The organism is Streptomyces subrutilus, from assembly GCF_008704535.1.
Lineage (GTDB): Bacteria > Actinomycetota > Actinomycetes > Streptomycetales > Streptomycetaceae > Streptomyces > Streptomyces subrutilus.
Window position 1 is genome coordinate 907,240 of sequence record NZ_CP023701.1, and the last position, 54,258, is coordinate 961,497.

General features: G+C 74.5%; 56 protein-coding genes and 4 pseudogenes (1 of these 60 only partly in view). 23 read left to right on the top strand and 37 right to left on the bottom strand.

The genetic code is table 11. From position 1 onward, the window contains the following. Positions 1 to 1,306: the 5' portion of an MFS transporter gene (locus tag CP968_RS03950; protein ID WP_150516658.1), read on the bottom strand. The gene continues 158 nt to the left of window position 1, outside the view; 1,306 of the gene's 1,464 nt are visible here — the first part of the coding sequence; the start codon lies at positions 1,304 to 1,306; its stop codon lies off the left edge, out of view. A gap of 140 nt (positions 1,307 to 1,446) precedes the next feature. Between CP968_RS03950 and CP968_RS03955 the strand changes: the two genes are divergently transcribed. After that, on the top strand, positions 1,447 to 2,268 hold the full coding sequence (locus CP968_RS03955; protein ID WP_150521700.1) for a helix-turn-helix transcriptional regulator: 822 nt from the start codon (positions 1,447 to 1,449) through the stop codon (positions 2,266 to 2,268). A 23-nt stretch (positions 2,269 to 2,291) separates the two neighbouring features. Here CP968_RS03955 and CP968_RS03960 read toward each other — a convergent pair whose 3' ends face one another. From CP968_RS03960 to CP968_RS03985, 6 genes are all read right to left on the bottom strand, one after another. Beyond that, positions 2,292 to 3,236 carry a nucleoside hydrolase gene (locus CP968_RS03960; RefSeq protein WP_150516659.1) on the bottom strand — a complete coding sequence of 315 codons (945 nt, stop codon included), beginning with the start codon at positions 3,234 to 3,236 and terminating at the stop codon, positions 2,292 to 2,294. 157 nt (positions 3,237 to 3,393) lie between these two features. Continuing rightward, positions 3,394 to 5,121 (bottom strand): serine/threonine-protein kinase, encoded by a 1,728-nt coding sequence (locus tag CP968_RS03965; RefSeq protein WP_229886282.1) that lies wholly within the window; start codon positions 5,119 to 5,121, stop codon positions 3,394 to 3,396. A 294-nt stretch (positions 5,122 to 5,415) separates the two neighbouring features. Then, entirely contained in the window at positions 5,416 to 5,910 is a 495-nt protein-coding gene (gene rraA / locus CP968_RS03970; protein WP_150516660.1) for a ribonuclease E activity regulator RraA, read from the bottom strand. A 116-nt stretch (positions 5,911 to 6,026) separates the two neighbouring features. Continuing rightward, complete coding sequence (locus tag CP968_RS03975; protein ID WP_150516661.1) at positions 6,027 to 6,293, bottom strand: GlsB/YeaQ/YmgE family stress response membrane protein; 267 nt, start codon at positions 6,291 to 6,293, stop codon at positions 6,027 to 6,029. A 151-nt stretch (positions 6,294 to 6,444) separates the two neighbouring features. Next, positions 6,445 to 7,356, bottom strand: coding sequence for a hypothetical protein (locus tag CP968_RS03980; RefSeq protein ID WP_150516662.1), 912 nt, complete (start codon positions 7,354 to 7,356; stop codon positions 6,445 to 6,447). Further along, positions 7,353 to 8,321 (bottom strand): phosphatase PAP2 family protein, encoded by a 969-nt coding sequence (locus tag CP968_RS03985; protein WP_150516663.1) that lies wholly within the window; start codon positions 8,319 to 8,321, stop codon positions 7,353 to 7,355. Before CP968_RS03985 ends, CP968_RS03980 begins: the two co-directional genes overlap by 4 nt. 151 nt (positions 8,322 to 8,472) lie before the next feature. Between CP968_RS03985 and CP968_RS03990 the strand changes: the two genes are divergently transcribed. Then, complete coding sequence (locus tag CP968_RS03990; RefSeq protein ID WP_150516664.1) at positions 8,473 to 9,096, top strand: TetR/AcrR family transcriptional regulator; 624 nt, start codon at positions 8,473 to 8,475, stop codon at positions 9,094 to 9,096. A gap of 170 nt (positions 9,097 to 9,266) precedes the next feature. Here CP968_RS03990 and CP968_RS03995 read toward each other — a convergent pair whose 3' ends face one another. After that, on the bottom strand, positions 9,267 to 9,845 hold the full coding sequence (locus CP968_RS03995) for a TerD family protein (RefSeq protein ID WP_268253270.1): 579 nt from the start codon (positions 9,843 to 9,845) through the stop codon (positions 9,267 to 9,269). Positions 9,846 to 9,929: 84 nt separating this feature from the next. Further along, a complete protein-coding gene (locus CP968_RS04000) occupies positions 9,930 to 11,021 on the bottom strand; it encodes a hypothetical protein (RefSeq protein ID WP_150516666.1) in 1,092 nt (363 codons plus the stop codon). A gap of 217 nt (positions 11,022 to 11,238) precedes the next feature. On the opposite strand from CP968_RS04000, the gene CP968_RS04005 reads away from it, so the two are divergent. From CP968_RS04005 to CP968_RS04015, 3 genes are all read left to right on the top strand, one after another. Next, positions 11,239 to 12,051, top strand: coding sequence for a glutamate ABC transporter substrate-binding protein (locus CP968_RS04005; protein ID WP_150516667.1), 813 nt, complete (start codon positions 11,239 to 11,241; stop codon positions 12,049 to 12,051). A 231-nt stretch (positions 12,052 to 12,282) separates the two neighbouring features. Continuing rightward, the gene (locus CP968_RS04010; protein ID WP_150516668.1) at positions 12,283 to 13,098 is read left to right on the top strand and encodes an endonuclease I family protein; all 816 of its coding nucleotides are present in this window, start codon (positions 12,283 to 12,285) and stop codon (positions 13,096 to 13,098) included. Between the two features lie 109 nt (positions 13,099 to 13,207). Continuing rightward, entirely contained in the window at positions 13,208 to 13,513 is a 306-nt protein-coding gene (locus CP968_RS04015; RefSeq protein WP_150516669.1) for a DUF3040 domain-containing protein, read from the top strand. A 26-nt stretch (positions 13,514 to 13,539) separates the two neighbouring features. Here the strand turns inward: CP968_RS04015 and CP968_RS04020 are convergent, their stop codons facing one another. The 3 genes from CP968_RS04020 to CP968_RS04030 form a co-directional block, all read right to left on the bottom strand. After that, positions 13,540 to 15,141 carry a beta-N-acetylhexosaminidase gene (locus CP968_RS04020; RefSeq protein ID WP_150516670.1) on the bottom strand — a complete coding sequence of 534 codons (1,602 nt, stop codon included), beginning with the start codon at positions 15,139 to 15,141 and terminating at the stop codon, positions 13,540 to 13,542. A gap of 106 nt (positions 15,142 to 15,247) precedes the next feature. Next, positions 15,248 to 15,682, bottom strand: a complete 435-nt coding sequence (locus CP968_RS04025; RefSeq protein ID WP_150516671.1) for a GlcG/HbpS family heme-binding protein — start codon at positions 15,680 to 15,682, stop codon at positions 15,248 to 15,250. A 53-nt stretch (positions 15,683 to 15,735) separates the two neighbouring features. After that, positions 15,736 to 16,971: an MFS transporter gene (locus tag CP968_RS04030; protein ID WP_229886284.1), complete on the bottom strand. Its 1,236-nt coding sequence runs from the start codon at positions 16,969 to 16,971 to the stop codon at positions 15,736 to 15,738. A gap of 222 nt (positions 16,972 to 17,193) precedes the next feature. Between CP968_RS04030 and CP968_RS04035 the strand changes: the two genes are divergently transcribed. Then, positions 17,194 to 17,655: a MarR family winged helix-turn-helix transcriptional regulator gene (locus CP968_RS04035; RefSeq protein WP_150516672.1), complete on the top strand. Its 462-nt coding sequence runs from the start codon at positions 17,194 to 17,196 to the stop codon at positions 17,653 to 17,655. 72 nt (positions 17,656 to 17,727) lie between these two features. On the opposite strand, the gene CP968_RS04040 is transcribed toward CP968_RS04035, so the two are convergent. From CP968_RS04040 to pdxR, 4 genes are all read right to left on the bottom strand, one after another. Beyond that, positions 17,728 to 18,252, bottom strand: coding sequence for a hypothetical protein (locus tag CP968_RS04040; protein ID WP_150516673.1), 525 nt, complete (start codon positions 18,250 to 18,252; stop codon positions 17,728 to 17,730). Beyond that, positions 18,249 to 18,941 carry an RNA polymerase sigma factor gene (locus tag CP968_RS04045; RefSeq protein ID WP_229886286.1) on the bottom strand — a complete coding sequence of 231 codons (693 nt, stop codon included), beginning with the start codon at positions 18,939 to 18,941 and terminating at the stop codon, positions 18,249 to 18,251. Before CP968_RS04045 ends, CP968_RS04040 begins: the two co-directional genes overlap by 4 nt. A gap of 8 nt (positions 18,942 to 18,949) precedes the next feature. Beyond that, positions 18,950 to 19,435, bottom strand: coding sequence for an LPXTG cell wall anchor domain-containing protein (locus CP968_RS04050; RefSeq protein WP_150516674.1), 486 nt, complete (start codon positions 19,433 to 19,435; stop codon positions 18,950 to 18,952). A 212-nt stretch (positions 19,436 to 19,647) separates the two neighbouring features. Beyond that, positions 19,648 to 21,072 (bottom strand): MocR-like pyridoxine biosynthesis transcription factor PdxR, encoded by a 1,425-nt coding sequence (pdxR, locus tag CP968_RS04055; RefSeq protein ID WP_150521703.1) that lies wholly within the window; start codon positions 21,070 to 21,072, stop codon positions 19,648 to 19,650. Between the two features lie 212 nt (positions 21,073 to 21,284). Between pdxR and CP968_RS04060 the strand changes: the two genes are divergently transcribed. Continuing rightward, a complete protein-coding gene (locus CP968_RS04060; protein ID WP_150516675.1) occupies positions 21,285 to 22,319 on the top strand; it encodes a DMT family transporter in 1,035 nt (344 codons plus the stop codon). A 378-nt stretch (positions 22,320 to 22,697) separates the two neighbouring features. Here CP968_RS04060 and CP968_RS04065 read toward each other — a convergent pair whose 3' ends face one another. The 5 genes from CP968_RS04065 to CP968_RS04090 form a co-directional block, all read right to left on the bottom strand. Beyond that, the gene (locus CP968_RS04065; RefSeq protein WP_150516676.1) at positions 22,698 to 23,819 is read right to left on the bottom strand and encodes a methyltransferase domain-containing protein; all 1,122 of its coding nucleotides are present in this window, start codon (positions 23,817 to 23,819) and stop codon (positions 22,698 to 22,700) included. A 129-nt stretch (positions 23,820 to 23,948) separates the two neighbouring features. Continuing rightward, positions 23,949 to 24,323: a YbjQ family protein gene (locus CP968_RS04070; RefSeq protein WP_150516677.1), complete on the bottom strand. Its 375-nt coding sequence runs from the start codon at positions 24,321 to 24,323 to the stop codon at positions 23,949 to 23,951. Positions 24,324 to 24,450: 127 nt separating this feature from the next. After that, positions 24,451 to 24,804, bottom strand: a complete 354-nt coding sequence (locus tag CP968_RS04075) for a PIN domain-containing protein (RefSeq protein WP_150516678.1) — start codon at positions 24,802 to 24,804, stop codon at positions 24,451 to 24,453. A 2-nt stretch (positions 24,805 to 24,806) separates the two neighbouring features. After that, positions 24,807 to 27,122: a phosphatase domain-containing protein gene (locus CP968_RS34640; protein ID WP_229886288.1), complete on the bottom strand. Its 2,316-nt coding sequence runs from the start codon at positions 27,120 to 27,122 to the stop codon at positions 24,807 to 24,809. A gap of 122 nt (positions 27,123 to 27,244) precedes the next feature. After that, a complete protein-coding gene (locus CP968_RS04090; protein WP_229886290.1) occupies positions 27,245 to 27,889 on the bottom strand; it encodes a TetR/AcrR family transcriptional regulator in 645 nt (214 codons plus the stop codon). Between the two features lie 117 nt (positions 27,890 to 28,006). Between CP968_RS04090 and CP968_RS04095 the strand changes: the two genes are divergently transcribed. Both CP968_RS04095 and CP968_RS04100 read left to right on the top strand, forming a co-directional pair. Beyond that, positions 28,007 to 28,702, top strand: a complete 696-nt coding sequence (locus CP968_RS04095) for a hypothetical protein (RefSeq protein WP_150516679.1) — start codon at positions 28,007 to 28,009, stop codon at positions 28,700 to 28,702. Positions 28,703 to 28,950: 248 nt separating this feature from the next. Further along, positions 28,951 to 29,946 (top strand): hypothetical protein, encoded by a 996-nt coding sequence (locus CP968_RS04100; protein WP_150516680.1) that lies wholly within the window; start codon positions 28,951 to 28,953, stop codon positions 29,944 to 29,946. Positions 29,947 to 30,004: 58 nt separating this feature from the next. Here the strand turns inward: CP968_RS04100 and CP968_RS04105 are convergent, their stop codons facing one another. Beyond that, a complete protein-coding gene (locus tag CP968_RS04105; RefSeq protein ID WP_150516681.1) occupies positions 30,005 to 30,442 on the bottom strand; it encodes a VOC family protein in 438 nt (145 codons plus the stop codon). Between the two features lie 91 nt (positions 30,443 to 30,533). On the opposite strand from CP968_RS04105, the gene CP968_RS04110 reads away from it, so the two are divergent. Further along, positions 30,534 to 31,310, top strand: coding sequence for a YoaK family protein (locus CP968_RS04110; RefSeq protein ID WP_150516682.1), 777 nt, complete (start codon positions 30,534 to 30,536; stop codon positions 31,308 to 31,310). Here CP968_RS04110 and CP968_RS04115 read toward each other — a convergent pair. Further along, positions 31,270 to 32,223, bottom strand: a complete 954-nt coding sequence (locus tag CP968_RS04115) for an SLAC1 family transporter (RefSeq protein ID WP_229886292.1) — start codon at positions 32,221 to 32,223, stop codon at positions 31,270 to 31,272. The two genes, CP968_RS04110 and CP968_RS04115, sit on opposite strands and share 41 nt — an antisense overlap. A gap of 134 nt (positions 32,224 to 32,357) precedes the next feature. Between CP968_RS04115 and CP968_RS04120 the strand changes: the two genes are divergently transcribed. Beyond that, on the top strand, positions 32,358 to 32,750 hold the full coding sequence (locus CP968_RS04120; RefSeq protein WP_150516683.1) for a TOBE domain-containing protein: 393 nt from the start codon (positions 32,358 to 32,360) through the stop codon (positions 32,748 to 32,750). Positions 32,751 to 32,842: 92 nt separating this feature from the next. On the opposite strand, the gene CP968_RS04125 is transcribed toward CP968_RS04120, so the two are convergent. Then, a complete protein-coding gene (locus tag CP968_RS04125) occupies positions 32,843 to 33,535 on the bottom strand; it encodes a hypothetical protein (RefSeq protein WP_150516684.1) in 693 nt (230 codons plus the stop codon). Positions 33,536 to 33,711: 176 nt separating this feature from the next. On the opposite strand from CP968_RS04125, the gene CP968_RS04130 reads away from it, so the two are divergent. Next, complete coding sequence (locus CP968_RS04130) at positions 33,712 to 34,002, top strand: cation transporter (protein WP_150516685.1); 291 nt, start codon at positions 33,712 to 33,714, stop codon at positions 34,000 to 34,002. 258 nt (positions 34,003 to 34,260) lie between these two features. Further along, positions 34,261 to 36,515 (top strand): annotated as a pseudogene (locus CP968_RS04135) (heavy metal translocating P-type ATPase). A gap of 82 nt (positions 36,516 to 36,597) precedes the next feature. Here the strand turns inward: CP968_RS04135 and CP968_RS04140 are convergent. Beyond that, positions 36,598 to 36,963, bottom strand: coding sequence for a PRC-barrel domain containing protein (locus tag CP968_RS04140; protein ID WP_150516686.1), 366 nt, complete (start codon positions 36,961 to 36,963; stop codon positions 36,598 to 36,600). Between the two features lie 268 nt (positions 36,964 to 37,231). Here CP968_RS04140 and CP968_RS04145 point away from each other — a divergent pair, with 268 nt between their 5' ends. Both CP968_RS04145 and CP968_RS04150 read left to right on the top strand, forming a co-directional pair. Continuing rightward, positions 37,232 to 37,411: a CsbD family protein gene (locus CP968_RS04145; RefSeq protein ID WP_150516687.1), complete on the top strand. Its 180-nt coding sequence runs from the start codon at positions 37,232 to 37,234 to the stop codon at positions 37,409 to 37,411. A 147-nt stretch (positions 37,412 to 37,558) separates the two neighbouring features. Further along, the gene (locus CP968_RS04150; protein WP_150516688.1) at positions 37,559 to 37,768 is read left to right on the top strand and encodes a hypothetical protein; all 210 of its coding nucleotides are present in this window, start codon (positions 37,559 to 37,561) and stop codon (positions 37,766 to 37,768) included. Positions 37,769 to 37,779: 11 nt separating this feature from the next. On the opposite strand, the gene CP968_RS04155 is transcribed toward CP968_RS04150, so the two are convergent. Beyond that, entirely contained in the window at positions 37,780 to 38,994 is a 1,215-nt protein-coding gene (locus CP968_RS04155) for an MFS transporter (protein WP_150516689.1), read from the bottom strand. 181 nt (positions 38,995 to 39,175) lie between these two features. Here CP968_RS04155 and CP968_RS04160 point away from each other — a divergent pair, with 181 nt between their 5' ends. Then, positions 39,176 to 39,700: a universal stress protein gene (locus CP968_RS04160; RefSeq protein WP_150521707.1), complete on the top strand. Its 525-nt coding sequence runs from the start codon at positions 39,176 to 39,178 to the stop codon at positions 39,698 to 39,700. A gap of 120 nt (positions 39,701 to 39,820) precedes the next feature. Here the strand turns inward: CP968_RS04160 and CP968_RS04165 are convergent, their stop codons facing one another. Beyond that, the gene (locus CP968_RS04165; RefSeq protein WP_150516690.1) at positions 39,821 to 41,266 is read right to left on the bottom strand and encodes a glyceraldehyde-3-phosphate dehydrogenase; all 1,446 of its coding nucleotides are present in this window, start codon (positions 41,264 to 41,266) and stop codon (positions 39,821 to 39,823) included. A gap of 327 nt (positions 41,267 to 41,593) precedes the next feature. On the opposite strand from CP968_RS04165, the gene CP968_RS04170 reads away from it, so the two are divergent. After that, positions 41,594 to 41,950, top strand: a complete 357-nt coding sequence (locus CP968_RS04170) for an SAV_915 family protein (RefSeq protein ID WP_150516691.1) — start codon at positions 41,594 to 41,596, stop codon at positions 41,948 to 41,950. Between the two features lie 19 nt (positions 41,951 to 41,969). Beyond that, complete coding sequence (gene lysA, locus CP968_RS04175; protein ID WP_150516692.1) at positions 41,970 to 43,304, top strand: diaminopimelate decarboxylase; 1,335 nt, start codon at positions 41,970 to 41,972, stop codon at positions 43,302 to 43,304. Positions 43,305 to 43,424: 120 nt separating this feature from the next. Here lysA and CP968_RS34005 read toward each other — a convergent pair whose 3' ends face one another. Next, positions 43,425 to 43,577: a hypothetical protein gene (locus CP968_RS34005; protein WP_167536754.1), complete on the bottom strand. Its 153-nt coding sequence runs from the start codon at positions 43,575 to 43,577 to the stop codon at positions 43,425 to 43,427. A gap of 3 nt (positions 43,578 to 43,580) precedes the next feature. On the opposite strand from CP968_RS34005, the gene CP968_RS04180 reads away from it, so the two are divergent. Further along, positions 43,581 to 43,769: a hypothetical protein gene (locus tag CP968_RS04180; protein WP_150516693.1), complete on the top strand. Its 189-nt coding sequence runs from the start codon at positions 43,581 to 43,583 to the stop codon at positions 43,767 to 43,769. 225 nt (positions 43,770 to 43,994) lie between these two features. Here CP968_RS04180 and CP968_RS04185 read toward each other — a convergent pair whose 3' ends face one another. Next, positions 43,995 to 44,306: a hypothetical protein gene (locus tag CP968_RS04185; protein ID WP_150516694.1), complete on the bottom strand. Its 312-nt coding sequence runs from the start codon at positions 44,304 to 44,306 to the stop codon at positions 43,995 to 43,997. Positions 44,307 to 44,318: 12 nt separating this feature from the next. Then, positions 44,319 to 45,866 carry a flagellin N-terminal helical domain-containing protein gene (locus CP968_RS04190; protein ID WP_150516695.1) on the bottom strand — a complete coding sequence of 516 codons (1,548 nt, stop codon included), beginning with the start codon at positions 45,864 to 45,866 and terminating at the stop codon, positions 44,319 to 44,321. A gap of 617 nt (positions 45,867 to 46,483) precedes the next feature. Between CP968_RS04190 and CP968_RS04200 the strand changes: the two genes are divergently transcribed. Further along, positions 46,484 to 46,843 carry a hypothetical protein gene (locus CP968_RS04200; RefSeq protein ID WP_150516696.1) on the top strand — a complete coding sequence of 120 codons (360 nt, stop codon included), beginning with the start codon at positions 46,484 to 46,486 and terminating at the stop codon, positions 46,841 to 46,843. 38 nt (positions 46,844 to 46,881) lie between these two features. Here CP968_RS04200 and CP968_RS04205 read toward each other — a convergent pair whose 3' ends face one another. Further along, entirely contained in the window at positions 46,882 to 47,139 is a 258-nt protein-coding gene (locus CP968_RS04205) for a hypothetical protein (RefSeq protein WP_150516697.1), read from the bottom strand. A 56-nt stretch (positions 47,140 to 47,195) separates the two neighbouring features. After that, positions 47,196 to 47,462, bottom strand: coding sequence for a hypothetical protein (locus CP968_RS04210; protein ID WP_150516698.1), 267 nt, complete (start codon positions 47,460 to 47,462; stop codon positions 47,196 to 47,198). 130 nt (positions 47,463 to 47,592) lie between these two features. On the opposite strand from CP968_RS04210, the gene CP968_RS04215 reads away from it, so the two are divergent. The 3 genes and pseudogenes from CP968_RS04215 (at position 47,593) to CP968_RS04225 (ending at position 50,666) form a co-directional block, all read left to right on the top strand. Then, positions 47,593 to 47,877, top strand: coding sequence for a hypothetical protein (locus tag CP968_RS04215; RefSeq protein ID WP_229886295.1), 285 nt, complete (start codon positions 47,593 to 47,595; stop codon positions 47,875 to 47,877). Positions 47,878 to 48,017: 140 nt separating this feature from the next. Continuing rightward, a pseudogene (locus CP968_RS34645) lies at positions 48,018 to 49,382 on the top strand (NF041680 family putative transposase); the annotation flags it as partial. Positions 49,383 to 49,439: 57 nt separating this feature from the next. Continuing rightward, on the top strand, positions 49,440 to 50,666 hold the full coding sequence (locus tag CP968_RS04225) for a GDSL-type esterase/lipase family protein (RefSeq protein ID WP_150521709.1): 1,227 nt from the start codon (positions 49,440 to 49,442) through the stop codon (positions 50,664 to 50,666). Between the two features lie 269 nt (positions 50,667 to 50,935). On the opposite strand, the pseudogene CP968_RS04230 reads toward CP968_RS04225, so the two are convergent. The 5 genes and pseudogenes from CP968_RS04230 to CP968_RS04245 all read right to left on the bottom strand — a co-directional run. Further along, positions 50,936 to 51,505, bottom strand: a pseudogene (locus tag CP968_RS04230) (alpha/beta hydrolase); the annotation flags it as partial. Next, a complete protein-coding gene (locus CP968_RS04235) occupies positions 51,502 to 52,830 on the bottom strand; it encodes an SAM-dependent methyltransferase (RefSeq protein WP_150516699.1) in 1,329 nt (442 codons plus the stop codon). The pseudogene CP968_RS04230 and the gene CP968_RS04235, both read right to left, overlap by 4 nt. 216 nt (positions 52,831 to 53,046) lie before the next feature. Continuing rightward, positions 53,047 to 53,193, bottom strand: coding sequence for a hypothetical protein (locus CP968_RS34010; RefSeq protein WP_167536755.1), 147 nt, complete (start codon positions 53,191 to 53,193; stop codon positions 53,047 to 53,049). Between the two features lie 112 nt (positions 53,194 to 53,305). Next, positions 53,306 to 53,774, bottom strand: a pseudogene (locus tag CP968_RS04240) (molybdopterin-dependent oxidoreductase); the annotation flags it as partial. Positions 53,775 to 53,944: 170 nt separating this feature from the next. Continuing rightward, on the bottom strand, positions 53,945 to 54,184 hold the full coding sequence (locus tag CP968_RS04245; protein WP_150516700.1) for a chaplin: 240 nt from the start codon (positions 54,182 to 54,184) through the stop codon (positions 53,945 to 53,947). Positions 54,185 to 54,258: the final 74 nt, after the last annotated feature.

A 54,258-nucleotide genomic window follows, 5' to 3' on the forward strand; every position in this document is an offset into this window, starting at 1 on the left:
GGGTGGTGGCCAGCACCCCGAGCAGCGGGATGCCGATGGTGATGCCGACCTGCTGGGTGGTGGTGATCAGGCCGGTGGCCAGGCCCTGTTCCGCGTCGGGCACTCCGCTCGTCACCGTCACCCCGTACGAGATGATCGCGCCGAGGTGGAACATGCTCGCCAGCGACACCGCGACCGTCACCAGCAGCGCGCCGGACTCGGAGCCGGCTCCGAGCAGCGCGGCGGTGAACACCCCCTGGCCCAGGAGCGAGACGGTCAGCGTGCGGCGGGCGCCGAAGCGGCCGATGATCCGGGGCGCGTACGAGCCGGCGACGGCGGAGGCCAGGCCCTGCACGCCGAAGACCAGGCCGGTCCGCAGCGAGGACAGCCCCAGGGTCTCCTGGAGGTAGAGGGTCAGGACGAAGGCGGTCGTGGACATCATCGAGAAGGTGACCAGTCCCCCGAGGTTGCCCCAGGCGACCGTGGGCCGCTTCAGCATCGGCAGCGACACCAGCGGGGCCGGGGAGCGCGACTCGACCACGGCGAAGGCGGCCAGGAGCAGCAGGCCGGCGGCGAGCGTCCCGAGGACGTCGGCGCCACCGAAGCCGCGCTGGGCGGCCGTGGACAGGGCGTAGATCAGCGCGAGCAGACCGCCGGTGACGGTGACGGCGCCGGGTACGTCCGGACGGGGCCGCTCCGGGGTGCGCGATTCGGGCAGCAGTCCGGGGGCGAAGGCGAGCACGAGCGCGGCGGCGACCGCGAGCAGGGCCATGGTGGAGCGCCAGCCGAGGCTGTCGGTCATGGCCCCGCCGAGCAGCATGCCGACGGTGAAGCCGAGGGAGAGCAGGGTGCCGGAGATGCCCAGCGCCCTGGCCCGCAGCGGCCCCTCCGGGAAGGTGGTGGTCAGCAGGGACATCCCGGTCGGCACGATGACGGCCGCGCCCATGCCCTGCAGGGCGCGGCCGGCCAGGAAGGAGGCCGGGTTCCAGGCGAGGGTGGCCAGGAGGGAGGCGGCGCCGAAGACGGCGAGGCCGGTCAGGAACAGCCGTCTGCGGCCGTAGAGGTCGGCGATCCGGCCGAAGAGGAGCAGGAAGCCGCCGGAGGGCAGGGCGAAGGCGGTGACGGCCCACTGGAGGGCGGACGGGCTGAAGCCGAGGTCCCTGCCGAGCGCGGGCAGCGCCACGTTGAGTACGGAGAAGTCGAGCGCCACCATGAACTGGGCGGCGCAGAGCACGAGGAGGACCAGTCCGGCCCGGCCCCCGAGCCGGTCCGTCCCGGGGGCGGCCGCGGCCTCGGCGGGGGGTGTCTTCTGTGTGTCGATCGGCATGGGCCCACCCTCGTGGCCGGGGAACGGCCGTGGAGAGAGGGAACTTATCCTGTTGGCGGCACCACCAGGCTGCCGTCAGGGGGACTTCCGTGGCCGTACCGATCGACCAGCACCGCCGCTCCGAGCTGCGCCGCTTTCTGATGAGCCGGCGCGCCCGGATCACTCCGGCGGCGGCCGGCCTGCCGGACGGCGGGGCCCGGCGGCGCACGCCCGGGCTGCGGCGGGAGGAGGTGGCCGTGCTGGCCGGGGTGGGGGCGTCCTGGTACCAGTGGCTGGAGCAGGGGCGCGACATCACGGTGTCGGCCCAGGTCCTGGACTCGGTGGGACGGGTGCTCCGGCTGACGAGTGCCGAGCGCAGGCACCTGTACGTGCTCGCGGGGCTCAATCCGCCCGCGCTGGAGGTCGAGCCGCGCGACCGGGGCATGTGCCACGGCCTGAAGCGGCTGATCGACGCGTGGATGCCGTTCCCGGCGCACATCATGGACGTGTACTGGAACACGGTGATGTACAACGAGGCGGCCGCGCTGGCGCTCGGCATGGGTCCGGACACCGAGCAGAACTCCCTGATCTCCTTCTTCACCGACCCCGTCTACCGGGTGTGCGCGGCGCGTTGGGAGGAGGTCGCCCTGGAGATCGTGGCGCAGTTCCGGGCGGCGTGCTCGGACCATCCCGGGGACGAGGGCTTCCAGGCCGTGGTGGAGGAGGCGCGGGAGGCGAGCGCGGAGTTCGCCGCGCTGTGGGAGCGACGGGACATCCGTCCGGGCGGGCAGTTGCAGAAGCACCTGGAGCATCCGGTCGTGGGGGTGCTGCACCTGGAGTCGACGCAGTTGCGCGTGCCGGCCCGCCCCGACCTGTCGATCGTGCTCCACACGCCGCTGCCGGGTGCGGACACCGCCGCGAAGCTGGAGTGGCTGGTGTCGCCGGAGGGGCGGCGCGGGCTGATGTACCCCGTCGCGGGCTGAGCCGGCGGGGCGCGGACCGTCCGTCAGCGGCCCCGGGCGCCGAGGGTCCTGACCGCGTCGACCATGCGGTCCCAGAAGCGTGCCGCGTCCAGTGCGACGGCGACCCGGGCGTTGACCGGGCGGTCGAGGTAGCCGTGGAGGTCCACGACGGTGGCGCCGCGGGTGTACCGGCCGTGGAGTTCCACCGCGACGTTCGCGTCGACGCAGCGCACCAGGTCCGGGTCGATCACCCGGGCGACCGCGACGGGATCGTGCAGCGGCGGGTGGGGCATGCCCCAGAGCCGGTGGTACGCCGAGCCGTAGAAGGCCAGCAGTTCGGCGCACACGTCGCCCAGCTCGGTGCCGAGGCCGGTGAACCGGGCGAGGACGTCGGGCGTGGCCAGGGCCTGGTGGGTGACGTTGAGCCCGCACATGGTCACCGGGACCCCGCTGCCGAAGACGATGTCCGCGGCCTCCGGGTCGGCGTGGATGTTGAACTCGGCGGCCGGGGTGCGGTTGCCCCGGTCGGTGGAGCCGCCCATCAGCACGATCTCGCGGATGCGGGCCGCGCTCTCGGGGTGGCGGGTCAGCAGCAGGGCGATGTTGGTCAGCGGGGCCGTGGGCACGAGCGTGACCGGCTCCGGATGGTCCCGCAGGATCCGGTGGAGGAGGTCCACGGCGTGCTCGGGCACGACGTCGACGGTGGGTTCGGCGAACCGCGGCCCGTCCAGGCCCGATGCGCCGTGTACGTCGGCGGCCACGCCCGGCGGCTGGAGCAGCGGCCGGGCGCACCCGGCGGCGACGGGCACGTCGGTGATCCCGGCGATGCCGCACACCCGGCGGGCGTTGAGCGTCGTCTTCTCCAGCGTCTGGTTGCCGGCGACCGTCGTGATGGCGAGCAGGTCCACCGCGGGGTCGGCCGCCGCCAGCATGATCGCGAGGGCGTCGTCGTGCCCCGGGTCGCAGTCGATGACGATCGGCACGGGCACGGCGGTCCTCCTCGGCGGGGTACGGGCGGGCCCAGTCTGCCGCCGGTGGGCGGCCCGCCCGGGGAGGAGGCCCTCGCCGACCCCGTACCGGCCGCCGAATTGGCCGGATCTCACCCCGACGGCCGCGCCGGTCGGCCGACGTGCGCCCCGTGCCGGATCAGCTCGGTACGACCTTCTTCACCGTGCCGTCGATGCCGGCGAGCAGGTAGCCGCCCTGGCCGTACGCATCGCTCAGGTAGGGCCGCATGCAGGGCACGTGGTCCATCATCCAGGGCTCGACGATGACGTAACGGGAGGTGGGCTGGTCGACCTTGAGCTCCTTGCGGGCCTGTTCCAGCAGGCCGGGCAGGGCGTCCCAGGCGACGGCGGCCATGTCGATGAGGGGTTCCTCCTCGTCCCGGGTCCCTTTCGGGCCGGTGCGCTTGACGGCGCCGTCGCGGTACTGCCAGGAGTCGACGGTCCTGGCCCCGGGCGCCGTGGGGATCGAGGCGAGGACGTAGCCGTCGTAGATCCGCAGGTCGACGAAGACGGTGGTGCCGGTCTTCTGCTTGAACGCGTCCAGCGCGGTCCGCACGCCGGCAGGGGTGAGCATGCCCCCCTCCGGCGCGGTCGCGGCCCCGGAGGCGCGGCCGCCGCCCGGGGTTCCCGTACCGCCCGCACCCGGCCGTGCGCTGCCCGGCTGCGCCGCCGGGGTGGTGGCCGCTCCGCCCCCGGCGTCGCCGCCGGTCCCCCCGTCCCCGTCCGGCAGCCACCGGACGAGGCCGACGACCCCGCCGGTCAGGGCCAGCGCGAGGGCGCCGGCCGCCAGCGCCCGCCGGCGGCGCGCGGGCCGGGGCACCGGGTGCGGGGCCGGGCCGGCGGGGGCGCCGTAGGGGGAGGCGGCGCCGGGCCCGGACAGCGGGGCGGTGTACGGCTGGTGGTCCGGCAGGCCGTACCGGCCGAGGGGCGCGGGGAGCGGGACCGGAGGGGTGCCGGCGGGCGGGACGGGCAGGGGGCGGTACGGGGCCCCGGCATCCGCGCCTGCGCCCGTGCCCGCGAGAGCGGTGCCCACGTCGCGGAGCAGTCGTTCCAGAGCGGCCGCGTCGGGCCGCGCGGCCGGATCCCGTACGAGCAGCCGCTCCAGTACGGGCCCCAGCGGGCCGGACCGGACCGGCGGCGGCAGCGGGTCGTCGAGCACGGCGACCACCGTGGCGAGGCTGCTGGACCGGCGCAGCGGATGCACGCCCTCCGCGGCCACGTACAGCATCATGCCCAGCGACCACAGGTCGGAGGCGACCAGTCCTTCGGCGCCGCGCACCCGCTCGGGCGCTATGTACTCGGGCGAGCCGATGAGCACCCCGGTCGAGGTGAGCGCGGTCGATCCGTGCAGTGCGGCGATGCCGAAGTCCGTGAGCACCGCGGCGCCGTCGGGCCTCAACAGCACGTTGGCCGGTTTCACGTCGCGGTGGAGGACGCCCTCGGCGTGGGCGGCCCGCAGCGCCGACAGCACGTCCAGGCCGAGCCGCAGCACGTCCGGGACGGGCATCGGACCGGACGCGAGCCGGTCGTGGAGGGAGCCGCCGCGGACCAGTTCCATCACGATCCACGGATGCCCCCCGCTGCCGGCCGCGGGCTCCACGATGTGGTGGATCGTCACCACGTTCGGGTGGGCGAGGCGGGCGAGGGCGCGGGCCTCGCGGACGGCCCGGCCGCGCAGCTGGTCGGCGAGGCCGGGCTGCGCGGCGGCGGCCGCCGGGTCCGGCGGGCGCACCTCCTTCAGCGCGACGTCACGGTGGAGCGCGATGTCGCGGGCGCGCCACACCGTGCCCATGCCACCCGCGCCCAGGGGCTCGATCAGTTCAAACCGGCCGTCGATCAGCTGTCTGCCGGCCTCGCTCGTGTCCATGGCCGGTCATCGTAGGGGGCCGCACCGTCAGCAGCGGCGCCGGTCCGCCGTCGGCGTCCCCCGCACGGTGGTCAGGGTCCGGTCGGGGCACCCGCCGGGCGCCCCGGGCCCGTACTGCCGCGAGCGCACGGTGGTGGTCGCCGCCCGCGGTCCGGCGGTGGACGGAGGTGTGGTGCACGGCGCGGGTCACTGTTGGGTGACGCGGCCGTGCGCGGTGTCCGGGTACCCGGCGGTGGTCAGCCGGTGGGCGCCCTCGGTGTCGAGGCGGTGTCCGGCTGCGGGGACCGCCGCGGGTCAGCCGCGGGCCGGGAGGAGCGCGATGCCGTCGTCGTCCGCGTAGACGGTGTCGCCGGGGCGGAAGGTGACCCCGCCGAGGGTGACGGGCGCGTCCACGGTGCCCGCGCCCGTCTTGCCGCTCTTGCGGGGCATCGTGCCGAGGGCCTTGACGCCGAGGTCGAGCCCGCCGAGGGCCACGCTGTCGCGGACCGCGCCGGAGAGGATCAGCCCGGCCCAGCCGTTGCGCTCGGCGGCGCCCGCGATCACGTCGCCCACGAGGGCGGTGCGCAGCGAGCCGCCGCCGTCGACGACGAGGACGGCGCCCTCTCCGGGGGTGTGGACCAGTTCGCGCAGCAGGGCGTTGTCCTCGTGGCAGACGAGGGTGCGCACGGGACCGGCGAAGACGCGGCGGCCGCCGAACTGGCGGAACGCGGTGGTGCAGAGGGCGAGCGCCTCGCCGTGCTCGTCGTAGAGGTCGGCGGTGGGGACGGGGGTGACACTCTGCTGCGGCATTCGGAACGTTCCCTCGCTGCTCGTACGGCTCTTCGTGCGGCCAGCGTAGTCGCGGGCCGGCGCGGCGCGGGGCCGCGCCCCTGCGTCCGGCAGCGGGGCGGGACGGTACGGGGCGCTCAGTCGCGGGAGTTGCCGAAGAGGATGCGGTAGCCGATCAGCAGGACCAGCGAGCCGGCGATGGCCGAGCCCCAGGTGGCGAGGTCGAAGAACTGCGTCTGGATCGGCCGGTCCAGGAACCGGGCCGAGAGCCAGCCGCCGATGAACGCGCCGGCGATTCCGATCAGGACGGTGCCGATCAGGCCGCCGGGGTCCCGGCCCGGGAGGAGGACCTTGGCGATGGCTCCGGCGAGCAGTCCCAGGACGATCCAGCTGACGATGCCCATGTCCAGTCACTCCCGATTCGGTGGTGTGTCGTGTTCACCAGGGAGGACGCCATCAGCGCCGGAACGGTTCTGCGGACCTGCCCGGCTCCGGCCGGGCCGGGCCGGGCCGGGCCGGGCCGGGCCGGGCCGGGCCGGGCCGGGCCGGGCCGGGTTACGCCGCCACCCGCGGCATCGGCAGGGCGGCGGTCGCCGCGGTCGCCGGGCCGCCGCCCCCGGCCGTGTCGGCGGGCCGGGTCGCGGAGGCGGGCGGCGGGGTCCGGGTGAGCAGCATCACCCCGCGCGCGGCCGCGAGGGCCCCGGCCACCGCCAGCAGGACCCCGCCGACGCCGCCCTGCAGCCGTTCGCCGAGCAGCACCATGCCGATGGCCGCCGCGGCGAGCGGGTTGGCGAGGTTCACCACGGCCAGGGGGGCACCGAGTCCGCCGCGGTAGGCGCGCTGGGACAGGAGCATCCCGCCGACCGCGAAGACCACGACGAGCAGCGCCACCGACACCACCCGCACGCTGAACAGGTCGCCCCCGCGGCCGCCCGCCACGGCGACGGTCTGGGTCAGGGCCGACGCGGCGGCGGAGGCCAGGCCGGAGGCGGTGGCGTGCCGCAGCCCAGAACGCGGGTCTTTGGCGGCGGTCAGCAGCAGGATCACCGCGGCCGTCGCCCCCGATACGGCGAACGCCTCGGCGAGGCTGAGCGTGTCGTCGGGGGCCGGTCCGGAGGCGGGGAGCAGCAGCAGTCCGAGTCCGGCGACGGTGGCGAGGGTACCGCGCCATTCGGTGGCCGCGACCCGGCGGCCGGCGCCGTGCGCCCCCAGCGGTACGGCCGCCACGAGGGTGAGCGCGCCGAGCGGCTGGACCAGGGTGAGCGGTCCGTAGCGCAGGGCCGCGGCGTGCAGCAGGGCGGCGGCCGCGTTGAGCCCGGCCGACCACCACCAGGCGGCGTTGCCGAGCAGGGCGCCGGTGCTGCGGGCGACGGCGGCGCGCGCGAGGCGCTCCTGTGCCACGGCCGCGGCCGCGTAGGTCACGGCGGAGGCGAGGCAGAGCAGGACGGCGAGCAGGGTGGCGTTCACCGTCCGGCCCCCACGGCGGTGTCCGCACGCCGTGACGGCGGCAGGAGGGGCCCGGGCGCGGCTCCGGCACGGGGCGGGGCCCCGCCCCCGCCGGCCGGGTCCCCGGCCGGCGGCCCCGCGGCGGGCACGGCCGGCCGCTCGGCGTCAGCCGCCGCACCGGCCGGCGCGGGCGGCCTGCCCGTGGACGCCGCCGCGGGCAGGACGGTGCCGGACGGCCGCGGGACCAGCAGCAGGGCCGCACCCAGCAGCACGGTCGCCACGATCACGTCGAGCCAGTAGTGGTTGGCGGTGCCGACGACCACGACCAGCGTGGCCAGGGGGTGCAGCAGCCACAGCGGGCGCAGCCGCGCGAAGCGGCCCCCTCGCCCGTCCCCGGTCCGGGACCGGGTGGCCGCGATCATGCCGAGCGCGACGACGAGGGCCCAGCCGAAGTGCAGGGAGGGCATCGCGGCGAACTGGTTGGCCATGGTGTCGGCGGCCGGCGCGGCCCGGTACACGCTGGGACCGTAGACCTGGCCGGTGTCCACGAGGTGCGCGGCGCCCAGCATCCGCGGGGGTGCGAGGGGGAAGGCCAGGTGCAGGGCGAGGGCGGCGCCGGTGAGCACCACCAGGATCCGGCGGGCCCAGAGGTAGTGCGCGGGCCGGCGTACGTAGAGCCAGACCAGGAAGAGCACGGTCGCCGGGAAGTGCACGCCCGCGTAGTAGGTGTTCGCGGCCCGTACGAGGGTGTCCCCGTGGAGCAGCAGGCCCTGGACCGCGCCCTCGCCCGGCAGGTGCAGGGCGCGCTCGGCGTCCCAGATCCACCCGGCGTTGCGGAAGGCCTCCCCGGTGCGGCCGGTCGAGAGCATCCGGCCCGACTTGTAGACGGTGAACAGTCCTGCGACGAGCAGGAGTTCGCGTATGAGGCGGCGGCGCGCGGCTCTCGGTCCGGCTGCCGTCCCGGCAGGTGTGGTGTGGGAGGTCATCCCCGCGTCTCGCTTCCTCTACGCGCACATCGACACGCCAGTGTATCGATACATTCACGTATCGATACGCAGGTGTACCGATACGCTCGCGTTCCCGTACACTCGGCAGCGGAACACGCCACCGAGGAACCCCCGAGGAGAGCCGCACCCCATGACGTCGACGCCGGTCGCCCCGCGCCGCTCCAAGATCAGCCCGGAGCGGGTGCAGGAGTTCTACGACGCCGTCCTGGACCAGCTGCGCGAGCACGGGTACGAGGCGCTGACCATGGAGGGCATCGCCGCCCGGGCCAGCTGCGGGAAGTCCACGCTGTACCGGCAGTGGAAGGGAAAGCCGCAGCTCGTCGCGGCCGCCCTGCGCGCCGGCCGGCAGGGCACGATCGTCGCGGTGGACACCGGTTCGCTGGCGGGAGACCTGCGCGAGGCGGCCCGCATCGCCGGGTGCACCTCGGGTCGCGACACCCGCCTGATGCAGGCCCTCGGGCACGCGGTACTGAGCGACGAGGAGCTCCAGGCGGCACTGCGCGAGGCGTTGGTCGGCCCCGAGCTGGCCGCCTTCGACGTGATGGTGGCGCGGGGGGTGGCGCGGGGCGAGATCGCCGCGGACCATCCGGCCGTGGAGTTCCTGCCGGCGCAGCTGATGGGCGTGCTCCGCATCCGGCCGGTGCTGGAGGGCCGCTACGCGGACGCGGACTACCTGGTCCGCTTCGTCGACGCGGTGCTGCTGCCCGCCCTCGGCCTGACGCCGCCCGGCTCCCCCGCCGGCCAGGCCCCCTGAAACCGGCGGACCGCCGTCCCGATGACCGGACGGCGACCCGCCCGCGCTGCCTCGTGGGGACGGCGGCAGCGCGCCTCCCGGACCGGGCGGTGGTCATTCGAGCGAGGAATGGCCACCGCCCGATCTGAGCGGACGCGGACCCGGTACCGGACCGGGGACGGGGCGCGGCCTCAGCGGGCGGCGCCCATGATCCGGGTGAACTCCTCCGGGTCGGTGTCGAATCCGCGCAGGTGCGCGTCGAGCGACCAGATGCCGGACTCGTCGCGGTCGAACTCGCCCACCGTGACGGCGTTGGAGGTGGGGACGGACTCGAAGTCGGTGGAGGCCAGGTCGAGGTGTCCCTCGCGGATGCGGATGCCGGTGCCCGCGATGTCGGCGAAGGTCTTCGTGGGCCGGTCGGCGCCGCCGGCGGCCTGGATCACCACGCCCACCACCACCCGGCGCAACTCCGGTGCCATCCGGTCGAGTTCGATGGTCATCACCTCGTCGAAGCCGAAGCCCTGGCCGGTGTGGCTGTCCCGGTTCAGCGTGATGGTGCCGTCGGAGGAGCGGCTGCCGAAGTGGACCAGGTGGACCGGGGTCCCGTGCAGGTCCGCGGTGCCGTAGACGGCGACGACTATGTCCAGGTCGTTGGCGGGCGTACCGGCCAGACTCGGGTCCCACCGCAATGCGACCTCCACCTTGGCCAGGCCCTTGCGTACACCGGTCACCGAACTCCCCCTCCCTCTGCCGGGCTTCCACCCGGACACCGTCCCACCGCCATGGTCCCACGCCCCCGCCGCGACGGGACGGGCGACCGATCGTTACCGGCCGTCGGCGGACGTCCGGTCGGATCACCAGTCGCCGTCCCGTACGGGTTTGCCCGGCCTCGGCGCGTTACCGAGCGGTTTGATCTGGCCGGGGGCCGGCTCCGCCCACGGGGTGTGGTCGTCGCCGAGCCACTCCCCCACCGGCCTGACCCCGCCGAGGGGTTCGGCGCGGGGCAGGTCGGCGGCGGCCTCGTCGTCGTAGTCGAACCAGGGCAGCCCGGCCCGGGTGTAGGCCGCCCGGTCCGCGGGCGAGGGCGGTGGCTCCTCCCCGGTGATGCGCCGCCACGCGGGCGGGGTCACCAGGTGGACGAAGACCCGGACGCCGGCTTCGGTGTCCCAGTCGGACGGCGGCCGGTCGTCGCGGTAGACCTCCTGGCGCATGCTGCCGCCGACGCCGAGCCCCGTCGCCGGAGCCGCGGGCGGGAGCGCTCCGGCGCGCGCCGGAGCCGACCCGGGCTCCGGAAACGAGAACCCGCCGGGCGCCGCCGCCATCGGCGGGGGCACCGGGCCGCCGAAGCCGCCGGGCGCACCGGGTGGCGGCCCGAAGGCCGGACCTCCGACGCGCATCCGCGCCCGCTCGGCACGCCGCCACGCGGCGAGCGGGGCGGCGCGGAGCGGGAAGGCCTGCAGCTGCACGCCGCCGGTGGTCTCCTCGCCGGTGACCTGTCCCTCGACCGTGGCGCCGAGTCCGAGCGGTACGGCGACGAACTGGCCCACCGTGCCGTCCCCCGAGTTGATCCCGTCCAGCCACGGCTGCCGGGGCAGGACCAGGTAGTTCTGCGGGTCGCGGCCCGGCCGGCCCGTCCAGCGCTCGCCGGAGACCGCGCAGACCTTGCCGACGCCGACCTGGAGGGCGGCCGGCTCGACGGTCCCGCCGAAGTCGAGCCACATGGCCTCGCGCAGGTACACGGGCAGCATCACGCCGCCCTTCGCGAGCCACTCCGGGGGCACGGTGTCCGGGTGGTCCTCGACGCGCCGCAACGGGAAGTCGCCGAGTCCCGGGGGCAGTGCGTGCGTACCCGACTCGGGCAGCCGCAGGGTGCGGACGAACCGTATCCGCACTCCGTCGCCCAACAGCAGCGTGTTTCCGTCGACCCGTGCCGAACCCGCGCCCATGCCCGCCCCCGTCGTCCGCTCCGGCCCGGTCCCCGCCGCAGGATCTCCGGTCGGTCCGGATCGTTATCCTCAAGTTTTACTCAGATGTAGTGACGCTGCGGCCGTCACCTTCCTAGCTTCCTCGTACACGTGTCAGGACGTTCTCCCACGTCCCCGCGGTTCCGCGTGCGCCGGTGATCCCTGCGCGCGTCCCGCGTTCCCGAGGAAAGAGTGCAGCATGAAGGTTCCCCAGGCCGGCGCGGTCGCCGCAGTGATCGTGATCGCCCTGACCACCTCGGCGTGCGGCGGGGAGGAAAAGGCGCAGGGGACCATCTCCATCGGGATCAAGTTCGACCAGCCGGGCATCGGACTGCGCGAGACGGGCGGGACGTTCTCCGGTTTCGACGTGGACGTCGCCACGTACGTGGCCGGGGAGCTCGGCTACGCGCCGGACCGCATCGAGTTCAAGCAGGTCTACAGCAACGACCGCGAGCTGCTGCTCCAGTACAACGAGGTGGAGTTCGTCGCCGCGAGCTACTCGATCAACGACAAGCGCAAGGAGAAGGTCGACTTCGCCGGCCCCTACTTCCTGGCGCACCAGGACCTGCTCGTCCGCGCCGACGACTCCTCCATCGCCAAGGCCGAGGACCTCAACACCAAGAGGCTCTGCTCGGTGACCGGTTCGACGTCGGCGGAGAACGTCAAGAAGACGCTCGCACCGAAGGCGAGCGTGCTGGAGCTCCCCGGCTACTCGGAGTGCCTCGTCGCCCTCCAGGACAAGCTGGTCGACGCCATGACCACGGACAACTCCATCCTGGCCGGATACGCCGCCCGCAAGGGCAACGAGGGCAGGTTCAGGCTGGTCGGTCTGAACCTGAGCGACGAGCGCTACGGCATCGGCGTGGAGAAGGGCGACAAGGAGCTCCAGGGCAAGATCAACGCGGCGCTCCAGAAGATGGTCGCGGACGGGGCCTGGGAGACGGCCGTGAAGAAGAACTTCGGCCCCGGCTACGCGTACGAGCCCGCGCCGAAGATCGCGGCCACCGGCTGACCCCTCCCGGACCCGCGGAAGCCCCGGTACGGCAGTGGCCGCACCGGTGCTTCCGTGCGCCCGGAGGGACCGGGGTCCGACGGGGAGCGCACAGAAGCCGCACCAAGATCCCCACGCAGGACACGTGGTCTTCACCTGTACGGCACATGACAATGTGAGCCTCGCTCTGCCACCTGACACCCCGCCAACTGCCTGGGCGGGGACGGTGCGTGTGGAGAGGACCCCCACGTCATGAGAATCTCCCGTACGACCCCCTGGGCGGCCGGCCTCGCGGCCGTCGCCCTGATCGCCGTACCGGCCACCGCCTCCGCGGGCCAGGAGCGGACGGCGGATCCCCGCGCCGCCGCGACCGGCTCCGCCGCGATCGAGCCCTACTACGCCGCGGCGGAGGGCAAGACCGGCGCCGCCTTGAAGACCGCGCTGCACGACATCGTCAAGACCCAGTCCAAGGTGTCCTACGACGGCGTCTGGAACGCCCTGAAGGTCACCGACCAGGACCCGGCGAACCCGAACAACGTCATCCTGCTCTACTCCGGCCGCTCCCAGTCCAAGTCCACCAACGGCGGCGGCGCCAACGACTGGAACCGCGAGCACGTGTGGGCCAAGAGCCACGGCGACTTCGGCACCGCCACCGGCCCCGGCACCGACCTGCACCACCTGCGTCCCGAGGACGTCAGCGTGAACAGCACGCGCGGAAACAAGGACTTCGACAAGGGCGGCAGCCCCGTGAGCGAGGCACCCGGCAGCCTGACCGACTCCGACTCCTTCGAGCCGCGCGACGCGGTCAAGGGCGACGTGGCGCGCATGCTGCTCTACATGGCCGTGCGCTACGACGGCGGCGACGGCTTCGCCGACCTGGAGCTCAACGACAAGGTCAACAACGGCTCGGCCCCGGCCATGGGCCGCATCAGCGTGCTGAAGCAGTGGAGCCAGCAGGACCCGCCGGACGCCTTCGAGAAGCGCCGCAACCAGGTCATATTCGACTCCTACCAGCACAACCGCAACCCGTTCATCGACCACCCGGAGTGGGTCGCCTCCATCTGGTGACCCGGCTGGGGCCGGCCGGCGGGATTGGACCGCCCCGGGCGGGGCATCCGCTGGTCAGAGGCTGCGCGCCGCGCCGCGGCGGCAGCCGGGCCCACGGAGGTACGTCACCATGGACGGAGCCGGACTCTCGGATCGCGAGCAGCGCGCCCTCTCCGCGATCGAGGCCCACCTCAAGGGGGACCGCTCGCTCGACCGGCGGCTGCGGTCGGTGCCCGGACGCCACCGCCTCCTCGCGGCCTGCCTGCTCGGCGCGGTCACGGTGGGTCTGCTCGTCGCCGCCTCGGTGACCGTGGCCCAGCCGCTGATCTGGGCGTTCGCCGCGGCCTGGCTCCTCACCGTCCTGACGGCGCTGCCGCTGGTGGGCCGGTGGGTCCGCCGGCACTGGCAGCTCCGCGAGCGCGCGGGCCGGGCGTAGCCCGCGCGGCCGCGCGCCGGCGGGCGTCAGAGGCGGTCGGCGAGCGCCTTGAACTGCGCCCACGTGGCCTGCGGCGGGCGGTCGTCCCAGACCTTCTGGGAGAGAGCGGCCAGCGGCAGCCGGATGCCGTCGGCCACCTGCGCCTGGGTCTGGGCCCCGGCCAGGTCGGCCCAGACGGCGAGCCGTGCGCCGAGTACCTGGTCGCCGTACCGGGCGGGCACGGCGGTGGTGCCGCGCAGGACCAGCGGGGTCCACTCCTCGTAGATCCGGCGGCCGGTCGGGTAGGTGAACCGGTTGGGCTGGCCGAGCACGTAGTAGAGGTACTCGTCGTTGAGGTTGACCACCTTGCGGCCCTCGCGCAGGTACTCCAGCGGCGGGCGGGCGCCGATCTCCTTGCCGGTCCAGTACTCGACCTGGATGTCCTTGGCGGCCTGGGTCACTCCGCCGCGGAAGAAGCCGTCGTTCCAGGCCTTGAGGGCCTTGCCGGTGGGGCGCACCACGTCCGCGCGGTCGTTGAGCCAGCCCGTCGCCAGGTCCTGCACCCGGGCACCGGCTCCGTACCGCGCGCGGGCCGCCTTGGCGAGCTGCGGGAAGGAGGCCTGGGGGTCGCGGACCACGAGGGCCTGGTACTCGTCGGCGCCCAGGTGCCAGGCCCCTCCGGGGAACAGCGGCTGGTACTCGCGGAGCAGCTCGTCGATGAGCTTGGCGGACGCCGGGTTGGAGATGTCGACCGCTCCCTTGACCGCCTTGCCCTGTGCGTCGCGCAGTTGCAGGTCGGGGTGGGCGCGCAGGACGGCGCCGAGGTGTCCGGGCGAGTCGATCTCCGGTACGACGGTGATGTGGCGGCTGGCGGCGAGGGCCGTGATGCGGCGTACGTCCGCCTTGGTGAGGTGGGGGGTGGAGACGATCTCGGGGTGGGTGTCGGACTGGATGCGGAAGGCCTGGTCGTCGGAGAAGTGCAGGCCGAGCTGGTTGAGCTTGAGGTCGCCCATCTCCCGCAGCCGGGCCTCGATCCAGTCGGGGGTGAAGTTCTTGCGCGCGATGTCGAGGTTCAGGCCGCGCTGCGGGCGGGCCGGAGCGTCGCGGACGGTGCCCTCGGGGGCCGAACCTCCGGTGGCCACCGCCTGCTTGAGGGTGCGCGTCCCGTAGAAGACACCGGCCTCGTCGGGCCCGGATATCTTCACCTTCCCGTCCTTGACGGCGAGGGTGTACGACTCGGGCTTGCCGGAGTCGTCGGCCCCCAGGGCGAGCTGCACGTCACCGGGGCGGCTGTCCGCCGATTCCGCGAAACCCAGGCGGAGCTCGCCGGCCAGCAGTCGGGCCTCGTCGGTGAGGGCCTTGGCGTCGGCCGGGGCGACGACCACGCGGGCGTCGGGGGCGGGCTTCCAGCCCGGGCCGCGGGCGGCTTCGTGTTCGCGTACGGAGGGGACGGTGAGGGGGGCGGTCGACAGCGGGTAGGACCGCGTGGGGGTGGGCGTGGGCGTGGGGGCCGCCCGGGTGGCGGTGGCGGCGCCGGACCCGGGGGCGGTGGCCGCCGGCCGGGCCCCGTCGGAGGCGGCCGAGCAGCCCGGCACGGCCAGCGTGACCAGGGCGGCGAGGGTCGCCGTCGCTATGCCGTGGGCCCTCATGTGCCGCCTCGCCTTCCGCAGGGTGCCGTGCCGTGTGTCCCCCGTACGCCCGTGTCCCCCGTACCAACCTGGCACGGGGGACACGGGCGCGCGACCCGGAGCCGGCTCAGACCAGGGCGTCGAGCGCGGCGGCGGCGAAGCCGTGGTCCTGCTCGGGGGCGCCGCCGCCGACGCCGACGGCGCCGACGAGCCGGCCGTCGCGGTGGACGGGGAGGCCGCCGGCGATGAAGAGCAGCGGCCGGTCCAGGGCGGTCGGCAGGGTGTGGAAGGGGGCGCCGGGCTGGACGGCCCCGACGAGGTCGGCGGTCGGTGCGTCGAGCTGGAGGGCGGTGTAGGCCTTGCGGGTGCTGGTCTCGCCGGAGATCAGCACGGCCCGGTCGTCGCGGCGGAAGGCGAGGGGGTGGCCGCCGGCGTCCAGGACGGTGACGCTGACGGCGACCCCGGCCGCTTCGGCGGCGGCGCGGGCCGCGCCGAGCAGCAGTTCGGCGTCCTCGGTGGTCAGCGGGGCGACGGCGGTACGGGGTGCGGTGGCGGTGGACACGGGGGTGCTCCTTGTTCGGTGGGGGTGGGACGGGGTCGTTCGGGGGCGTCGGCTCAGCGGTGGGTGGGCACGGGCGCCGGGGCGGTCCGCGCGGCCGCGCTCCCGGCCGTGGCGGCCCGGCCGCCGTCGCCGGGGCGGCCCGCCGTACGGCGCTCCAGGGCGCCCGAGACCAGCGCGAGCACCAGGGCGGAGGCCGCCAGCGCGGCGCCGACCCAGTTCGGGGCGGTCCAGCCCAGACCGGCCGCGAGGACGAGCCCGCCGAGCCAGGCGGCGAGGGCGTTGCCGAGGTTGAAGGCGCCGATGTTGACGGCGGAGGCGAGGGTGGGGGCGCCGGCGGCCTGGTCCAGGACCCGCTTCTGGAGCGGCGGGACGGTCGCGAAGCCGAGGGCGCCGATGAGGACGACGGTGACGGCGGCGCCCGCCTTGGAGTGGGCGGTCAGCGTGAACACGGCCAGCGTGACGGCGAGGGCGCCGAGCGACACGTAGAGCATGGGCATCAGGGCCCGGTCGGCGAAGCGGCCGCCGATGAGGTTGCCCGCGACCATGCCCAGGCCGAAGAGGACGAGCAGCCAGGTCACGGAGGTGTCGGCGAAGCCCGCGACGTTGGTCATCATCGGGGTGATGTAGGTGATCGCGGCGAAGACTCCGCCGAAGCCGAGGACGGTCATCGCCATCGCGAGGAGCACCTGGACGTTGCGGAAGGCGGCGAGTTCGCTGCGGATGCGGACGCCGCCGGCGGGGCGGGGCAGTTCGGGCACGAGCCTGGCGATGCCGAGCAGGCCGAGGACGCCGAGGGAGGCGACGAGCAGGAAGGTGACGCGCCAGCCGAGGGTCTGGCCGACCAGGGTGCCGAGGGGGACGCCGACGACGTTCGCGACCGTCAGCCCGGTGAACATCATGGCGATGGCGCCGGCCTTCTTCTCGGGGGCGACGAGTTCGGCGGCGACGACGGCGCCGATGCCGAAGAAGGCTCCGTGGGCGAGGGAGGCGACGACGCGGCCGCCGAGCATGAGGCCGAAGGACGGGGCGAGCGCGGAGAGGACGTTGCCGGCGATGAACAGGCCCATGAGCAGCATCAGCATGCGCTTGCGGGGGATGCGGGTGCCGAGGACGGTCATCAGCGGCGCGCCGAGGACCACGCCGAGCGCGTAGCCGGTGACCAGGTAGCCGGCGGTGGGGATCGAGACGCCGTAGTCGGCGGCGACCTCGGGGAGCAGGCCCATGATCACGAATTCGGTGGTGCCGATCCCGAAGGCCCCGATGGCGAGGGCGAGGAGTGCGAGAGGCATGAGGGGTGGTGCCCTTCAGGGAGGGAGGGGGGTGCGAGTGCGGCGGGCGGGCCGCCGGGGAGCGCGGCCATACGGTTGCCGTCGCTGCTTACGTGCGTCCACATTAATTGCAGGCGCGGGATATTTGCAAGCGCGGGATATTGCGGAGGTGGCCTATCCTGGGGGGACACGTACTCGCGGACCGCGCCTCCCGCGCTCCGCCGCACGCAGTGGAGGAGCCCCATGACGGCCACGGACAGCGCGCTCACCGCCCTCGCGCAGGGCTGGTGCGCCCTCTCCCTCCTGCACGGCCGGATCGAGACGCACATCGAACGGGCCCTCCAGTCGGGCCACGGCCTCAGCGTGCGGGAGTACTCCCTGCTCGACGTCCTGAGCCGCCAGCACAGCGGTCCCGGCGGCCACTTGCGCATGCACCAGGTCGCGGACTCGGTGGTGCTCAGCCAGAGCGCGACGACGCGCCTCGTCAGCCGGCTGGAGGACCGCGGCCTGCTGAACCGCTACATCTGCGACACCGACCGGCGCGGCATCTACACCGATGTGAGCGAGGCCGGCCTCGCCCTGCTGGCCGCGGCCCGGCCCACGAACGACGCCGCCCTCAGCGAGGCGCTGGACGAGGCGGCCGGGGACCCGCAGCTGGCCCCCCTGGTCTCGGTGGTCAAGAACACGGCCCCCTCCCCCGCCTGACCGCTCCCCCTCCCCCGTCCGGACGGTGCCGGTCCGAGGCGCTCCCTCACGCCCCGGACCGGCACCGTCCGCTCATCGCGCGCCGGGCCCCGGGGACACCGGCCCGGGTCGGGCCGAGGGGGACGATGACGGGGGATGCGAGATGCTCGGGGAGCCCTGCGGCTGCCGGGGCGGCGAGGCCGACCGGGACGCACCCGCGCCGGACGCCGCGGAATCCGACGCGGACACCCGCGGCACGGCCGGTTCGGGCGTGCGGCCCTGCGCGGGGGTGGGGGCCCGGGTGGACGTGGGGACGGGGGCCGGAGTGGTGAGTTCCGGGGGCGCGGCCGGCGGGGCCGGGCTCGGATCCGGGGCCAGGACGAGCCAGCCCACCAGCGCGGCGGCCGCCGCCGCGAGAGCGGCCAGCGGCAGCGCGAACCCCCGCAGCCGGGCCGACGGGGAGCGCCGCAGGTGCGGGCCCGGCGGGTCGGCCGGACGCAGCTCGCGGACGGTGATCCCGGCCGCCCTCGCGTCCAGCGCCTCCCGCAGCAGCCGTTCGGCGGGGTGGACGGGGTCCGCGGGGTGTGCGCCGTCACCGTGATGCGCCGTGGGCGTCATACCCGTCCCTCCAGAATCCGTTCCAGCGCGTCCAGACCGCGGCTCGCGGTGGACTTGACCGACCCCCGGCTGATCCCGAGCGTGGCCGCGATCTCCGCCTCGCTCAGGTCCGCCCAGTACCGCAGCACCAGGACCTGGCGCCGGCGCGGGGTCAACCGGCCGAGCGCGGCGAGGACTTCGCGGTGCGCCTCGCCGAGGACGACGTGTGCCTCCGCGGACGGCGCCTCGCCCGCGGCGGGCGGCGTCCAGGCCCGTACGGTCCGCCGGCGGCGCAGCACGGAGCGCGAGGTGTTCACCACGGCGGTGCGCAGGTAGCCCAGCGCGTTGTCCACCTCCGTGATGTGTTCGCCGTGGCGGCGGTACAGGGCCGTGAAGGCGTCCTGCACCACGTCCTCGGCCGTGGCCAGGTCGTCGACGAGCAGCACCGCCAGCCGGACCATGCCCAGCCGGTGGGCGTGGTACAGCGCGGTCACCGTGGGCGGGGGTCCGTCGTTGGCGGGGTCCCCGTACCCGGGCGCGAGGCCGCCCCGGTCCGGCGGGTACGGGCCGGTCCGGTACGCGTGGGAGGGGTACGGGGCCGGGGCCCGCCGGGCGGCCGGGCGGTCGCGGCGCAGGAACGACCACAGGCCCCGCCGCGCCCGTTCGGTGACGGGCGTGGCGGGGCCGGCGGTCGTGACGAGGTGGAGCACGGAGTTCCTCAGCCGTTGGCGCGGCGCCGTACGGCGTACAGGGTCCCGGCGCCGACGGCGACCAGGCCGGCGGCTCCGGCGCCCAGGGCGGCGGTGGTCGTGGAGGAGGCTCCAGTATGCGCGAGCTCGGGCGCACCCGACGATCCGCCGGTGCCGGGGGCGGCGCTCGGCTCGGAGACGCCGGGCGCCTCGGGGGCGGCGCTCGGCGAGGAGCTCCGCGGGGCGCCGCCCGGGGTGCTGACGGACGGAGCCGGAGCGGCGCCGCCGCCCGCGCCCGGGGTGCTGACGGACGGTACGGGGGCCGCGCTGGCCTTGGGGGGCTGCGGGGAGGCGGAGTCCGGCTGCACGCTGGGGGACGCCGCGACGGGGGCCGCCGCGTCGGTGGTCGCGGCGGAGGCCGGCCCGGCGAGAGCGACGACCACACCGGCGGCGGCAGCGGCGGCGACGGCGGCCGCCCGGCGGACGGGCAGGGGGACGCGCTTCAGGTTCTTCACGGTGGTTCTCCACGGTCGGGTCGAGGGCGCCGGATCACGCCCTTCACCCCGCACGACGCGCGACCGGCCGGGTGGTTGCCGCCGTCGTGGAAGTTTTTTCGCGGCCCCGGCGGGCCCGTGCCGAGGGGGCGCCGTGCGGGCCGGGTTCGGCGCCGCGACGGGTGCGGGCCGCGGGACGGTCGCCGGGCCCGGGCGGGGCGGCCCGGCGCGGTTCAGGGGCGGCGCGGACGCTTCCCGGCGGCCGGGCCCTCCAGATCGTGCAGGGCCGCCCCGAGGACGGCGATGCCCTCCTCGATCGCGCCCGTCGGGCCGGCCGCGTAGCCGAGGACGAGGCCCGGCGGGCCCGGGGCGAGGCGGTGCCAGGAGAGCGGGTGGGCCTTGACGCCGAGGGCCAGGGCCGCCGCCGCGAGGGCGGTGTCCTCGAAGCGGGCTCCGTCGAAGGTGACCATCAGGTGCAGGCCCGCCGCCGCGCCGTGCACCCGGGCCCCGGGCAGCCGTTCGGCGAGCGCGCGCAGCATGGCGTCCCGGCGGCGCCGGTGGCGGCGGCGGACGAACCGCAGGTGCCGTTCCAGCTCGCCCGAGTCCATCAGCCGGGCCAGCACCAGTTGGGCGAGGACCGGGTTGCCGAGGTCGGCGTGGCGCTTGGCCTCGGTGACGGAGTCGCGCAGCGCGGGCGGGACCAGCAGCCAGCCCAGGCGCAGGGCCGGAGCGAGCAGTTTGGACACGCTGCCGGCGTAGCAGACGCGCTCCGGGAGCAGGCCGCGCAGCGCGGGGACGGGGGCGCGGTCGTAGCGGTGCTCGGCGTCGTAGTCGTCCTCGATCACCAGTCCCCCGGCGGTCGCCCAGCCGAGCAGGTCGCGGCGGCGTTCGCCGTCGAGCACCACCCCGGTCGGGAACTGGTGCGCCGGTGTGAGCAGGACGGCCCCGGCGCCGCTCGCGCGCAGGGCGGCCACGTCGAGCCCGGCCCCGTCCACCGGGACCGGGACGACCTCCATCCGCTCGTAGGCCAGTTGCTGCCGCGCGCCCGGCGAGCCCGGGTCCTCCACCGCGACGCGGTGGACGCCCCGCTCCCGCGCCACCCTGGCCAGCAGTCCGAGGGCCTGGGCGACTCCGGCGACGATCACCACCTCGTCGGGGTCGGCACGGATGCCCCGGTTGCGGGCCAGCCAGCCGGCCACGGCGGAGCGCAGGGCGGGTGCGCCCTGGGGTTGGCCGTAGCCGAAGTCGGCCGGGGTGAGCCCGGCGAGCACTCGGCGCTCGGCCTGGAGCCAGGCCGTCCGGGGGAAGGCCGTCAGGTCGGGCACGCCGGGCGAGAGGTCGATCCGGCAGGGCACTGCCCGCAGGGCGTCGACGAGCCCGCCGCGCGGCGGGACGGGGACCGGGGCGGGCGTCGGGGCCGGGGCGGCCACGACCACGGTGCCCGCCCGGCCGCGGCCGGACACCTGGCCGCTCTCCGCGAGCCGCTGGTACGCCTCGGTGACCAGCCCCCGGGAGACGCGGAGTTCGGCGGCGAGCACCCGGCTCGCCGGAAGGCGGCTGCCGACCGGGAGGGTTCCGTCGGCGATGGCGGCCCGGAGCCGGGCGGCCAGCCATGCGGTTCGGCCGCCGGACGGGGCGCCCGACAGGTCGAGTTGCAGGAAGTCGGAGCCCCGGCCCGCGTCCGCGCCGCCGTCACCGCCCGGGCCGGCGGCCTCGGTCGGGGACCCGCCCGCGCCGCCGCGCGGGTGCCCGGCCCGGTGCGCACGGTCCGCGGCATCGGCCGCGGGTGTCCCGTCCGGCGTTGTGGACCCCTTGACTACGCCCTCTTTGGACCTGCTCACCGGACCATTGTGCGGCCAGGCTGGACCGTATGAGAACCCCCACCGCCTTCCGGGACCTGGCACCCGGTACCGCCGGGATGGTGCTGGTCGGCAGCAGCGTCACCGCCTCCCGTTCCCTCGTCGACGCCCCCCTCTTCGGCGTCCAGGCCGTCCGCTACGCGGCCGCCGCCCTGCTGCTGGTCGCCCTGGCCCGGGCCGCCCGCGTGCCGCTCCTGCGGCCGCGCGGCCGCGAGTGGCTGTGGCTGGCCGGGATCGCGGCGAGCGGGCTGGTGCTGTTCAACGTGGCCGTCGTCCGCGGGGTCGCGCACGCCGAACCGGCCGTCATCGCGGTCGCGGTGGCCTCGGTGCCGGTCCTGCTCGGGCTGGTCGGACCGGTCCTGGAGGGGCGCCGGCCCAGCCGTCGGGTGCTGCTCGCCGCTCCCGTCGTGGTCGCCGGGGCCGTTCTGGTCGAGGGGACCGGCCGCACCGATGCCGCCGGGGTGGGGTGGGCCGCGCTCGCGCTGGGCTGCGAGGCGGGCTTCACCCTGCTCGCCGTACCGGTGCTGCGGCGCCACGGGCCGTGGGGGGTGTCGGTGCACGCGGTGTGGCTGGGGGCGGCGATGCTGGCGGTGCTCACCCTGCTGTTCGAGCGCCCGGCCGACCTCGGGTCGCTCCGCCCGGCCCAGTGGGCCACCACCGGCTACCTGGCCGTGATGGTGACGGCCGTGGCCTTCCTGCTCTGGTACCGCACCGTGGCCGCCGTGGGCTCCGGCCGGGCCGGGCTGCTGACCGGGATCGCCCCGCTCGCGGCGGCCGCGGCGGGGGTCGTGGCGGGCGGGGGCGTGCCGGAGCCGACGGTGTGGCTGGGCCTGGCCGTGGTGGTCGCCGGTCTGGCGGCGGGCCTGCGCCCGGACCGCGCCCCGGACTCCGCCGCCGTCCCGGCACCCGGCCGCGCTCCGGCGCACCCACCGGCGACCGTGTCGCCGGCCGCGCGGCGACCGGACGGGGCGGGCCGGTCCCGCGCCGGCGGTCCGGGCCCCGCCGACGCGGCCGTGCGCACCGGACCGGGGCCGGGGTCCCCTTGAGGCACCCGGCCCGGTGGATCACAATCCGCAGAGGGCGACGCCCCCGTACGGCAGTGGGATGCGGTACTTCTCCCCCACCGCCAACCACCGCACGCTCGGCCTGGTCCGCCTCGGGGTGGAGGTGCGGCGGGGACGGCTGCCGGTCGTCGGGCCGCGCGCCCTCGACCACGAGGACCCGGCCCGCTTCAGCCGCCTGTCCAGCCGCCGGGGGGCACGGCCCCGGTGCGCTTCCGCGCCCAGCAGTCGGTCCGCGGCTGACGGTCCGCGGTCGGTCCCACCGCACCGGTCGGTTCGGTCGTACGGCACCGGTCGGTCGCACCGCGCCGGTCGTGAGGCGGGCCGCCCGGCCGGAACCGCGCCGGGCCGCCGGACCGTCCGTCAGGCCGGGCGGCGCGCGTAGCAGAAGAGGTGCTCCTCCGGCTCCGCCAGGCCGCCCGCGGGGCGGAAGGCCGCCGTGTGGTGGTGGAGGACCTCCAGGCCCCGGTCGGCGAGCCGGGACAGGTGGTCCTCGGTGGAGAGGCTGCTGACGGTGACCTCGTGGCCCATCCACTCGATGTCGAGGCCCCGGATGTCACCGGGCACCGTCGCCATCACGAAGTAGCCGCCCGGCGCCACCCACGAGGCCATGCGGTCCAGCGCGTCCGCGACCTCCGGCTGGTCCATCACCAGCAGGGGGAAGAAGGCGCACACCGCGTCGAAGCCCTCCGGTCCGGGCGCGTACGTCCGTACGTCGGCCTGCTCGAAGCGTGCCTGCGGGACCCGGCTGCGGGCCAGGGCGACCATGGCCGCCGAGACGTCGATGCCGGTGACGGCGCAGCCGGCCCGGGCCAGCGCTTCGGCCGTGGGCCGCCCGGTGCCGCTGCCGACGTCGAGCACGCGGGCTCCGGCGGGCAGCCGGGCGGTGAGCCAGTCGAGTGCGGCGAGCTGCCCGGGCACCCGGCCGAACGCCTCCTCGTAGCGCTCCGCCAGCGCGTCGAACACCTCCGCCGCCGACTTGCGTCGTGTCATCCGACCTCCTCGTCGCGAGGGTCCACCGTACTGCGCGGGGGCGCCGGACGACGGCCGTTCGGGGGCGGCGCGGGGTGCTACGGGCGGTGGCCGACGTTCAGTTCGGCGATCGAGGTCCACGGGTTGCCGCCCACCTCGCGGGTGGCGGTGAGCCTGACGTAGCGGGCCGTTCGGGGTGAACCCGACGTCCTGGCCGCCGGCGCCGTCGGCGAAGGTCCCGGTGGCCGCGGCGGGTCCCCAGGTCACGCCGTCGGTGGAGGTCGACACCCGGTAGTCGGCGATGCGGCCGTGGCCCCGCGTCTGCCGGGGCGGGTGGCGCAGGGCCGAGACGTCGTAGGCGGCGCCGAGGTCGAGGGTCAGCGCGTGCGGCATCGGCGCGGTGGCGGCGTACCACCGGGTGTGCCAGAGGGTGGAGGCGTCGCCGTCCAGGACGTTGGCGGCGCTGCCGTTCTCACCGGCGGTCTCCTCGCTGTCCACGGCCTTCACGCTCATCCGCCCCTGCGGCACGAGGAGTTCACCGCCGCCGGCCGGCGGAGCGGCGTCCTGGATTTACGCTGCGGGCCCAGGGCCCCGGGCGCGGGCGCGCGCCGTCGGGGGCGGGGCGGACGCGCGGCGGAGTGGCTACCCGGCGGCGGGCACGAGGACGACGGCGGTCCCGTAGGCGCACACCTCGGTGCCGACGTCGGCGGCGTCGGTCACGTCGAAACGCATCGTCAGCACGGCGTTCGCACCCCGCGCCGTGGCCTGTTCGATGAGCCGGTCCATCGCCTGGTTGCGGGTCTCCACCAGGGTCTTGGTGAGGCCCTTCAGCTCGCCGCCGATCATCGACTTGAGGCCGGCGCCGATCTGGCTGCCCAGGTGCCGGGAGCGCACGGTCAGGCCGAAGACCTCCCCGATGACCTGCTCGACCCGGTAACCGGGGACGTCGTTGGTCGTCACGACGAGGACGCCCGTCTGCTGCGCGCCGGGGCCGCCGCCGTAGTCGTCGATACCCATGGCTCCCACTGTGCGGCGGCCCGCGGCCCGCCGCATCCCGGGCCGGGACGGGCGGGCCGCGGCTCCGGGCGCGTCCCGGGGAGGCGGAAGCGGCCCGAGGCCACCCCGTGGAGGAACGGGGGCCCGGTCAGGGTGCGGGACGCACGGTGCGCGGGCCCGCGCAGTCGGCGCCGAGCGCCCGGACCCGCTCGCGCAGCTCCCGGTCGGCCGTGACCACGGTGCAGCCGCGCTCCGCGTAGGCCGCGGCCAGCTCCACGATCCGGTCGTCACCGCTTCCGGGCGCCTCGTCCACGCGCACCCCGGGCACGGACCGGACGCCGCGGGCCGCGCCTTCGAGCACGAGCACCACCTCCTCGTCGCCCTCCCGCGCCGCGAGCAGGTCGCGCAGCCGCTCGGCCGCGCCGCGCCGGTCGCGCCACCAGCCGTCCGGTACCGAGCCGACGACGTTCGCCCCGTCCACCAGGAGCACCCGGGCCGCCACGGCTAGAAGTCCCCGTAGTTGACCTGCCAGGTGGGCAGGCCCATCCGCCGCCAGAGCGCCACCACCCGGTCCCGGTCGTCGAGCGAGACCCGCACCGCGTACCGGTGGCGTACGTGCGCGTCGAACAGCTCGGCCTTGACCACGTCGTCGCGCCGGGTGTCCCCGGCCGCGCGCATCCACAGTTCGTCGTACGGCACCGCGTACCGGCGCAGCCAGGCCTCGGTCTGCGGCCGGTGCTCCTCGCTGCGTCCGGAGAGCAGCACGACGGTGTCGCCGTCGGCGCGCCGGAAGGCGTCCAGGGCGCGCTTGACCGGCTCGTTGAGCAGGTCGAGTCCGCAGCGCGAGAAGTCGTACGGTCCGCGGTCGCCGGTCAGCGCGAGCGTGCCGTCGATGTCGCACATCACCGCGGCCGGCAGCGCCGGGTCGGGGACGTACCCGGTCACGGGCGGCGGCGCGGAGCCGTCGGATCCGCCGTTCATCCACTCCGCCGTGAGCCGCCAGCCGCCCTTGCGGGCCTTGCGGTGCTTGTCGGCCAGGATGCGGATGATCTCCTCGCCGACCTGCCGCTCCCGGGCGGCGTCGCGGCGCAGGCATTCCTCCAGCGGGACGTCGGTGAAGTCGTGCACGACGAACGTGGCGAGGCCGCCGACCGCCGCTTTGAGCCGCTTGGGGATGTGCTTGGTCAGGTGGGTGTTGTCGACGACCACGTCGAAACCCCCGTCGACGGCGGCGCGTACGGCCGCGTCCTGGACGGCCAGGACCGTCTGTTCGTGCGCGTGGCCGCGACCGCGCCCGGGATCCGGCAGGTCGAGCATGCTCCGCAGGTCGTCGAGGTTGACGCGGCGCATCCGGCCGCCGGCCTCGGCCTGCAGGGCGCGGGCCGCGGTGGTCTTGCCGGAGGCGGGCAGGCCCGTCATGACGTGCACGACGGGCAGCGGCGGCTCCTCGGGGACGGTTCCGGGCCGGGCGGCCGGTACGGCGGCGGGCCTCTCGGCCGCGGCGCCGCCGGGTACGGTGCGCGCGGGCACCGGGACGGCCCGGGCACCGGCCGCGGCCGGCCGTACGGGCGCCGTGCCGGGCGGCGGCGCGGCAGCGGGTGCCGGCGCGGGCGCGGTCTCCTCGTCCGTGGCGAACGGGTCGGAGGGCTCGGGCCGCACCGAGCGCCAGCCGATGAGGTCGGTGCGGCGGCCGTCGAGGCGCAGGAACATCGCGGCGCGCAGTCCGCGCTCGGGCAGCGCCTGCACGGCCCGCGCGAAGGCGGCCCGGTCCGCGCCGAGGTGCGCGAGCCCCGCGTACGCCTCGTCCACCGCGCGTTCGTGGCGTGCGGCCTCGTCCTCCAGTCGGGCGACGACCTCGCGCACCCAGGCGTCGAACTCGTCGGGGACCTCGTCGAGCAGTGCGTCGAGCGGCTTGCTGCCGCCGGCCTCGATCTCCTCGACGGTGCAGTTGAGTCCCTGGGCGAGCAGCTTGGCGGGCACCGAGGCGAACCGCTGGACGCCGTGGGCGCGCCAGACGTCCCGTTCGGTGACGCTGGTCAGCATGCGGTGCAGCCGTACGTACTCGGACAGTTTGGCCTTCGCGCGCACGCCGGAGGAGAAGCGCAGCACGAAGCCCTCGGCCTGGGTGCCGGTGGCGCCGGCTCCGTCGGGGAGGGTGTTGGAGTCGGCGAGCGCGACGAGTTCGTCGAGGGGCATGGCGGGCCACACCGTGACGACGGAGCCGACCCCCTGCCAGTGGGGTGCGGCCTCGGCGAGCGGGACCTCGGTGCCGTCGGTGCGGAAGGCGGCGAGGAGGACGAGGTCGCGGCGGTCGCCGTAGTCGACGACGATGCGGTTCTGCGGGTAGAGGATCTCGGCCAGGTAGGTCACGCCGGGGACGAGCGCCGAGGTGTCTCGGCCGTCGAGGCGGCGCTGGGCCCAGGTGGCCTGGACGCTGGTGAAGGAGGCCTTGGAGGCCACCAGCCAGCGGCCCGCGTAGTGGAAGACCACGGCGAGGCTGCCGTCGACCTTGTCGTAGACCTCGAACGGCTCGTCCGGCAGGGCGGGTGCGTACGGCTGTCCGGACTCGTGCTCGCCGACGTTGAAGAACTTGGGCAGCGGGAGCGCGACGATCGTGCCGGTGCCGTCGTCGGCGACGAGGCCGCGGCAGCGCGTGGTGACCGTGTTCCAGACGCGCTCGTACTGGGCCGTCCGCGTGTACGTGTAGATGGACAGCGGCAGTTCGGGGTGCGCCTTGCGGGTCACGTGCCCGGCGTCGATCGACGCGGCGAGCTCGTGGGCGGGCATCAGGTCGTGCAGAGTCAGGCGGTCCTGGCTCATGGGTTCCTCCCGGGTCGAGATGGCTCATTCTCACGTGCGCAAGGCACTGCCCGGTACTCGATTCCGCCTGGTCGGAGCCTGCCCGGTCCGCTGGTGCCGAGGAGGCCGTCCCCGCCGTCGCCCTACGCGGTGCGGGGGCGGTCGGGCGTGCCGAGGTAGGCGATCGCCATGGCGCCGAGTTCGTCCGCGTAGCGGAGCCTGGCCTCCTCGCCGGTGGCGGGGTCGGGGCGCACGGAGTTGTGGAAGCAGGCGCCGAGGACGGCGCGGGCCGCGGTGTCCAGCGCGGTCTCCGGGTCGGAGCGCCGGATCTGGCCGGTGTAGGGGGCCGCGGCTTCGAGCAGGAGCCGGTGGATTTCGGTGATGGTGCGGGCCCCGCGGTCCAGTGACCCGGTTCCCCGCGCGCGCAGCAGCTCGGGGAAGAGGCTGCTGCTGTCGGCGAAGGACTGCAGCAGGGCGTGCGCGTAGGCGTCCATCACGCCGGAGAGCGACGGCTCGGCCGCGCGCAGCCGCTCGGCGACGTACTCCTCGCGCCGTTCGAGCATCCGTTCGGACAGCGCGGTGATCAGCTGCTCCTTGTCCTCGAAGCGGCGGTAGATCGTGCCGACCGAGACGCCGGCGCGTGCGGCGACGCCCGTGATGGTCATCTCGTCCAGGCCGTCCGTGGAGGCGATCTCCTCGGCCGCCCGCAGCACGCGGGCCAGTGTCGCGGCGCTGCGCGCCTGCCTGGGCTCCCGGTAGGGCACGGGGCGGTCTGGCTCCACGGTCATGTCCCGCATCGTACGGGCGGCGGTCTCACCTGGTCCCTTTGACAAGGGGTGCACTCCTCTGGGTAACCTCGTATTGTGAACGTGAATTCACATTCGCATTCTACTGGAGGTTCGACCATGACCGACAAGCAGGCCTTCCCGCCCGTGACCGTGACGCTGGAGTCGGGGCCCACGGGTTCCGGGAGCATCGACGACTTCGAGCTGTTCTACGCCCGCCGCGCACTGGACCGCTTCCGGACGCGGCTCGGACGCCAGGGCCTCCTCGACCTCCTGGCTGCGGACATCGAGGAGGGCAACGCCTTCCTGCGGGAGAGCGCGCTCGCCTCCGACGGCCGCTTCACGCCGGGCACCACCGTGCTCGCGACCCGCGGCCTGACCTCGGGCGAGTTCCTGGCCTGGATGGAGAAGGCCTTCGCGGGCGACGAGAAGCCGCTCCTGGACGCCCACCCCGAGCACTACGTGATGGCCCCCGGCGCCGACGGGTTCAACGTGGTGGAGAACATCGGCCCCCACGTCTGCTCGTTCTACATGGGCGGCTGGGGAACGGACGCGATGGCATGGGCCGCGGACGCGGACGAACTGCTGCCGGAGTCCGACTTCCCGCACACGATGTCCTCGAACCTCTTCCTGGCCGACGGCACGGTCGTCGGGCGGGCGCTGACGCAGTTCGGCGACACCGCCGACGGCTTCACCGCGAGCCTGACGGTCTACGTGCCCACCTCGTGCCCGCCGGACGTCCTGGAGCACCACCTGCGGCACTACGCCGTCGAGTTCAGGAACTGGATCGTCGCCGCCGCGGCCGCCCGCGCCTGAGGCACGCCGCCGGACTCCGGGCGGCTCCGGCCCTGGCGGGCGGGGCGGCCCGGCGCCCGGCCGGGCTCCGCGGAGCCCCGTTCCGGCGTACGCGATCCCCCGGTCGGCAGTGCCCTCCCCTCCCGCCCTCCCCCCGGCCCGACTCCGGCCGGGGCCCAGGCCCCGGCCGGGAAGCGGGCCGCCGCTCCCCGCCGACCGGCCCTCCCCCACCGCGCACGGCACGAACACGCAGCAGAGAAGGACCCACGATGTCGAACCGCTCCACCCCGCCCGGTACGGGACGCAAGCTGGCCTTGGTCGTCCTCGGCCTGGCGGCCCTGATCACCACGATGCTGTGCGCCTTCGCGCTGCCCTCGCTCCACAGCGGACCCCACCACGTCCCCCTCGGCGTCACCGGACCCCGGCAGACCGTCGAAGGCCTCCGGGACGGCGCCGACGCGGACGCGTGGGACGTCCGCGTCTACGCGACCCCCGCCGCCGTGCGGTCCGCGGTCGAGGACCGGGCGATAGCCGGCGGCCTCGCGGTCACCGATCACGGCGTCGACGTCTACACCGCGACCGCCGGCGGCCCCTCCGCCACCGTTGCACTCACCGCGCTGGGCGACGGCGTCGCCGCACAGCACGGGGCGAAGGCAACCGTCCACGACCTGGTGCCCTTCACCGAGGACGACCCCCGCGGCACGGGACTGACCTCGGCGCTCCTGCCCATGATCTTCGGCGGAATCTTCCCCGCCCTCATCCTCGGCAGCGTCTTCCCCGGCCACCGCGGACTGCGGACCCGCCTGGCGGGAGCCCTGCTGTTCTCCGCCGTGGCGGGCGCCGCCGTCACCGCCGTCCTGCAGTTCGCCACCCACTCGATCGACGGCGGCTACGCCCAGAGCGCCCTCGGCGTCATCCTCGGCATGGCCGCCATGTCCACCACCCTCCTCGGCCTGCATGCCTTCCTCGGCATGGCCGGGTTCGCCCTCGGCGGCGCCCTGATGATGCTCCTGGGCAACCCCCTCTCCGGGCTCGCCACCGGCCCCCACTGGCTCCCCACCGGCTGGGCCGCCCTCGGCCAGCTGCTCCCCCCGGGCGCCTCCGGCAGCCTGCTGCGCGCCAACGCCTTCTTCGACGGCACGGGGGCCGGGCTGCCCGCGCTCGTCCTCGGCGCCTGGGTCGCCGTCGGCATCGCCTTCGCCCTCCTGGCCGACCGGCGCGGCGCGCGCACGGCCGTACCCCGCCACCCGGCCCCCGCCGTCTGAGCGACGCCCGCCGGAGGTGGTGTCCCGGCCGTGCGCCGTGCCGGCTGCCTCGGACGGCCTAGCCGTGGCTGATGCAGAGCTCGTTGCCCTCGGGGTCGGCGATGGTGGTCCAGACGGAGGGACCCTGGCGGCCCTCGTGCAGGAAGGTGGCGCCCTTCGCCACCAGCCGCTCGACCACGGTCGCGATGTCCTCCTCACCGACGCGCACGTCGAGGTGGACCCGGTTCTTGACGGTCTTCGGCTCCGGGACGCGCAGGAAGAGGATGCGGGGCGCCCGCTCCGGTCCTTCGGGGTGGCGGATGCCCGTGCCCACCGTCCAGACCAGGGTGCCGCGGTGGGTGGTGGTGTCGGCGTCGGTCGCGTGGCCGGCGGCGATGAGGCCGCGGATGAACGCCTCGTCGCTCGGCTCGACCTCCCAGCCCAGGGCGTCGGCCCACCAGTCGGCGAGCGGGTGCGGGTCGGCGCAGTCGATGGTCACCTGAAACGTATAGGCCATGCCGGGACCCTACTGAGCGGACACCGCGTCCGCCACAGGGGACGGCGGGCGGCGACGGACGGGCCGGGGCCGCGGGCCGGGAGGGACGGGCATGACGTCAGGGGCCGGTGCCAGGCGCGGCGTGCTGCGGCGGTCGGCCGCCCTGCTGTTCCCGCCCGGGCCTCCGGGCGCGGGCGGGCCGGGTGCGGCGGGGCGGGCGGGCCCGGGCGGCCCCCACGGGGTGCTGCCGCCGCTGCTGGTGCTGCTCACCTTCGTGAGCGGGCTGGTCGACGCCGTCAGCTACCTCGGCCTGGACCACGCCTTCGTCGCCAACATGACGGGCAACGTGGTCCTCCTCGGCTTCGCGGTCGCCGGGGACCGCTCGCTGTCCGTGCCGGCCACCCTGCTGTCGCTCGGTGCGTTCGTGGCCGGGGCCCTGGCCGCCGGCCGGCTGCTGCCCGGCCGCAGGGCGCGGCGGGTCTTCGGCCCGCTGGTGGGGGTGCAGGCGGCCCTGGTGGGCTGCGCCCTCGTGCTGACGGCGGGCGGGGCCGGGCGGCTCGCGGTCATCGCGCTGCTGGCGGTGGGGATGGGGCTGCAGAACGCCGTCGTCCACCGGTTGGGCGTGCCCGACCTGACGACCACGGTGGTGACGCGGACCCTGACGGGGCTGGCCGCCGATCCGTGGGGAGCGGCGTCCGTACGGCGTCTGGTGTCGGTCGCGGCGCTGGCGTGCGGGGCGCTGTGCGGGGGGCTGCTGATGCTGCGCCACGGGTCCCGGTGGGCGCTGCTGGCGGCGGTGGTCCTGCTGGCGTGGGTGGCGGTACTGGGCTGGTGGAAGCGTACGGAGCTCAGCGCGCCGGCGGGGGGCGGCGGGCGCGGCGGGAGCTGAGCAGGGCGGCGAGGGTCAGCAGGCAGGAGGCGACGGCGATCCAGAGCAGGGCCGTGCCCAGCGGGCGCAGCCAGCCGATCCCGGTCGGCTGCGCGGCGGCGAGGCAGGCGGTGGCGGTCATGCCGAGCGGGAAGACGGTGGCCCAGCGGCGGACGTCGTAGTGCGTGCGGGGGTGTCGCACCTCGGCGGCCAGGAGCACGGCGTACCAGGCGAGGGAGAGCGCGAGGGTCGCCAGCGCGGCGGTGCGCAGGGCCGTGTGGACGGGCCCGGTCCAGACGGGTGACGCGGTGAGCTTGGCCGCGGTCAGGGCGCAGAGCGAGAGCGCACCGCCGGCCACCCAGTGGTCGCCCGCGCCGCCGGCCACTTCGCGGAGGTCGAAATGGGCGAGCGCCAGGACGTAGAGCAGCAGCCCCAGGCAGAAGGCGGCCAGCGCCGCCCGGTCCAGCCAGGGCAGGCGGAGGGCTGCGGCGAGAACGGCGGCCAGGACGGCCAGGCCCTGGGTGGCGACGCAGACGAGGAAGGCCACCCCCGGCATCCGGCGCCGCCAGTGCCGTACGACGTGGTACGTCAGCCCGGGCCACAGCACCGCGGCCAGTACCAGGAGTGCGGCGGAGGCGTCCTGTCGGCCGAGTTCGGAGACCCGGCAGCCGATCACGGTGGTGGCGGCGACGGCGGTCAGACCGGCCGGGGTGTCCGCGTCGGCCCGGAACCGGCCGCGGTCGCCGGCCAGCCGGGCGGTGAACTCCGCGCCCAGCAGCAGCCACAGGGAGCCCGCGACGGCCAGGGCGACCAGCGACAGCGCCTCCCGCCCGATGAGGTGCAGGCCCACGGAGAGGATGCCGGCGGCCATGACGGCGGCGCCCGCGGCCGGGGAGAGTCCGGCCCGCCAGCCGCGACCGGAGAGAGGGCTCACCCCTCCAGCGGACACCACGCCCCCCGCTCCCGCCAGCGCACGGCGACGGGACCGTCGGGAGGGCCCGGCGGCGTCCGACCTGCCCGGGCATGGGCCGGGGCCGGGGCCCGGGTCGGCGCCAGTAGGGTGGCGCCATGGAGTCCTACACGATCGGCCAGGCGGCCCGGCTGCTGGGCGTCAGCGCCGATACGGCCCGCCGCTGGGCGGACGCCGACCGCTTCCCCACCCGGCGGGAGGGGAACCGCCGCATCATCGACGGCCCCGACCTGGCGGCGTTCTGCGTCGAGGCCGCGCAGGAGGGGGCCGAGGGCGAGGAGGCCCCGTACACCTCGGTCCGCAACGCCTTCCCCGGCATCGTGACCGGGATCCGGCTCGGCGACGTGTCCGCCCAGGTCGAGGTCCAGGCCGGACCGCACCGCGTGGTGTCGCTGCTGACCCGGGAGGCGGTCGAGGAGCTGGGCCTGGAGGTGGGCATGCGGGCCACGGCCCGGGTGAAGTCCACCAGCGTGCACATCGACCGGGGCTGATCCCGCGGGCAGCCGCGGGGCGCCCTCCGAATCCACCCGCTCCGGATCGCCGATCCGGATGCGGAGCAGCGCTCCGAATCGACTGCTCGCCGTCAGTGGGAGTGGTCGCCCGACGACTCCCCCGCGCCGGAGGCGGGCGGCTGGGACGAGGGGGTCCGTGCGGGCTCCGGTGCGGCGGCCGTCGCGGTGCCCGCGCGGACGGTGAAGGCGGCCGTGCGGACCGCGCTCCCGTGCCGGAAGTCCGGGAAGAGGCGGTAGGACCCGGCGCCGGGGGCCGTCGCCGTGAAGGAGACCTCGGGGCCGGGGCCGCCTTCGTTCGGGTGGACGTGCAGGTGGGCCTGGTCCCTGTCGCGCAGGGCGACGAGGTGGCCGTACGCGCCGAGGTACGGCTCCAGGTCCGTGACCGGCCTGCCGTCCTTGCTGACCGTGAGCTCCGGTTCGCCCGCCGTGCCGGGGTCGAGGGTCCCGGCCGGCGCCTCCCGGTAGTTGGCTGCCTCGGCGGGCGGGGGCAGCGGGTTCGGGGCGTACGCGCCGGGGACCGACAGGTCGGCTCCCGGCGTGACGCGCTCGGCGCCGGGAGCCGACGGCTCGAAGTGGGCGAATGCCTCGTGGAGACCGCCGGCCGCCGGCCCCTGCTCCCCCGGCCGCGCCTGCGCCGCGTGCCCGGCGTGTTCCGGCGCGGCCGGGGCTCCGGCGGGGCCGACGCCGCGGCCGACCCCGTACGCGGCGGCGAACGCGGCCGCGAGCGCGGCGGCGAAGGCGGTGATCCTGACTCCGGTGTTCATGGCTGTCTCCCGTACGACGTAGGGCCGCGTGCGGCGGCCTCCCCGGCTCACAATACCCCCGGGGGGTATCAAGTCAAGCGGGGGTCGACACTTGCGCCAGATACCCACCGGGGGTATATCTGGAGGCCGGCCCCAGATACCCCCACAGGGTATCTGGATCGATCAAGGAGAAGCCCATGTCTTCCTGCTGTGCTCCCGACGGCGGCTGCGGCACCGGCGCCGGAGCGTCCACCACCGTCACCGCGGTCGTCGACGGCACCGCCACGGTCTACCGCGTGTCCGGCATGACCTGCGGCCACTGCGAGACCGCCATCAGCACGTCGGTCGGGGCCCTGGACGGGGTCCTCGGCGTGGACGTGGACGTGGCGGGCGGACTGGTCACCGTCACCGCGGCCGGCGCGCCCGACGACTCCGCCGTCGCGGCGGCGGTCGGCGACGCCGGATACGAACTGACCGGCCGCGCCTGAGCCCGGCCCGACACACCGGCAGACCGCCCACCGGCCGAACGACCCGAACGACCCGACCGGCAAACCGGCGGACTGACAGGCCGGCGGACCGGTCGGCCCGCCGGCCCGCCGATCCGCCGGCCCGCCGATCCGCCGGCCCGCCGATCCGCCGGCCCGCCGATCCGCCGTCCGGCCACCGCCCCCGAACCACCGGCCGCCGGCCAGCCCGCCCACCGGGCCCCGCCCCCGGCCCCGCTCGCGCTCGAACGAGGAGCATCCATGACCACCCTCACTCCCGGCGCCGCCCAGGTCGAGCTCGCCATCGGCGGCATGACCTGCGCCTCGTGCGCGGCCCGCATCGAGAAGAAGCTCAACCGCATGGACGGGGTCGAGGCCACCGTCAACTACGCGACCGAGAAGGCCCGCGTCACCTTCGACGCGGACATCTCCGTCGCCGAACTGATCGCCACCGTCGAAGCCACCGGGTACAGCGCCCGGGAACCGGTGCGCGCCCCCGCCGGCGGCCCGCCGGACACCGGCGCCGGCGGGGCCGACGACGGGCAGGACGAGCTGCGGCCCCTGCGCCAGCGGCTGCTGACCGCCGTGGCGCTGGCCGTCCCCGTCATCGCGATGGCCATGGTCCCGGCCCTGCAGATCGAGTACTGGCAGTGGCTGTCGCTGACCCTCGCCGCGCCCGTCGTCACCTACGCGGCCTGGCCCTTCCACCGCGCCGCCTGGACCAACGCCCGGCACGGCGCGGCCACCATGGACACCCTCGTCTCGGTGGGCACGACGGCCGCGTTCCTGTGGTCCCTGTGGGCGCTGTTCTTCGGCACCGCCGGAACTCCCGGCATGACCCACCCCTTCGAGTTCACCATCGCCCGGAGCGACGGCGCCGGGAACATCTACCTGGAGGCGGCGGCCGGTGTCACCGCCTTCATCCTGGCGGGCCGGTACTTCGAGGCCCGCTCCAAGCGGAAGGCCGGGGCCGCCCTCAGGGCCCTGATGGAACTGGGCGCCAAGGAGGTCACCGTGCTGCGCGGCGACCGCGAGGTCGTCCTGCCCACGTCCGAACTGCGGGTCGGCGACCGCTTCCTGGTCCGTCCCGGCGAGAAGATCGCCACCGACGGCACGGTCGTCGAGGGCTCCTCCGCCGTGGACGCCTCCATGCTCACCGGCGAGTCGGTCCCGGTCGAGGTGACCGTCGGCGGCTCCGTCACCGGCGCCACCCTCAACGCCGGCGGCCGGCTGGTCGTCGAGGCCACCCTGGTCGGCTCCGACACCCAACTCGCCCGCATGGCGCGACTGGTGGAGGACGCCCAGAACGGCAAGGCCGCCGCCCAGCGGCTCGCCGACAAGATCTCCGCCGTGTTCGTCCCCGTCGTCATCGGGCTGGCGCTGGCCACCCTCGGCTTCTGGCTCGGCTCCGGCGCCGGACTGACCGCGGCCTTCACCGCGGCCGTCGCCGTCCTGATCATCGCCTGCCCCTGCGCCCTCGGGCTCGCCACCCCGACCGCCCTCATGGTCGGCACCGGACGCGGCGCCCAGCTCGGCATCCTGATCAAGGGGCCCGAGGTGCTGGAGACGACCCGCAAGGTCGACACCATCGTCCTGGACAAGACCGGCACCGTCACGACCGGCCGGATGACCCTGCTCGCGGTGCACACCGCCGAGGACACCGACGAGGCCGAGGTACTGCGGCTGGCCGGCGCCCTGGAGCACGCCTCCGAGCACCCCATCGCCCGGGCGGTGGCGGCCGGCGCGGCCGCGCGCGTCGGGACCCTCCCGACGCCGGAGGACTTCGCCAACCTCCCCGGGCTCGGCGTCCAGGGGATCGTGGACGGCCACGCCGTGCTCGTCGGCCGCGCGAAGCTGCTCGCCGAGTGGGCCATCGACCTGCCCGCACCCCTGCGGCGGGCCGGGGCCGAGGCGCAGGCGGCGGGCCGGAGGTGGCCTGGGACGGCCGGGCGCGGGCGCTGCTGGAGGTCGCGGACGCGGTCAAGGAGACCAGCGCCGACGCCGTCGTCCAGCTGCGCGCCCTGGGCCTGACTCCGATCCTGCTGACCGGCGACAACGAGGCCGTCGCGCGGGCGGTGGCGGCGGAGGTCGGCATCGACGAGGTCATCGCCGAGGTCATGCCGCAGGACAAGGTGGACGTGATCGAGCGACTGCAGGGCGAGGGCCGCAGCGTCGCGATGGTCGGCGACGGGGTCAACGACGCGGCCGCGCTGGCCCGGGCCGATCTCGGCCTGGCCATGGGCACCGGCACCGACGCCGCGATCGAGGCGGCGGACCTGACCCTGGTCCGCGGGGACCTGCGGGCCGCGGCCGACGCCATCCGGCTGGCGCGCAGGACGCTCGGCACCATCCGCTCGAACCTGTTCTGGGCCTTCGCCTACAACGTGGCCGCCCTGCCGCTCGCCGCGGCCGGACTGCTCAACCCGATGATCGCCGGTGCGGCCATGGCCTTCTCGTCGGTCTTCGTGGTCGGCAACAGTCTGCGTCTGCGCGGCTTCCGGTCCGCCGGCAGGTAGCGGAGGACGCCCCTACCGGGTGCCCACGGTGGCCCCGGACCGTCCTGCGGTCCGGGGCCACCGCGATGCGCGCGGGCGGGGGTCAGATCAGCGGTCGGCCCAGGGGGCTGTAGCCGTAGTACGTGCCCACCTGCTGCCGGTAGTCCGCGTCCGCGAGGTGCCGCTCACGGTGGAACTCGGGCGACCGCTTGATCTCGTCCTTGGTGCGGCTCACGTGGACGGTCCGCTGTGCCGGGTCGACGCGGGTCACCGTGCCCGCCGGCAGCAGGACCTCCTTGCCGAAGATCCACACGCCGGTGTCGACCACCAGGTAGGAATCGTCCACTTCGTCGGAGTGCTTGGCGACCTTGCCGATGCCGCCGTCCGTCGCCTCGACCTTGTAGCCGGTCAGGTCGGCGCCCGTCAGATGACCCGACGCCGGGTGATAGCTCCATGCATGCTCGGTCACGCGAAATCAACTCCTCGGATGTGCGCGGGCGGGAGGTTCCCGCCGGGATTCAACCGGTTTTCCGTGCTCGTCGACGCGCCTGCCCCGCCGTCGCGCGGCCATCCCCCGGCCTGTGCGGTAGCCCGTGGAACGACCGAAAAGAGGGTGACGGAAAGTAACCCATTTGCCCCGGATTGCACCGGGGCCGCCGCGGCCGCATGGTGGGCTTGCGCCACCAATCTCCCCAGGTCCCCGGGTTCCACGGTCCCCAGGAAGGAACGGCCTCACCATGAGCAAGGCGAAGGCGAAGGCGAAGCAGGCCAAGGGCAGGCTCAAGGAATCCGCGGGCAGCGCCATGGACAACAGGAAGATGCAGGCGGAGGGCTCGTCCGAGCGGATCGCCGGCATGTCCGAGGAGATGCCGGCGAAGGCCGGCGACAAGACGAAGCGGGCCAAGGGCGGGCACTGACCCCCGGCCGGTGTCCGGCGGCGCACCCGTCACCCGCTCGGGCGCCGCCCCGACCGCCCAGCTGTGCTGACACGTACGCCCCCTCCGCGCACCCGGGCACCCACCGGACCGGCGCGTGAGGGACCGCCCCCTGTCGAAGGGACCGTCGTGATCTTCACTGTGCTGCTCGTGCCTCCCCTCCTCCTCTGCGTGATGCTCGCGCTCGGCCGCTACGAGGAGCACATGCTCGATCCCGACAGGCTGGCGGACTCGGCTCCGCAACGGCACCTGAACCCGGTACCCGAGACCGACCCCGAACTGCCCCCGGCGCCCGCGCCCGCTCCCGCGCCCGCCCGTCCCACCAGCCGGGCCGCCTGACCCGGTCGGCCTCAGGCCGCCTTCACGAGGGCCAACCGCCGCACGGGGCGTACGACGAGCAGCGCGACCGCGCAGCCGAAGCCGATCACCGCTCCCCCCATGAGCAGGCGGTGGATGCCGAAGACGGCACTGGCGGGCCCGGCGATCACCTGGCCGAAGGGGACGGCCAGGATGGAGCCGGCGATCTCGTAGGCCGTGACCCGGTTGAGCCGGTCGGCGGGGATCTGGGTCTGCACGGCGGTGGCCCACTGGACGCCCCAGAACGCCCAGCCGAGCCCGCTGATCCCGTACCCGAGCATCAACAGGGGCAGCTCCGGGACGAGCGAGGCGGCCAGCGGCATCGCCGGGAACAGGAGCATCGCGATGCCGCCGGCCAGGAGCGGGCGGGCGGGCCGGACGCGGATCGCGATCAGGCCGCCGAGGACGCAGCCGGCCCCGAAGGCGCTCTCCGCGTAGCCGAACGCGGCCTTGCCGTGGGCCTCGATGATGGAGGCCGCGCCGAGCGGGGTGACCGGACCCCAGACGAACACGCCCAGCACCCACCAGATGAGGATGACGGCCCAGAGCCAGGACCGGGAGCGGAACTCGTCCCAGCCGGTGCGCAGGTTGTGCAGGGTGGACTGCGAGCGGTCCGCCTCGAAACGGGGCAGCCGCAGGGCCACCAGGCAGATCCCGCTGATCGCGAAGGTGGCCGCGTCGACCGCGAACACCGTGGCGGGGGAGGTGACGGCCACCAGCACGCCGGCGAGCGCGGGCCCGGCCATGGTGGCCACTCCCTGGCTCACCCGCAGCACCCCGTTGGCCTGCTGCGGGTCGGCGGCGACCTGCGGCACCAGGCCGGACAGGCCCGGCTGGAACATCGCGGTCGCGATGCCGCCGAGCAGCGCCCCGGCGACGATGAACCACAGCGGCGGGTGCCCCCACCACAGGTACCCGGCGAGCGAGAGCTGGAGCAGGCAGCGCACGGCGTCCGCACCGATCATCTGCGGCCGGGGGTGGAACCGGTCGGCGAACACCCCGCCGAAGACCACGAAGAGGGCGAACGCCCCCATCCAGGCGCCCAGCGCGTACCCGACCCCGCTCACGCCGTGGCCGAGCGCGAGCATGGCCACCGCCATGGCGACCGGGATCATGGTGTCGCCCACGACCGACATGGTGCGGGCGGTGAAGTAGAGGCTGAAGTTGCGGGTCCAGAGACGGGGCGGCGCGGTGACTGACAACGACATCCGGCCATCCTTCCAAACAACCGCCGCCGGGCGCCCGTTGATTCCCGTCACGGCCCCTGACGCGATCCTGACGCCCGCGGTCCCGTTCCCTACGCCGCGTTGACGCGGCGGCCGCGGCGCCGGCCGTTGAATGGGATCCGGAACCGGAGGAGTCGGAGGTGGGGCGGTGGCCCAGCGGGTGGTGGCCCAGCGCGTGGTGGTGGGTGTGAGCGGCTCGGCGGGCAGCCTGACGGCCCTGCACCGGGCGGCCGCCGAGGCGCGCGCACGGGACGCGGAGCTGTGGGCGGTACTGGCCTGGCAGTTGCCCGGCGGCGGTTTCGGCGGCCGGGCGTGGGGCGATCCCGAGCTCGTCGGGCAGTGCCGTGCCGCGGCGGTGGAGCGGCTCCGCGAGGCGCTCGACGCGGCGTTCGGCGCGGCGCGGGCGGGCGTGGTCCTCGTGGGCCGGACGGTCCGGGGCACCCCGGGGGCCTGCCTGGTCGACTCCGCCCGCGGCGGGGACCTGCTGGTGCTCGGCGCGGGTGCGCGCGGCGGCCCGCTGGGGGCGGCGTTCGGCGTGCTGCGGCCCTCGGTGGCCCGGTACTGCGTGGCGCACGCGCCCTGCCCCGTCCTGGCGGTGCCGCCGAGCCCGCTCCAGGGCGCGCTGGAGTCCGTACGCCGCCGCAACGCGTGGCACGTCCCGCTCGACGCGCGGGAGTTGACGGACTGAGCGGCCCGGGTGGCGCCGGGTCCGGGCACGCGAAGGGGCGGCGGCCGGTGCGCGAACGCACCGGCCGCCGCCCCTCGGCCGCGCCGCCGACCCGGCCGGGCCGGGTCCGTCCGGGCCGCTCTAGACGACCGGGACCGGGTACGTCGGGTACTCCACGCCTGAGACGTGCTGCACGACCCGGATGACCTGGCAGGAGTAGCCGAACTCGTTGTCGTACCAGAGGTACAGGATCGCGTCGTCGCCCTCGACCTTGAGCGCGCCGGCGTCGACGATCGAGGAGTGGCGCGAGCCGATGAAGTCGCTGGAGACCGCGTCGGGGGCGCTGATGAAGTCGATCTGGCGCTTGAGCGGCGAGGCCAGCGAGACGTTGCGGAGGTAGTCGAGGACCTCTTCGCGGGTGGTCTCGCGGGCGAGCCGCAGGTTGAGGATGGCGATCGACACGTTCGGCACCGGGACGCGGATCGAGCTGCCGGTGATACGCGCCTTGAGGTCGGGCAGCGCCTTCGCGACGGCGGAGGCGGCGCCGGTCTCGGTGATGACCATGTTGAGCGGCGCGGAGCGGCCGCGGCGGTCGGAGCTGTGGTAATTGTCCAGCAGGTTCTGGTCGTTCGTGAACGAGTGGACGGTCTCCACGTGGCCGCGCAGCACGCCGTACTGGTCGGCCATGGCCTTGAGCGGCGGGACGATCGCGTTGGTGGTGCAGGACGCGCAGGACAGGATCTGCTCGTCGGGCTTGATCGTGTCGTGGTTGACGCCGTGCACGATGTTCGGGACGTCGCCCTTGCCCGGAGCGGTCAGGACGACCTTGTCGATGCCGGGACGCAGGTGCTTGGACAGGCCCTCGCGATCGCGCCACTTGCCGGTGTTGTCGATGAGGATGGCGTTGTCGATGCCGTACGTCGTGTAGTCGACCTGCGAGGGGTCGCCGGCGTAGATCACCTTGATCTCGTTGCCGTTGGCGATGATCGTGTTCGTCGCCTCGTCCACGGTGATCGTGCCCTGGAACTGGCCGTGGATCGAGTCGCGGCGCAGCAGCGAGGCGCGCTTGACGATGTCCTGGTCGCCGCCCTGGCGGACGACGATGGCGCGCAGGCGCAGGCCGTTGCCGGAGCCGGCCTTCTCGATCAGCAGGCGGGCGACGAGGCGGCCGATGCGGCCGAAGCCGTACAGGACGACGTCGCGGGCCTCGCGGCGCTCGATCTTGTTGTCGCCGGTGGCGCCGACGACGGCCTCGGCGGTGAACTCGGCGACCGACAGGCCCCGGTCGTCGCTCTGGTAGGTGGCGGCGAGCATGCCGATGTCGATCTGGGACGGGCCCAGGTCGAGCGTGGTGAGGGCCTGGAGGAACGGCAGGGTGTCGGTGACGGAGAGTTCCTCACCGGCGATCTGCCGGGCGAACCGGTGGGTCTTCAGGATGCTGACCACCGACTTGTTCACCAGGGAGCGGCTGTGGAGGAGGACGGTGACGTCCCGCTCGCGGTGCAGCTTCCCGATGATCGGGATCATCGACTCCGCGATCTCCTCGCGGTTCTTCCAGTTGGTGAACGAGTCGTCATTGACAGTCACAGGCTTATCTTTCGAGCTAGGCGGCGCTCATATGCTAACCCGACACTTTTTCGACCACTCACGGGGTGCCCCCGGAGCCGTGTGCCGTGCGGCGGGCGGCCCAGCGGGCCGTGGCCGGCCGGGCCCCCCGAGCGGTCGCGGACCGGTCCGCGACCGGTCCGCGTCAGTGGCGCATCAGGAGCGGTGCGCCCGCCGTCAAGGTCGCGTCATGGGGTGGCCGGCAACGTACGGGGCGGGGCCGGACCGGGGATAGCTTCGTGGCGAGCCCCGGTCCGCCTCCCCGCGACCGGGGCCCCACCCGCCGCTCGTGGTTCCCCTGGAGGGCCCATGTGTCTGTTCCTGTACGACGACGATCCCGAACCCGAGGAACGGGTCCCGGCCGGCCCCCTGTACGTACCGGCCCGGCCGGGCCCCGCCCAGGTGGTGGTACGCCTCTTCCGCACCCCGCTCGGGGCGCGCACCGCCGTCGGCTTCACCAGCGCGGAGCGGCTGGCCGCCACGCTCGGCGACGCGCAGCCCTGGATCCGGCTCTCGGCGCCGGCGCTGCGCGCCGTGGCCCGGCCGCTCGGGGCTCAACTGCTGACCGTCGACCCGACGCTCACCGCCCGTCCGGCGTCCGCGCCACCGGCGGCGCCTCCCGCGTCGGCGCCGCCGACCCCCGAGACCGCCGCCCGGACCGTCTGACCCCGAAGGGGATCGCACCATGACCGTAGCCGTCCTCCCCGAGGTCACGGCCGACGCCGACGACCTGTCCGTCTGGCCCGCGTCCACCACGCTCCTGCCGCGCGGCGGCCTGTCCGTGGGCGGCGTGTCGCTGGCGGCCGTCGCCGAGCGGTACGACACCCCCGTCTACGTCCTGGACGAGGGCGAGGTGCGCGAGCGCTGCCGCACCTACCGGGACGCCTTCCCGGACGCCGACGTCCTGTACGCGGCCAAGGCCTTCCTCTGCCGCGCGATGGTGCGCTGGGTCCGGGAGGAGGGGCTGGGCCTCGACGTCTGCTCCGCCGGGGAACTGGAGCTCGCCGTCACCGCGGGCTTCCCGCCCGAGCGCATCACCCTGCACGGCAACGCCAAGTCGCCCCGCGACATCGAGACCGCCCTGCGGCTCGGGGTGGGGCGGATCGTGATCGACAGCCCGTCGGAGATCCCCCGCATCGCCGCCGCCGTCGGGCCTCGGGGGCGCCAGAGGGTGATGGTGCGGGTGGTGCCCGGGGTGTCGGCCGGTGGCCACGAGAAGATCCGTACGGGTACGGAGGAGCAGAAGTTCGGCCTCTCCCTCACGGACGGCTCCGCGCAGCACGCCATCGCCCGGATCCTCGGCCAGCCGCAGCTCGAACTGACCGGCCTGCACTGCCACATCGGCTCGCAGGTGACCAGCGTGAAGTCGTACGAGGTGGCGCTGCGCCGCATGGTGGGCCTGATGGCGCGCGTCCGCGACGGCCACGGGATCGCCCTGCCCGAACTCGACATGGGCGGCGGGCACGGCATCGCGTACCGGCCCGGCGAACCCGCCCTGGACCTCACCGCGCTGGCGCGCAAGCTGCGGACCGGTCTGGCCGAGAGCTGCGCCGCCGCCGGGCTGCCCGTGCCCCGGCTGTCCGTGGAGCCGGGCCGGGCCATCGCCGGGCCGGCCGGGGTGGCGCTGTACCGGGTGCTGGCGGTCAAGCGCACGGGCGAGCGGCTGTTCGTGGCCGTGGACGGCGGGATGAGCGACAACCCGAGGCCGGCGCTGTACGGGGTGCGGTACGCGCCCCGGCTGGTGGGCCGCGGCTCGTCGGCCGCGCCGCGCACGGCCACGGTCGTCGGCCGGCACTGCGAGGCGGGCGACGTGCTGGCCGCCGACGTCCCGCTGCCCGGCGACGTCCACCCGGGCGACCTGCTGGCGGTGCCGGTGGCGGGCGCCTACCAGCTGTCCATGGCCTCGGGCTACAACCTGGTCGGCCGCCCGCCCCTGGTGGCGGTCCACGAGGGCACGACCCGGCTGCTGGTCCGCCGCGAAACCCTGGCCGACTTCCGCAACCGCGACATCGGCGGCTGAGCCGCCCGTCCGGGCCCGCGACCAGGAGCCGACGCTTGATGACGTGGGAGCGCTGGACCGATTCGCGGCGGCGCTGGGGGCCTTCGCGGCGAAGGCCGCGGGTGTAGGGGCGGGGCGCGGTCACAGGCGGCTGCGGATGTCGTCGCTGAGGGGGACGAGGTCCAGGCCGCGGTAGTGCATCCACCCGGCGGCGGCCGCGTCGTGGCTGCCTTCGTCGCCGTGGCGGCAGCCGCTCACGAGCTGGAGGGGCGGGCCTGGCGCGAGCGTCAGCATCGCGTGAACTGGGGTGAAGACAGCCTCGTCGACAGCGCCTTCTACGACTTCGCCGACCACCAGGCCCTGCCGGAGCACGAGAGGCAGACCGCCGACGCCCTGCTCCGCACACAGCACCGGTGGCCTTGGCTCCGCACCCGCAAGCGCCTCATGCGCACCTGGGTGACGACCCATCCCGACGTGAGCAGCTGACGCGGAAGTCTGGACAGCCAGCTCAACGTCCCCGGCGCCATCCCGCGCCGGGGACTTTCGCGCTGACAAGACCCCGCGCCGGACTGACATCTACTCTGCGCACGACAGGGACGGTTCCCGTCGTGAGCGCCGTGTTCCGGCGGAACACGGTGCCGAAACGACAGAAGCCCCCGACCGCTGGGAGCGCGGTCGGGGGCTTCTGGGTGTGTCCTGGTGGTGGCTCGGTCACCGGTTTCCGGTGACCGAGCAGGGGCGGTTGCCGTTCTGATCGGCCCTGGGTGTCACGGAGCCGACCGTAGACGGCTGCGGCGGAGGGTGGAGGTACACCTCGCACGCGGCGGCGAAGATGACGGCGAACGTCTCGGAGGGGTCGTCCTGGAGGCACTCCCACCACGCCATGGCGACCAGGTCGGCCAGCTCCTCAGCGTGCTCCTGGTCGATGTCGACAGCGGCGCCGGTCGCGCAGCGCGGGCCGCGCGCGGTGAGCCAGGCCGGGGGTGTCCCGGGCGGGTGGCAGACGTGCAGGGCGGCGTACACGAGGCCGGATTACTAGAGGGTGTTGAGGAGCGCCAGGATTCCCTGAGGTCCTTCGCCGGGTGTGCGGAGCGCTTCCGTGGCTGTCTGTTGCAGGATTTCCCTCTTGGTGAGGTTGGCGGTCTTGGACTCGCTGGCGCGGGCTTCGGACAGGCCGGCGATGGTGTTGTCGAGGTTGGCGATGATGCCGCTGAGCCGGTCTCGTGCGGCACTGAGTGCACCACGGTAGTTGTGGACGCTGTCGATCGCGGTGGTGATGGGGGCGAGGAGATCAGGGCCTGCGGGGTCCTGCCGGGTCAGATCGGCGGTGTCCACGCCCAGCGTGACGGTGTCGGTCTTCTGCAGATGGATGGTGAGGATCTCGCTCTCGTCGGCGCCGACCCGGATGACCTGGGGGGACTCCTCGGCGAGGATGCGAATGCCGTTGAAGTCGGTTTGGGCGGAGATCGTGTCGATCTCCGCCCGGCACTGGGCGACGTCTGCCTGGAGCAGTGACAGGATCGTCCTGCTGTTCGTCCCGTTTACTCCCTGCGCGGTCACCGTGTACATCCGCTGCAGGTGCTCGACCACCTGCTTGAGGGCGTCTTCGGCGGCCTGCGTGAGGGCGACGCCGTTGGCCGCGTTGCCGCTCGCCAGGGTCAGGGCGTCGATCTGCGCGGTGTACTGGTCGGCGGCGGACGGGGCACCGGGATCCGCCGCCTCGAACGCCTTGGCCTGGAGCCGGGCGCGGGCCGCGGACAGGTTGGTGATGGTGTTGTCGAGATTGACGATGATGCTATCGAGCTGGTTCTGGGCGGCGCCCATCTCACCACGGAAGCTGACGACGCGGTCGAGCGCGGTGCTGATGAGTTGGAGGGGACCGGGGTCCGGGTGGTCCTTGAGGGTGAGGTCGATACTGTCCAGGCCCAGCGCCTCGCTGTCCACCTTCTGCAAGTGGATGGTGAGGGTCTCGCCCTCGTCGGCCCCTACTCGAACAACCTGGTCGAGTTCCTGGGAAAAGACCTGGAGGCCGTTGAAGTCGGTCTGGGCGGCAATCCTGTTGATCTCGAACAGGCACTGGGACGCTTCTGCCTGGAGTGAGGCCAGGCCCGTGCTGCTGTTCGTCCCGTTCAGGCTCTGCACGGTCAGCCTGTGCACACTCTGCAGGTTCTCGACCACCTCCGTGAGGGCGCCTTCGACGGTCTGCGCGAGGGACAGGCCGTCGGCCGCACTGCGGATCGCCAGGGTCAGGGCGTCGATCTGCGCGGTGTAAGGGTCAGCAGCGGACGGCACGTCGGCATCCGGCACCCCGAATGCCTTGATGCACGCGGGTGCGATCGACTCCACGAACGGCGGTACTTCGTGGGCCACTTGGGCGGTGACCTCTTGCAGCCCCACGTCGGCCCGCTTGGAGAGCGCGATCAAGTCCTCGGTGGCGACGTGCGTCCACACCTCCGGCCAGGTGAGCTCAACGTTGGGCCCGCTGTTGATCCACGAGGCGAACTTGCCCGCAGTCGCCGGATCCTCCGCCAGGTCCGCTATCAGCTTCCCCACCCGCTGCACCCGATCGGTGGATTCGCTCATCACAACCCCCACTACGCTCAAAGAAATTGAAGAAACAAAAGCATCTTCACAGAAAACGTCCAACCCGCCCTAAAGAAAGGCCAACATCTCCCGAAACCGAGACGAAGACAGTTTTCGTGTGATAGAGGCACCGAAAGGGTCTGTCCAGTAAACGGGCCTTCCACGAATTTTGTAGGCGTTGATCGGCTGCTCGGTTTCGGCCCGGCCGGGTGCCTCACTGCGGCAGGGTGGTGGTGTGTGATGTCGAGCTGACAGACCTGTTGCCGCACCTCTCGTCGGTGCTGGTCGAGACGGTGGAGACAGACGGAGGCCTGGTCAGGATCACAGTGCGGACCGTGGACGCGGTGCCGGTGGACTGTCCCGGCTGCGGGCGGCCATCGGACTGGGACCACAGTCGACCAGCCCGGCGCCGGCGGGGACGTGTGCGGGATCACCGGGCCGAGCGCGGCGCTTTGCGCGCTCGTGACAGTCGCTGCACGAGCCGTCCGTCATCCTCGTCACGGCTCTCCCGTGCCCGTAGCACCACCGTTCAGCACCCACCCCTGAGCACCCGAACCGCCCCGCCACCAAGACCCGGAGGCTTCCACGACTCCTTCCGCGAGAAGGTCGAGGCCCTGGTGAAGGCGAAGGCGGCCGGAGAGACGGTGGAGAAGGCCGAACCGCCGGCGGAGCCGACCGGTGCCGTCGACCTCATGGAGGCCCTGCGCGCCAGTGTCGAGCGGGCCGGCAGTCCCAAGGACACCGGCGAGAAGGCAGCCTCCCCCGGCGGCCGGGCGGCCGGCGGAAAGAAGGCGCCCGCCGCGAAGAAGCGGGCGCGCTCCGGGCCGGCAGCCAAGGGCCGGGAGCTGGCGGCGCTGACGAAGGCCGAGCTGTACGAGAAGGCGGCCGCGGCCGGCATCCCGGGCCGTTCGTCCATGAACCACGACCAGCTCGCCGACGCTCTCGCCCACACCGGCCGCGACCGGCGCAAGGCCTGACCGCCGCGTGGTGGGAGGTCTGACGGGCACGGTCGTGGTCAGGCCACCGTGACGCGCAGGACGTACGGCTCGCCCGTACTGATCGCCTGCGCCTGTTCCCTGAGATCCGCGTCCGTGAAGCCGAGCAGCGCCTGATCGGCGGCCCGGCGCAGCAACGGGAGGATCTCGGCGACGGGCCGGCCTCGGTGCACTTCGGCGAGCTCGGCGAAGGCCCGCTGGTAGGGGGCTCCGTAGGTGCTCGCGCTGTCGGCCAGCAGGTGGTCAAGGTGCTGTCGCTCGATGCTGATCTCGCCCATGGCCCGCTCCTTCGGTCCTCCGGAGCCCCGTCCGGTCCGGACCCTCGCCTTCGACGCTACGAGGCCGGTCTGACATCGACCCCCGACCGGGCAGCGGCCGCCATCTGGCTGATGAGGTCCTGGAGGAGCTCGCGGACGGGTGGCGGCATCGTGCCCTCGGTGGCGAGGAGGTGCCACTGGCCGCCGGGAATGCGCTGGTCGAGCCGCCGGAACTCCCCGAGCTGGTAGAGCAGCATCAAGGTGTCGAGGGCGTGCTGGGTTGGTGGCCAGTCGCGGTCCTTCAGCGTGCTGAGCAGGGCCGGGGCGGCCGTGAAGCGACTCATCAGCCACTCGCGGGCGGCCTCGCCCGCGTGCCCGGCGGCAAGTTCCTCCTCGACCCGTGTGCTCAGCTTGTTCTTTTTCTTCTGACCTCGACGCCGAAGGTTGGGCGGGCAGCCGCGTGACCGTTGATCTGTGACGCGCCACAGCGCGCTGACCTGGCAAGATGCTTCCATGGAAACTGGGTTCCCCTGGGGGTCTACACCAACCGTCGATCTCCGCCCGTGGCGTGCTGACGCGATCGTGCTGTTCGACTGGCTGATGAGCACCGACCTGAACACCGTGCCGATCACGCACCCGGCTCAGAAGCAGGCTCTCGCAGACTTGCTGGCACGCCTGGAGGAGGTGGACATCATCGAGTCCACCGGTGAAGAGATCGCCGCAGCCCAGGCCGAGGTGGCCAAGAACATGGGTTGGTAGGGACTCGCTCGAGGTTCGGGTCCCCTCGAAGGGCGCCTCGAACTGCGTCGCTCACATGGAGAATCACCGGACATGGGGGCGGCCTTCGTCTGATCATGTGCTCCGACCAAGGTGCACGTGACCACGACGAAGGCCGTGAGGTGAGTCTGCTGCCTGATGCTGTTCGGAGGGAAGCGTTCGCGGAGGCGTCACGCTTCCGGGGCGAGTTCTACGAGTGTCTGACCGCTCGGCGCGACGAACTGTTCGAGTTGGTGGACGCGGTGCTGTGTGCCGATGGTGCGGTGAAGTCCCCGGTGGACTTGACCCCTCTGCCCGAGCACCGTCGTGGGCACGGAGCGATGTACGGCGGCCTGAACCACGGCAGGATCGACGTCGACCGGCTCCGGACGCTGCTGGCAGGGCTGCCCCTGCCGCGGTTCGACGGCGGGCGCCTGGTCTTGGCGGTCGATGTGTCACCGTGGCTCCGCTCGGACAGCGCCGTGCTCAGCCGACCGACTGTTCTGTCACGTCTACGGCCGCGCTAAAACGGCCTCGCAGTTCATCCCGGGCTGGCCCTACTCTTTCGTGGCCGCACTGGAGCCGGGCGCCACATCCTGGACCGCGATCCTGGACGCGGTCCGGCTCGGACCGATCGACGACGCGACCGCGATCACCGCCGCCCAGCTCCGAGGAGTCGTTGAACGACTCATCACCGCGGGGCAGTGGCAGGCCGGGGACCCGGCCATCGTGATCGTCAGCGATGCCGGCTACGACGTCACCCGCCTGGCCTGGGTCCTGCGCGACCTGCCCGTCGAGCTGGTCGGCCGGGTCCGCTCCGACCGCGTCATGCGCCTGCCGAAACCACCGAGGATGCACGGCGTCAACGGCCGACCGCCCAAGCACGGCCCAGAGTTCCGCTTCACCAAGCCGGAGACCTGGCCCGAACCCGCGACCACCACGGTCACCGACACCACCAACTACGGCAAGGCCGAGACCCAGGCGTGGGACCGCGTCCATCCAAGACTCACCCACCGCTCCTCCTGGCTCGACCACGATGGTGAACTGCCCCTGGTCGAAGGAACGCTGATTCGGTTGAAGGTCGAGCACCTGTCGAAAGACCGGGACGCCCCACCGGTGTGGTTATGGTCCTCGAAGACCAGCGCGACCCCGGACGATGTGGATCGTTTCTGGCAGGCGTTCCTCCGCCGCTTCGACCTGGAGCACACGTTCCGCTTCGTGAAGCAGACCCTGGGCTGGACCATCCCGAAACTCCGCACCCCCGAGGCTGCGGACCGCTGGACCTGGATCTTGATCGTCGCCCACACCCAGCTCCGACTAGGCCGTCTCTTTCGGATCTTGCCAGGCGTCGCGGGCCCGGCAAGATCCGAAAGAGACGGCCTAGTGGGCGTCGGCGATGTGTCGGGTGCCGACGCGCTTGCGGAAGACCCAGTAGGTCCAGCCCTGGTAGAGCAGGACGCCCGGGAGCGTCACGACTCCCGCACCGCCGCGGCGGCCGCCCCGCGCCCGGGCGCCGTACGACAATCCGTTGTACGGGCCACATATCCGAGGGGCATGATGGACCCATGAACGAGCGGAACGACGGCGTCCCGGGCGGCCCCACGGCGGCCGGAGCGACCGACTGGACCACCACGCCCGTCACCGCGGAGCTGCTGCGCGGCGCCCTGGACCTGGAGGTGACCGAGCACGGCGTGCTCCCGCACCGGCTGCCCGCCCGGGCCCGCGCCCAGTGCGCGGACGGACAGCTCGCGATGGCCGAGGCCCAGCCCTCCGGCGTACGGCTCGCCTTCCGCACGCGGGCCACCACCGTCGAGCTGGACGCGCTGCGCACCCGGACGGCCTACGTGGGGGCCCCGGCCCGGCCCGACGGCGTGTACGACCTGCTCGTCGACGGCCGGCTGACCCGGCAGGCGGCGGTGAGCGGCGGCAACGTCCTGCTGGTGGACATGACCACCGGGGCCACCGAGACCCGGCCCGGCCCGGTCGGCACCGTACGGTTCTCCGGCCTGCCCGACCGGGCCAAGGACGTGGAGATCTGGCTGCCGCACAACGAGATCACCCAGCTCGTGACCCTGCGGACGGACGCCGCGGTGGAGCCTCCGGTGGACCGCGGGCGCGCCAGGTGGCTGCACCACGGCAGCTCGATCAGCCACGGCTCCGACGCGGCGAGCCCCAGCACGACCTGGCCCGCGCTCGCCGCCTCCCTCGGCGGCGTCGAGCTGACCAACCTGGGCCTCGGGGGCAGCGCGCTGCTCGATCCGTTCACCGCCCGCGCGCTGCGCGACACCCCCGCCGACCTGATCAGCGTCAAGATCGGCATCAACCTGGTCAACACCGACCTGATGCGCCTGCGCGCCTTCGGGCCGGCGGTACACGGCTTCCTCGACACGGTGCGCGAGGGCCGTCCGACCGTGCCGCTGCTGGTCGTCTCGCCCGTCCTGTGTCCGATCCACGAGGACACGCCCGGCCCCAGCGTCCCGGACTTCTCCGAGTTCGGCGACGGCAGGATCCGGTTCCGGGCCGCGGGCGACCCCGCCGAGCGGGCGAGCGGCAAGCTGACCCTGGGCGTCATCCGCGACGAGCTGGACCGCATCGTGCGGCAGCGGTCGGCCGAGGACCCGAACCTGTACCTGCTGGACGGCCGCGAGCTCTACGGCGAGGCGGACGCCGCCGAGCTGCCGCTGCCCGACGGGCTGCACCCGGACGCCGCCACGCACCGCCTGATGGGCGAGCGCTTCGCCGCCCGGGTGTTCGGCCCGGGCGGCCCCTTCGCCGCCCGCAGCGACGCCTGACCCTCCGCCGGCGCCCGACCGGAACCTCCGGCCTGCGCGGGACCGGCGCGGTCCGCCCTCCGGCGTCCCCGTCGGCCGATCTCGTCGAGGACGCGGCCGGCGGGGACGGGCGGGGCCGCGGGTCCGGGCGGGCCGGTCAGGGCCGCCGGGAGCGGTGCCAGGCCGAGCAGACCGAGGGTCAGGGCCGTGGCGAGCCGGTGCCAGGTCCGGTACCCGCGCAGCATGGCGTGGCCGCCCTCGGGCATCGCGACGCCCAGGGTGCGGGCGCCCACCTCCTGTGCGCGGGCCAGATGGCTCCAGGTGCCCCCGGCCGAGGTCACCCGGTCCTGCGGGTCGTGCAGGGCGACCACGCGGCGGCCGGCGAGCTGCCCGACCGGTTCTCCCGGCGGGCACCAGGGGGCGAGGGCCACGATGCCCCGGACCTGCGGTTCGGCGGCGATCCGCAGGGCCGCCCGGGCTCCCATCGAGTGGCCCACGAGTACGACCGGGACCGGTCCGGCCAGCTCCGCGACGGCGGCCAGGGCGTCCCGCGCGTCGCGGACCGGGTCCTCGCGGCGGCCGTTCCAGCCCCGGTGGCGGTAGCGCACGTGCCCGACGAGCACCCGGTCGAGGAGGGTGGCGCGTACCAGGCCGGAGGCGAGCGGCCGCATGCGCGCGGCGGGCAGGTTGAGGGCGGGCGGGGGGCCGAGGGCGTCCGCGCGGCCGCCGTGCAGCAGGAGCACGGCGGCCGCGGGGCGGTCCGGTGCCCGGCGGATGCCGAGGCTCCCGTGGCCGTCGGCCGCCGGTGCGGAGCGCGCGTGCGGCTCCCCCGGGCGGGGGGCGGGTCCGGCGACGCTCATCGGCGCCGCTCCGCGGACCGCGGTGCGGTGCGGGTGAGGAGCAGTTGCCGGACGTCGAGGTAGTGGGAGCGGAAGCCGGCTTCGGAGTAGGCGAGGTAGAGCTCCCACATCCGGCGGAAGGTGTCGTCGAAGCCGAGGGCGTCCACCTGTGCGGCGTGCGCGGTGAACCGCTCGCGCCACAGCCGCAGCGTCTCCGCGTAGTGGTCGCCGTAGCCGTGGTCGCAGGCGACGCGCAGTCCGGCCGCCGTCGCGTTCTGCTCGATGGCCTCGCGCGACGGGATCAGGCCGCCGGGGAAGACGTACTTGCTGATCCACGTGTGGGTGCGGCCGGTGTGCAGCATCCTCTCGTGCGGCATGGTGATGGCCTGGAGGGCGATCCGGCCGCCGGGGGCCAGCGCGTCGTGCAGGGCGGTGAAGTAGACCGGCCAGAAGTCCGCGCCGACCGCCTCGATCATCTCGACGCTGACGACGGCGTCGTACGAGCCCTCGACGTCGCGGTAGTCGCACAGCCGTACCTCGGCCCGGTCCCCCAGCCCCGCGGCGGCGATGCGCCGGCGGGCCAGGTCGCGCTGCTCGGTGGAGAGCGTCACGCTCACCACGTCGGCCCCGCGCGCGGCGGCGCGCAGCGCGAGTTCGCCCCAGCCGGTGCCGATCTCCAGGACCCGGGTGCCGGGGCCGACCGCCGCGAGGTCGAGCAGCCGGTCGATCTTGCGGTGCTGGGCGTCCGGGAGGGCTTCGGGACGGGCCGGGAAGGACGTGAAGACCGCCGACGAATAGGTCATCGTCTCGTCGAGGAAGAGCTCGAAGAGCGCGTTCGACAGGTCGTAGTGGTGGCTGACGTTCTCCTTCGCCCCGGTGACCGTGTTGCGCTGCGCGTCCGGCCGGCGGCTGACCCACGCGCCCCGCAGGCGTCGCAGCGGCGCGGGGACGAGCTCGTCGAGGTGCGAGGCGAGCACGGTGAGCAGGCCGGGCAGGTCGTCGCTGTCCCATTCGCGGGCCATGTAGGACTCGCCGAAGCCGATGAGGCCCTGGCCGCCGATCCGCCGGTAGAAGGCGTCGGGATCGTGCAGGATCAGGGTCGGTCCGGTGCCCGCGGACCGTCCGGCGCCGGTCGCCGTGCGCAGCGGCAGCCGGGCCAGCGCCCTTCCGACGAGCAGCCGGGCGACGGCCGTGTGTCCGGGCCGGGTCCGGGGCCGGGCCGTCACGTCGGGCCAGGCCGGAGCGTCGACCCGGCGGGGCGCCGGCGGTGCGGTGTGCGGGCGTTCGGTGAGCGGAGGGAGGGAGAGGGTCACTGCGCGGTGCCTTCCTGGGGTGGCGGCGGCCATCGGTCCGGACGGGCGGGTCGCCGTCGGAGTGCCGGGCTCCCGGGGCGGGTCGCCGGCGGGTGCCGCGCCGCCCCGCGACGGCCCGTCCCGCGTGGTTCGCGGCGGCGGGGGGCGCGGATTGGTCCGATCGGGGGAACGGAGCGAGCCGGGCTGCTCGTACGGGGCCGTTCCGGCGGGCGGCTCGGGTGCGTCCCGCCCGCCCGCGGCCCCTGCGGCTCAGTGGGCCGGGGCTCCGTACTCCGCGTGCTGGGTGTGGAAGCCGTACCGCTCGTCGGGGTCCTCGGAGTCCAGGGCGGGGAACGAGGTGCGGCGGGCCTCGGCCCGGGCCTGTTCCACCAGCCGGTCGAACTCTTCGTCGGTCATGTCGATCGCCTCACGGTTTCCCCTCCCCCTTGATTCGCCGCAGGCACGCCACGGGATTGGCGAGGGGGTGAGGGGGTGAGGGGGTGAGGGGGTGAGGGGCGGGCGGGACGGGTCATCCGACGGTGACGAGGACGCTGTGCCAGCCGCTCGCCCCGTCGGGGATGGTCCCGGTGCGCCGCTCGGTCTGTACCCGGCCGGTGCCGTCGGTGGCGCGGACGGCGAGGGTGTGGCCGCCGGGCGTGGTCTTCCAGGGGCGGGACCACTGGCGCCAGGTGTCGCGGGTGTCCTGGACGGCGAGGTCGGCGTCGTGCCAGGGCCCGTCGTCGGTGCGCACCTCGACCCGTCGGATGCCGCGGTGCTGGGCCCAGGCGACGCCGGCGACCGTGACCGTGCCCGGGGCGGGCCGGGCGAACGGCTGGGGGGTGTCGATGCGGGCCTCGGTCTTGACGGGGGCACCTGCGGGGCCGGCTCCGCTTGACCCAGTAGGCGTCACAGGCGCCGAAGGTGGTGAGCTCGATGTCCTCGATCCATTTGCCGGCGGACACGTAGCCGTACAGGCCGGGCACCACCATCCGGACCGGTACGGGCACTGCGGGTGGCGGTGCCGACCACCACCCGCAGCGGATCCCGTCCTGCCGGGCCGGCCGCGGGGGCCGGGTCCTGCGCACAGGACTCCGCGCCGCGGCGAGGACGGGTTCATCCGGCCCTGGCCACCCCGTTCATCGGCCGGGCCGGAGGCTGTCGGTCCCGGTCAGGCGTTGACGCAGGTGTTGCCGAAGGCCGGGTTCAGCAGGCCGATGACGTTGACGGAGTTGCCGCAGGCGTTGACCGGGATGTGGACCGGGACCTGGATCAGGTTGCCGGACGCGACGCCCGGCGAACCGGCCGCGAGGCCCTGTGCGCCGGCGTCGGCCGAAGCGGCGGACGCGCCGCCGACCACCGCGGCTCCCACCGCCAGTGCGAGTCCTGCGGTCTTCAGAACACGGGACATGAATGCCTCCCACAGAAGTGCGTTCCCGGCGCGCTCCATCGTGCGCCGGTCCGGGGCCGATGGTTTCGCACCCC

Bases quoted from the DNA above. Each gene is read 5' to 3' on its own strand.
- CP968_RS03955 (WP_150521700.1), top strand. From the start codon at position 1,447: ATGAGCCGGCGCGCCCGGATCACTCCGGCGGCGGCCGGCCTGCCGGAC.
- CP968_RS03965 (WP_229886282.1), bottom strand. From the start codon at position 5,121: ATGGACACGAGCGAGGCCGGCAGACAGCTGATCGACGGCCGGTTTGAA.
- rraA (WP_150516660.1), bottom strand. From the start codon at position 5,910: ATGCCGCAGCAGAGTGTCACCCCCGTCCCCACCGCCGACCTCTACGAC.
- CP968_RS03975 (WP_150516661.1), bottom strand. From the start codon at position 6,293: ATGGGCATCGTCAGCTGGATCGTCCTGGGACTGCTCGCCGGAGCCATC.
- CP968_RS03985 (WP_150516663.1), bottom strand. From the start codon at position 8,321: ATGACCTCCCACACCACACCTGCCGGGACGGCAGCCGGACCGAGAGCC.
- CP968_RS03990 (WP_150516664.1), top strand. From the start codon at position 8,473: ATGACGTCGACGCCGGTCGCCCCGCGCCGCTCCAAGATCAGCCCGGAG.
- CP968_RS04000 (WP_150516666.1), bottom strand. From the start codon at position 11,021: ATGGGCGCGGGTTCGGCACGGGTCGACGGAAACACGCTGCTGTTGGGC.
- CP968_RS04005 (WP_150516667.1), top strand. From the start codon at position 11,239: ATGAAGGTTCCCCAGGCCGGCGCGGTCGCCGCAGTGATCGTGATCGCC.
- CP968_RS04010 (WP_150516668.1), top strand. From the start codon at position 12,283: ATGAGAATCTCCCGTACGACCCCCTGGGCGGCCGGCCTCGCGGCCGTC.
- CP968_RS04015 (WP_150516669.1), top strand. From the start codon at position 13,208: ATGGACGGAGCCGGACTCTCGGATCGCGAGCAGCGCGCCCTCTCCGCG.
- CP968_RS04020 (WP_150516670.1), bottom strand. From the start codon at position 15,141: ATGAGGGCCCACGGCATAGCGACGGCGACCCTCGCCGCCCTGGTCACG.
- CP968_RS04030 (WP_229886284.1), bottom strand. From the start codon at position 16,971: ATGCCTCTCGCACTCCTCGCCCTCGCCATCGGGGCCTTCGGGATCGGC.
- CP968_RS04035 (WP_150516672.1), top strand. From the start codon at position 17,194: ATGACGGCCACGGACAGCGCGCTCACCGCCCTCGCGCAGGGCTGGTGC.
- CP968_RS04040 (WP_150516673.1), bottom strand. From the start codon at position 18,252: ATGACGCCCACGGCGCATCACGGTGACGGCGCACACCCCGCGGACCCC.
- CP968_RS04060 (WP_150516675.1), top strand. From the start codon at position 21,285: ATGAGAACCCCCACCGCCTTCCGGGACCTGGCACCCGGTACCGCCGGG.
- CP968_RS04065 (WP_150516676.1), bottom strand. From the start codon at position 23,819: ATGAGCGTGAAGGCCGTGGACAGCGAGGAGACCGCCGGTGAGAACGGC.
- CP968_RS04070 (WP_150516677.1), bottom strand. From the start codon at position 24,323: ATGGGTATCGACGACTACGGCGGCGGCCCCGGCGCGCAGCAGACGGGC.
- CP968_RS34640 (WP_229886288.1), bottom strand. From the start codon at position 27,122: ATGAGCCAGGACCGCCTGACTCTGCACGACCTGATGCCCGCCCACGAG.
- CP968_RS04090 (WP_229886290.1), bottom strand. From the start codon at position 27,889: ATGACCGTGGAGCCAGACCGCCCCGTGCCCTACCGGGAGCCCAGGCAG.
- CP968_RS04095 (WP_150516679.1), top strand. From the start codon at position 28,007: ATGACCGACAAGCAGGCCTTCCCGCCCGTGACCGTGACGCTGGAGTCG.
- CP968_RS04100 (WP_150516680.1), top strand. From the start codon at position 28,951: ATGTCGAACCGCTCCACCCCGCCCGGTACGGGACGCAAGCTGGCCTTG.
- CP968_RS04105 (WP_150516681.1), bottom strand. From the start codon at position 30,442: ATGGCCTATACGTTTCAGGTGACCATCGACTGCGCCGACCCGCACCCG.
- CP968_RS04110 (WP_150516682.1), top strand. From the start codon at position 30,534: ATGACGTCAGGGGCCGGTGCCAGGCGCGGCGTGCTGCGGCGGTCGGCC.
- CP968_RS04120 (WP_150516683.1), top strand. From the start codon at position 32,358: ATGGAGTCCTACACGATCGGCCAGGCGGCCCGGCTGCTGGGCGTCAGC.
- CP968_RS04125 (WP_150516684.1), bottom strand. From the start codon at position 33,535: ATGAACACCGGAGTCAGGATCACCGCCTTCGCCGCCGCGCTCGCGGCC.
- CP968_RS04130 (WP_150516685.1), top strand. From the start codon at position 33,712: ATGTCTTCCTGCTGTGCTCCCGACGGCGGCTGCGGCACCGGCGCCGGA.
- CP968_RS04145 (WP_150516687.1), top strand. From the start codon at position 37,232: ATGAGCAAGGCGAAGGCGAAGGCGAAGCAGGCCAAGGGCAGGCTCAAG.
- CP968_RS04155 (WP_150516689.1), bottom strand. From the start codon at position 38,994: ATGTCGTTGTCAGTCACCGCGCCGCCCCGTCTCTGGACCCGCAACTTC.
- CP968_RS04170 (WP_150516691.1), top strand. From the start codon at position 41,594: ATGTGTCTGTTCCTGTACGACGACGATCCCGAACCCGAGGAACGGGTC.
- lysA (WP_150516692.1), top strand. From the start codon at position 41,970: ATGACCGTAGCCGTCCTCCCCGAGGTCACGGCCGACGCCGACGACCTG.
- CP968_RS34005 (WP_167536754.1), bottom strand. From the start codon at position 43,577: ATGCTGACGCTCGCGCCAGGCCCGCCCCTCCAGCTCGTGAGCGGCTGC.
- CP968_RS04190 (WP_150516695.1), bottom strand. From the start codon at position 45,866: ATGAGCGAATCCACCGATCGGGTGCAGCGGGTGGGGAAGCTGATAGCG.
- CP968_RS04205 (WP_150516697.1), bottom strand. From the start codon at position 47,139: ATGGGCGAGATCAGCATCGAGCGACAGCACCTTGACCACCTGCTGGCC.
- CP968_RS04210 (WP_150516698.1), bottom strand. From the start codon at position 47,462: ATGAGTCGCTTCACGGCCGCCCCGGCCCTGCTCAGCACGCTGAAGGAC.
- CP968_RS04225 (WP_150521709.1), top strand. From the start codon at position 49,440: ATGAACGAGCGGAACGACGGCGTCCCGGGCGGCCCCACGGCGGCCGGA.
- CP968_RS04235 (WP_150516699.1), bottom strand. From the start codon at position 52,830: ATGGCCGCCGCCACCCCAGGAAGGCACCGCGCAGTGACCCTCTCCCTC.
- CP968_RS34010 (WP_167536755.1), bottom strand. From the start codon at position 53,193: ATGACCGACGAAGAGTTCGACCGGCTGGTGGAACAGGCCCGGGCCGAG.
- CP968_RS04245 (WP_150516700.1), bottom strand. From the start codon at position 54,184: ATGTCCCGTGTTCTGAAGACCGCAGGACTCGCACTGGCGGTGGGAGCC.